The organism is Rhodanobacter ginsengisoli, assembly GCF_042657065.1.
Taxonomy (GTDB): Bacteria; Pseudomonadota; Gammaproteobacteria; order Xanthomonadales; family Rhodanobacteraceae; genus Rhodanobacter; species Rhodanobacter ginsengisoli.
In genome coordinates this window covers 1,336,772-1,391,696 of sequence record NZ_JBHSNF010000001.1, presented here as the reverse complement: position 1 = coordinate 1,391,696, position 54,925 = coordinate 1,336,772, and the positions used below count along the sequence as shown (strand labels likewise).

Annotated in this window: 59 protein-coding genes and 1 pseudogene (2 of these 60 cut by a window edge); 27 read left to right on the top strand and 33 right to left on the bottom strand. The window is 64.0% G+C overall.

The window, feature by feature from the left end:
• A protein-coding gene (gene bglX, locus ACFPPA_RS06385; RefSeq protein ID WP_377318382.1) for a beta-glucosidase BglX crosses the window boundary here: on the top strand, positions 1–1,502 show its 3' portion. 901 nt of this gene lie to the left of the window's left edge; the window shows 1,502 of its 2,403 coding nt (coding positions 902–2,403); the start codon falls outside the window, past its left edge; its stop codon occupies positions 1,500–1,502.
• A gap of 30 nt (positions 1,503–1,532) precedes the next feature.
• On the opposite strand, the gene ACFPPA_RS06380 is transcribed toward bglX, so the two are convergent.
• The 3 genes from ACFPPA_RS06380 to ACFPPA_RS06370 all read right to left on the bottom strand — a co-directional run bounded on the left by ACFPPA_RS06380 (position 1,533) and on the right by ACFPPA_RS06370 (position 2,899).
• Entirely contained in the window at positions 1,533–1,943 is a 411-nt protein-coding gene (locus ACFPPA_RS06380; protein WP_377318380.1) for a DUF1801 domain-containing protein, read from the bottom strand.
• A 66-nt stretch (positions 1,944–2,009) separates the two neighbouring features.
• Positions 2,010–2,420, bottom strand: a complete 411-nt coding sequence (locus tag ACFPPA_RS06375; RefSeq protein ID WP_377318378.1) for a VOC family protein — start codon at positions 2,418–2,420, stop codon at positions 2,010–2,012.
• 29 nt (positions 2,421–2,449) lie between these two features.
• Complete coding sequence (locus ACFPPA_RS06370; protein ID WP_377318376.1) at positions 2,450–2,899, bottom strand: helix-turn-helix transcriptional regulator; 450 nt, start codon at positions 2,897–2,899, stop codon at positions 2,450–2,452.
• Between the two features lie 191 nt (positions 2,900–3,090).
• On the opposite strand from ACFPPA_RS06370, the gene ACFPPA_RS06365 reads away from it, so the two are divergent.
• Both ACFPPA_RS06365 and ACFPPA_RS06360 read left to right on the top strand, forming a co-directional pair.
• A complete protein-coding gene (locus tag ACFPPA_RS06365; protein WP_377318374.1) occupies positions 3,091–4,107 on the top strand; it encodes a DUF3667 domain-containing protein in 1,017 nt (338 codons plus the stop codon).
• A gap of 350 nt (positions 4,108–4,457) precedes the next feature.
• Positions 4,458–5,030, top strand: a complete 573-nt coding sequence (locus ACFPPA_RS06360; protein WP_377318372.1) for a YkvA family protein — start codon at positions 4,458–4,460, stop codon at positions 5,028–5,030.
• A gap of 199 nt (positions 5,031–5,229) precedes the next feature.
• Here ACFPPA_RS06360 and ACFPPA_RS06355 read toward each other — a convergent pair whose 3' ends face one another.
• Together ACFPPA_RS06355 and ACFPPA_RS06350 are read right to left on the bottom strand one after the other, a co-directional pair.
• Positions 5,230–6,072, bottom strand: coding sequence for an endonuclease/exonuclease/phosphatase family protein (locus tag ACFPPA_RS06355; RefSeq protein ID WP_377318370.1), 843 nt, complete (start codon positions 6,070–6,072; stop codon positions 5,230–5,232).
• A 122-nt stretch (positions 6,073–6,194) separates the two neighbouring features.
• Positions 6,195–6,863, bottom strand: coding sequence for a MarC family protein (locus ACFPPA_RS06350; protein WP_377318368.1), 669 nt, complete (start codon positions 6,861–6,863; stop codon positions 6,195–6,197).
• A 226-nt stretch (positions 6,864–7,089) separates the two neighbouring features.
• On the opposite strand from ACFPPA_RS06350, the gene ACFPPA_RS06345 reads away from it, so the two are divergent.
• The 4 genes from ACFPPA_RS06345 (at position 7,090) to ACFPPA_RS06330 (ending at position 13,614) form a co-directional block, all read left to right on the top strand.
• A complete protein-coding gene (locus tag ACFPPA_RS06345) occupies positions 7,090–7,998 on the top strand; it encodes an alpha/beta hydrolase (protein ID WP_377318366.1) in 909 nt (302 codons plus the stop codon).
• A 265-nt stretch (positions 7,999–8,263) separates the two neighbouring features.
• Positions 8,264–9,985: a sensor domain-containing diguanylate cyclase gene (locus tag ACFPPA_RS06340; protein ID WP_377318364.1), complete on the top strand. Its 1,722-nt coding sequence runs from the start codon at positions 8,264–8,266 to the stop codon at positions 9,983–9,985.
• A gap of 235 nt (positions 9,986–10,220) precedes the next feature.
• On the top strand, positions 10,221–11,870 hold the full coding sequence (locus tag ACFPPA_RS06335) for an FMN-binding glutamate synthase family protein (RefSeq protein WP_377318362.1): 1,650 nt from the start codon (positions 10,221–10,223) through the stop codon (positions 11,868–11,870).
• A gap of 28 nt (positions 11,871–11,898) precedes the next feature.
• On the top strand, positions 11,899–13,614 hold the full coding sequence (locus ACFPPA_RS06330; protein WP_377318360.1) for a thiamine pyrophosphate-dependent enzyme: 1,716 nt from the start codon (positions 11,899–11,901) through the stop codon (positions 13,612–13,614).
• A 197-nt stretch (positions 13,615–13,811) separates the two neighbouring features.
• Here ACFPPA_RS06330 and ACFPPA_RS06325 read toward each other — a convergent pair whose 3' ends face one another.
• Positions 13,812–15,032, bottom strand: coding sequence for an MFS transporter (locus ACFPPA_RS06325; RefSeq protein WP_377319459.1), 1,221 nt, complete (start codon positions 15,030–15,032; stop codon positions 13,812–13,814).
• A gap of 303 nt (positions 15,033–15,335) precedes the next feature.
• Between ACFPPA_RS06325 and ACFPPA_RS06320 the strand changes: the two genes are divergently transcribed.
• On the top strand, positions 15,336–15,866 hold the full coding sequence (locus ACFPPA_RS06320; RefSeq protein WP_377318358.1) for a bactofilin family protein: 531 nt from the start codon (positions 15,336–15,338) through the stop codon (positions 15,864–15,866).
• Positions 15,863–16,225, top strand: coding sequence for a hypothetical protein (locus ACFPPA_RS06315; protein ID WP_377318356.1), 363 nt, complete (start codon positions 15,863–15,865; stop codon positions 16,223–16,225). Before ACFPPA_RS06320 ends, ACFPPA_RS06315 begins: the two co-directional genes overlap by 4 nt.
• 119 nt (positions 16,226–16,344) lie before the next feature.
• Here the strand turns inward: ACFPPA_RS06315 and ACFPPA_RS06310 are convergent, their stop codons facing one another.
• The 3 genes from ACFPPA_RS06310 to ACFPPA_RS06300 are packed head-to-tail and all read right to left on the bottom strand — an operon-like array spanning position 16,345 to position 18,408.
• Complete coding sequence (locus ACFPPA_RS06310; RefSeq protein WP_377318354.1) at positions 16,345–17,412, bottom strand: hypothetical protein; 1,068 nt, start codon at positions 17,410–17,412, stop codon at positions 16,345–16,347.
• Positions 17,413–17,425: 13 nt separating this feature from the next.
• Entirely contained in the window at positions 17,426–17,818 is a 393-nt protein-coding gene (locus ACFPPA_RS06305; RefSeq protein ID WP_377318352.1) for an ACT domain-containing protein, read from the bottom strand.
• Entirely contained in the window at positions 17,815–18,408 is a 594-nt protein-coding gene (locus ACFPPA_RS06300; protein WP_377318350.1) for an OsmC family protein, read from the bottom strand. The genes ACFPPA_RS06305 and ACFPPA_RS06300 overlap by 4 nt, the downstream gene beginning before the upstream one ends.
• On the opposite strand from ACFPPA_RS06300, the gene ACFPPA_RS06295 reads away from it, so the two are divergent.
• A complete protein-coding gene (locus ACFPPA_RS06295) occupies positions 18,402–19,076 on the top strand; it encodes an ArsR/SmtB family transcription factor (RefSeq protein WP_377318348.1) in 675 nt (224 codons plus the stop codon). The genes ACFPPA_RS06300 and ACFPPA_RS06295 overlap by 7 nt on opposite strands.
• Before the next feature lie 120 nt (positions 19,077–19,196).
• Here ACFPPA_RS06295 and ACFPPA_RS06290 read toward each other — a convergent pair whose 3' ends face one another.
• Complete coding sequence (locus ACFPPA_RS06290) at positions 19,197–20,015, bottom strand: class I SAM-dependent methyltransferase (RefSeq protein ID WP_377318346.1); 819 nt, start codon at positions 20,013–20,015, stop codon at positions 19,197–19,199.
• A 216-nt stretch (positions 20,016–20,231) separates the two neighbouring features.
• Between ACFPPA_RS06290 and ACFPPA_RS06285 the strand changes: the two genes are divergently transcribed.
• The 3 genes from ACFPPA_RS06285 to ACFPPA_RS06275 all read left to right on the top strand — a co-directional run bounded on the left by ACFPPA_RS06285 (position 20,232) and on the right by ACFPPA_RS06275 (position 22,419).
• Positions 20,232–20,852, top strand: a complete 621-nt coding sequence (locus ACFPPA_RS06285; protein ID WP_377318344.1) for a dihydrofolate reductase family protein — start codon at positions 20,232–20,234, stop codon at positions 20,850–20,852.
• A gap of 258 nt (positions 20,853–21,110) precedes the next feature.
• A complete protein-coding gene (locus tag ACFPPA_RS06280; protein ID WP_377318342.1) occupies positions 21,111–21,866 on the top strand; it encodes a M90 family metallopeptidase in 756 nt (251 codons plus the stop codon).
• Between the two features lie 169 nt (positions 21,867–22,035).
• A complete protein-coding gene (locus ACFPPA_RS06275; protein WP_377318340.1) occupies positions 22,036–22,419 on the top strand; it encodes a hypothetical protein in 384 nt (127 codons plus the stop codon).
• A 124-nt stretch (positions 22,420–22,543) separates the two neighbouring features.
• Here the strand turns inward: ACFPPA_RS06275 and ACFPPA_RS06270 are convergent, their stop codons facing one another.
• The 6 genes from ACFPPA_RS06270 to ACFPPA_RS06245 all read right to left on the bottom strand — a co-directional run bounded on the left by ACFPPA_RS06270 (position 22,544) and on the right by ACFPPA_RS06245 (position 27,448).
• A complete protein-coding gene (locus ACFPPA_RS06270) occupies positions 22,544–23,245 on the bottom strand; it encodes a DUF4336 domain-containing protein (RefSeq protein WP_377318338.1) in 702 nt (233 codons plus the stop codon).
• 27 nt (positions 23,246–23,272) lie between these two features.
• The gene (locus ACFPPA_RS06265) at positions 23,273–23,767 is read right to left on the bottom strand and encodes a hypothetical protein (protein ID WP_377318336.1); all 495 of its coding nucleotides are present in this window, start codon (positions 23,765–23,767) and stop codon (positions 23,273–23,275) included.
• 112 nt (positions 23,768–23,879) lie between these two features.
• Positions 23,880–25,307, bottom strand: a complete 1,428-nt coding sequence (locus ACFPPA_RS06260) for an amidohydrolase family protein (protein ID WP_377318334.1) — start codon at positions 25,305–25,307, stop codon at positions 23,880–23,882.
• A gap of 200 nt (positions 25,308–25,507) precedes the next feature.
• Positions 25,508–25,873, bottom strand: coding sequence for a DUF6164 family protein (locus ACFPPA_RS06255; RefSeq protein WP_377318332.1), 366 nt, complete (start codon positions 25,871–25,873; stop codon positions 25,508–25,510).
• 85 nt (positions 25,874–25,958) lie between these two features.
• On the bottom strand, positions 25,959–26,183 hold the full coding sequence (locus ACFPPA_RS06250; RefSeq protein WP_377318330.1) for a hypothetical protein: 225 nt from the start codon (positions 26,181–26,183) through the stop codon (positions 25,959–25,961).
• Positions 26,184–26,314: 131 nt separating this feature from the next.
• Entirely contained in the window at positions 26,315–27,448 is a 1,134-nt protein-coding gene (locus ACFPPA_RS06245) for an aminotransferase class V-fold PLP-dependent enzyme (protein WP_377318328.1), read from the bottom strand.
• Between the two features lie 670 nt (positions 27,449–28,118).
• Here ACFPPA_RS06245 and ACFPPA_RS06240 point away from each other — a divergent pair.
• Entirely contained in the window at positions 28,119–28,859 is a 741-nt protein-coding gene (locus ACFPPA_RS06240; protein WP_377318326.1) for a SpoIIAA family protein, read from the top strand.
• A 488-nt stretch (positions 28,860–29,347) separates the two neighbouring features.
• Positions 29,348–30,136 (top strand): hypothetical protein, encoded by a 789-nt coding sequence (locus ACFPPA_RS06235; RefSeq protein ID WP_377318324.1) that lies wholly within the window; start codon positions 29,348–29,350, stop codon positions 30,134–30,136.
• Positions 30,137–30,372: 236 nt separating this feature from the next.
• Here ACFPPA_RS06235 and ACFPPA_RS06230 read toward each other — a convergent pair whose 3' ends face one another.
• Positions 30,373–31,269 (bottom strand): LysR family transcriptional regulator, encoded by an 897-nt coding sequence (locus ACFPPA_RS06230; RefSeq protein ID WP_377318322.1) that lies wholly within the window; start codon positions 31,267–31,269, stop codon positions 30,373–30,375.
• 90 nt (positions 31,270–31,359) lie between these two features.
• Between ACFPPA_RS06230 and ACFPPA_RS06225 the strand changes: the two genes are divergently transcribed.
• The 3 genes from ACFPPA_RS06225 (at position 31,360) to ACFPPA_RS06215 (ending at position 34,101) form a co-directional block, all read left to right on the top strand.
• Positions 31,360–32,352 (top strand): NAD-dependent epimerase/dehydratase family protein, encoded by a 993-nt coding sequence (locus tag ACFPPA_RS06225; RefSeq protein WP_377318320.1) that lies wholly within the window; start codon positions 31,360–31,362, stop codon positions 32,350–32,352.
• A gap of 357 nt (positions 32,353–32,709) precedes the next feature.
• On the top strand, positions 32,710–33,633 hold the full coding sequence (locus ACFPPA_RS06220; protein ID WP_377318318.1) for a hypothetical protein: 924 nt from the start codon (positions 32,710–32,712) through the stop codon (positions 33,631–33,633).
• Between the two features lie 234 nt (positions 33,634–33,867).
• Positions 33,868–34,101: a hypothetical protein gene (locus tag ACFPPA_RS06215; RefSeq protein WP_377318316.1), complete on the top strand. Its 234-nt coding sequence runs from the start codon at positions 33,868–33,870 to the stop codon at positions 34,099–34,101.
• A 604-nt stretch (positions 34,102–34,705) separates the two neighbouring features.
• On the opposite strand, the gene ACFPPA_RS06210 is transcribed toward ACFPPA_RS06215, so the two are convergent.
• Positions 34,706–35,503, bottom strand: a complete 798-nt coding sequence (locus tag ACFPPA_RS06210; RefSeq protein ID WP_377318314.1) for an SGNH/GDSL hydrolase family protein — start codon at positions 35,501–35,503, stop codon at positions 34,706–34,708.
• 231 nt (positions 35,504–35,734) lie between these two features.
• On the opposite strand from ACFPPA_RS06210, the gene ACFPPA_RS06205 reads away from it, so the two are divergent.
• Positions 35,735–36,325 carry a hypothetical protein gene (locus ACFPPA_RS06205; RefSeq protein ID WP_377318312.1) on the top strand — a complete coding sequence of 197 codons (591 nt, stop codon included), beginning with the start codon at positions 35,735–35,737 and terminating at the stop codon, positions 36,323–36,325.
• A gap of 134 nt (positions 36,326–36,459) precedes the next feature.
• On the opposite strand, the gene ACFPPA_RS06200 is transcribed toward ACFPPA_RS06205, so the two are convergent.
• Complete coding sequence (locus ACFPPA_RS06200) at positions 36,460–37,347, bottom strand: AraC family transcriptional regulator (protein WP_377318310.1); 888 nt, start codon at positions 37,345–37,347, stop codon at positions 36,460–36,462.
• A gap of 380 nt (positions 37,348–37,727) precedes the next feature.
• On the opposite strand from ACFPPA_RS06200, the gene ACFPPA_RS06195 reads away from it, so the two are divergent.
• Entirely contained in the window at positions 37,728–38,120 is a 393-nt protein-coding gene (locus ACFPPA_RS06195) for a group I truncated hemoglobin (RefSeq protein ID WP_377318308.1), read from the top strand.
• A 211-nt stretch (positions 38,121–38,331) separates the two neighbouring features.
• Here the strand turns inward: ACFPPA_RS06195 and ACFPPA_RS06190 are convergent, their stop codons facing one another.
• The 3 genes from ACFPPA_RS06190 to ACFPPA_RS06180 all read right to left on the bottom strand — a co-directional run bounded on the left by ACFPPA_RS06190 (position 38,332) and on the right by ACFPPA_RS06180 (position 40,617).
• Positions 38,332–38,934: an NADPH-dependent F420 reductase gene (locus ACFPPA_RS06190; protein WP_377318306.1), complete on the bottom strand. Its 603-nt coding sequence runs from the start codon at positions 38,932–38,934 to the stop codon at positions 38,332–38,334.
• Between the two features lie 93 nt (positions 38,935–39,027).
• On the bottom strand, positions 39,028–39,795 hold the full coding sequence (locus tag ACFPPA_RS06185; protein WP_377318304.1) for an SDR family NAD(P)-dependent oxidoreductase: 768 nt from the start codon (positions 39,793–39,795) through the stop codon (positions 39,028–39,030).
• A gap of 87 nt (positions 39,796–39,882) precedes the next feature.
• Positions 39,883–40,617 (bottom strand): SDR family NAD(P)-dependent oxidoreductase, encoded by a 735-nt coding sequence (locus ACFPPA_RS06180; protein ID WP_377318302.1) that lies wholly within the window; start codon positions 40,615–40,617, stop codon positions 39,883–39,885.
• A gap of 109 nt (positions 40,618–40,726) precedes the next feature.
• Here ACFPPA_RS06180 and ACFPPA_RS06175 point away from each other — a divergent pair, with 109 nt between their 5' ends.
• Positions 40,727–41,626: a LysR family transcriptional regulator gene (locus ACFPPA_RS06175; protein WP_377318300.1), complete on the top strand. Its 900-nt coding sequence runs from the start codon at positions 40,727–40,729 to the stop codon at positions 41,624–41,626.
• Positions 41,627–41,908: 282 nt separating this feature from the next.
• Here the strand turns inward: ACFPPA_RS06175 and ACFPPA_RS06170 are convergent, their stop codons facing one another.
• Positions 41,909–42,847: a sugar phosphate isomerase/epimerase family protein gene (locus ACFPPA_RS06170; protein ID WP_377318298.1), complete on the bottom strand. Its 939-nt coding sequence runs from the start codon at positions 42,845–42,847 to the stop codon at positions 41,909–41,911.
• 86 nt (positions 42,848–42,933) lie between these two features.
• Positions 42,934–43,836: an SDR family oxidoreductase gene (locus ACFPPA_RS06165; RefSeq protein ID WP_377318296.1), complete on the bottom strand. Its 903-nt coding sequence runs from the start codon at positions 43,834–43,836 to the stop codon at positions 42,934–42,936.
• 98 nt (positions 43,837–43,934) lie between these two features.
• Here ACFPPA_RS06165 and ACFPPA_RS06160 point away from each other — a divergent pair, with 98 nt between their 5' ends.
• Positions 43,935–44,762 (top strand): helix-turn-helix transcriptional regulator, encoded by an 828-nt coding sequence (locus ACFPPA_RS06160; protein WP_377318294.1) that lies wholly within the window; start codon positions 43,935–43,937, stop codon positions 44,760–44,762.
• A gap of 177 nt (positions 44,763–44,939) precedes the next feature.
• On the opposite strand, the gene ACFPPA_RS06155 is transcribed toward ACFPPA_RS06160, so the two are convergent.
• Positions 44,940–45,329, bottom strand: coding sequence for a DUF6404 family protein (locus tag ACFPPA_RS06155; RefSeq protein ID WP_377318292.1), 390 nt, complete (start codon positions 45,327–45,329; stop codon positions 44,940–44,942).
• Between the two features lie 240 nt (positions 45,330–45,569).
• On the opposite strand from ACFPPA_RS06155, the gene ACFPPA_RS06150 reads away from it, so the two are divergent.
• Positions 45,570–45,905 (top strand): hypothetical protein, encoded by a 336-nt coding sequence (locus ACFPPA_RS06150; protein WP_377318290.1) that lies wholly within the window; start codon positions 45,570–45,572, stop codon positions 45,903–45,905.
• A gap of 219 nt (positions 45,906–46,124) precedes the next feature.
• On the opposite strand, the gene ACFPPA_RS06145 is transcribed toward ACFPPA_RS06150, so the two are convergent.
• The gene (locus ACFPPA_RS06145) at positions 46,125–46,481 is read right to left on the bottom strand and encodes a DUF2141 domain-containing protein (protein WP_377318288.1); all 357 of its coding nucleotides are present in this window, start codon (positions 46,479–46,481) and stop codon (positions 46,125–46,127) included.
• A gap of 375 nt (positions 46,482–46,856) precedes the next feature.
• Positions 46,857–47,492, bottom strand: coding sequence for a hypothetical protein (locus ACFPPA_RS06140; protein WP_377318286.1), 636 nt, complete (start codon positions 47,490–47,492; stop codon positions 46,857–46,859).
• Positions 47,493–48,094: 602 nt separating this feature from the next.
• Here ACFPPA_RS06140 and ACFPPA_RS06135 point away from each other — a divergent pair.
• A pseudogene (locus ACFPPA_RS06135) lies at positions 48,095–48,349 on the top strand (transposase); the annotation flags it as partial.
• 238 nt (positions 48,350–48,587) lie between these two features.
• Here ACFPPA_RS06135 and ACFPPA_RS06130 read toward each other — a convergent pair.
• Complete coding sequence (locus ACFPPA_RS06130; protein ID WP_377319472.1) at positions 48,588–49,073, bottom strand: hypothetical protein; 486 nt, start codon at positions 49,071–49,073, stop codon at positions 48,588–48,590.
• Entirely contained in the window at positions 49,070–50,215 is a 1,146-nt protein-coding gene (locus ACFPPA_RS06125; RefSeq protein WP_377318284.1) for a M35 family metallo-endopeptidase, read from the bottom strand. Before ACFPPA_RS06125 ends, ACFPPA_RS06130 begins: the two co-directional genes overlap by 4 nt.
• Before the next feature lie 167 nt (positions 50,216–50,382).
• On the opposite strand from ACFPPA_RS06125, the gene ACFPPA_RS06120 reads away from it, so the two are divergent.
• Positions 50,383–50,766, top strand: a complete 384-nt coding sequence (locus ACFPPA_RS06120) for a hypothetical protein (RefSeq protein WP_377318282.1) — start codon at positions 50,383–50,385, stop codon at positions 50,764–50,766.
• Between the two features lie 123 nt (positions 50,767–50,889).
• Here the strand turns inward: ACFPPA_RS06120 and ACFPPA_RS06115 are convergent, their stop codons facing one another.
• The 4 genes from ACFPPA_RS06115 to ACFPPA_RS06100 form a co-directional block, all read right to left on the bottom strand.
• Positions 50,890–51,087, bottom strand: coding sequence for a hypothetical protein (locus tag ACFPPA_RS06115; protein WP_377318280.1), 198 nt, complete (start codon positions 51,085–51,087; stop codon positions 50,890–50,892).
• Entirely contained in the window at positions 51,050–51,589 is a 540-nt protein-coding gene (locus ACFPPA_RS06110) for a hypothetical protein (RefSeq protein WP_377318278.1), read from the bottom strand. Before ACFPPA_RS06110 ends, ACFPPA_RS06115 begins: the two co-directional genes overlap by 38 nt.
• A gap of 89 nt (positions 51,590–51,678) precedes the next feature.
• Positions 51,679–51,969, bottom strand: coding sequence for a HigA family addiction module antitoxin (locus tag ACFPPA_RS06105; RefSeq protein ID WP_377318276.1), 291 nt, complete (start codon positions 51,967–51,969; stop codon positions 51,679–51,681).
• A gap of 16 nt (positions 51,970–51,985) precedes the next feature.
• The gene (locus ACFPPA_RS06100) at positions 51,986–52,267 is read right to left on the bottom strand and encodes a type II toxin-antitoxin system RelE/ParE family toxin (protein WP_377318274.1); all 282 of its coding nucleotides are present in this window, start codon (positions 52,265–52,267) and stop codon (positions 51,986–51,988) included.
• Between the two features lie 328 nt (positions 52,268–52,595).
• Here ACFPPA_RS06100 and ACFPPA_RS06095 point away from each other — a divergent pair, with 328 nt between their 5' ends.
• On the top strand, positions 52,596–53,285 hold the full coding sequence (locus ACFPPA_RS06095; RefSeq protein ID WP_377318272.1) for a hypothetical protein: 690 nt from the start codon (positions 52,596–52,598) through the stop codon (positions 53,283–53,285).
• A gap of 226 nt (positions 53,286–53,511) precedes the next feature.
• Positions 53,512–54,925 carry the 5' portion of an AIPR family protein gene (locus tag ACFPPA_RS06090; RefSeq protein WP_377318270.1) on the top strand. The gene runs 383 nt beyond the window's last position, so the window shows 1,414 of its 1,797 coding nt (coding positions 1–1,414); the start codon lies at positions 53,512–53,514; its stop codon lies off the right edge, out of view.

Genomic DNA, 54,925 nt, shown 5'->3' with positions numbered 1-54,925 from the left:
CCGCCACCGCCGATCCGTACCTGATGGACGAGATCCTGCGCAAGGAATGGGGCTTCGACGGCTTCGTGGTCAGCGACTACACCGCGGTGATGGAACTGACCCATCACGGCATCGCGCTGGATGCCGCCAGCGCCACCCGGAAGGCGCTGGACGCCGGGGTCGAGGTGGACATGATGTCCCACTTCTACGACACCCAGATTCCCAGGCTGCTGAAGCAAGGCAAGCTGTCGATGGCGACCGTGGACGAGGCGGTGCGCCGCGTGCTGCGGGTGAAGTTCGCGCTGGGCCTGTTCGAGCATCCGTATGCGCGCGGCACCGAGGAGGTGACGCAGGCCGTGGCGGCGCATCGTCCGCTGGCGCGTCGCGCGGCCGAGGAGTCGTTCGTGCTGCTGAAGAACGGCGGTGACGGCGTGGCCCCTGTGCTGCCGCTCGCCGCCGACGTGAAGAAAGTCGCCTTGATCGGCCCGCTGGCCGACAGCGCCGGCGAGATGCAGGGCGCCTGGGGCGGTGCGCAGCATCAGCCCGACGTGGTCACCGTGCGCGGTGGGCTGGAGGCGCGCATGAAGCAGAGGGGCGGCGAGCTGCTCTATGCCAGGGGCACCGACATCGACGGCGATTCCGAGGCGGGCTTCGCCGAAGCCCGGCGCGCGGCCGAGCGGGCCGACGTGGTGGTGATGGCGCTGGGCGAATCCAGCAGCATGAGCGGCGAAGCGGGTTCGCGCGCGCACCTGGATCTGCCGGGCAACCAGCAGAAGCTGCTGGAAACGATTGCGGCGACGGGCAAGCCGGTCGTGCTGCTGGTGTTCTCCGGACGTCCGCTGGTGCTGGACTGGGCGGCCACGCACGTGTCGGCGATCATGGCCGTCTGGTTCCCCGGTACCGAGGCCGGTTCGGCCGTCGCGAGTACGCTGTTCGGCGACGTTTCGCCCAGCGGCAAGCTGACCATGAGCTTCCCGCGGGCGGTCGGCCAGGAGCCGCTGTACTACAACCAGTTCCCCACCGGCCGCCCCGCCGGCGACGCGGACCTGAGCAAGCCGCCGGCCGGCGACACGCGCTTCGTCTCGCGCTACATCGACGTGCCGAACTCCGCGCTCTATCCGTTCGGCTACGGCCTGAGCTACACCACGTTCGCCTACTCGGGCGTGCACCTGTCGCGCAAGGCCGTACCGCTGGCCATGGCCAATCGCGCCGATGCCCATGACCTGGTGACGGTGAGCGCAACGGTGAAGAACACCGGCCGGCGCGAGGCCACCGAAGTGGCGCAGCTCTACGTGCGCAATCTCGGCGCCAGCGTCGAGCAGCCGGTGCGCAGCCTGAAGGGTTTCACGCGGGTGACGCTGAAGCCGGGGCAATCGAAGCAGCTCACGTTCCAGCTCGGCTTCCCGGAGCTGTCGTTCTGGAACGTGCGCAGCCGGCAGGTGATCGAGCCCACGCATTACACCGTGTGGGTCGGCGGCAGCTCGCTGGCGACCGCACAGGCGGATTTCGACGTCACGCCCTGATCGAACGCCGACATGCCGGGGCGGCGACTCTCAGTCGCCGCCCCCCTTCAGGGCATTCCGCACCACGGCGGCGCGAATCAGCGCCTTCAACGCCGCTTCATCGATCGAGTCACCCTCATGGAAATCGATGGCGCGCCGCGTGTTGCCGTCGAGGCTGGCGTTGAACAGGCCGGACGGGTCGGCCAGCGAGGCGCCCTGGGCAAAAGTCATCTTCACGGCGTTCCTGTACGTCTCGCCGGTGCAGATCATCCCGTCGCGGTACCACACCGGAACCCCTCGCCACTTCCACTCCTCGACCACGTCGGGAACGGCCTGCCGGATGATCCTGCGGATGCGCGCGAGCATTTCGCCGCGCCAGTCGCCCAGCGACTCGATCCGTGCGTCGATCCGTTGCGAGGGCGTCTCGCCCGCGGGGGCTTCCTTCGGGCCGGTCTTCTTCATGGTCGGTGTCGCCTTCTTCATCGTTGTCATCGCGCCTTCTCCAGCCAGGTCCGCTCGCCGGAGGCCTCAGCGCCGCTCCTGCACGCGCAGCAGGTTGCCCGCGGGATCGCGCACGGCGCAGTCGCGAACGCCGTACGGCTGTTCGGTCGGCTCTTCGACGATCTCGGCACCGCTGGCCTGGATCCGCTCGAAGGCGGCATCCAGGTCCTTCGTGGCCAGCAGCATCATGGCGTAGGTGCCCTTGGCCATCATCTCGGCGATGGTGCGTTTTTCGTCATCGTTCACGCCGGGGCTGGCGGCGGGCGGGAACAGCACGATCGACGTGCCGGGCTGGTCGGACGGGCCGACCGTGATCCAGCGCATGCCGTTGTAGCCGACGTCGTTGCGCACCTCGAAGCCGAGCGTGTCGCGGTAGAACGCCAGTGAGGCGTCCGGATCGGTGTGCGGGAGGAAGCTCGAGTAGATGGTGATGTCCATGGCAGTCGCTTTCGGTGTGGATGGAGCCGTCATGCTAGATCCGGCTCGGGGGCCGGCGCTTCTCGATTCCTGATCGGTCGCGTCACCTGCCGCGCCACGCACGACGGCATCCCCGCCGTCGCAGCCGACGCCTCGCGCCGATAGACGCTGGGCGGCACCCCGGCCAGCTCGGCGAAGCGCGTGCTGAACGTGCCCAGCGACGAGCAGCCCACCGCGAAGCAGACCTCGGTGACGCTGAGGTCACCACGCCGCAGCAATGCCATCGCGCGCTCGATGCGCCGCGTCATCAGGTAGCTGTAAGGCGATTCACCGAAGGCGAGCTTGAACTGGCGGCTGAGGTGTCCGCCCGACATGTGCACGCCCTGCGCGAGCGCCTCCACATTCAGCGGCTGCGCATACTCCCGGTCGATCCGGTCGCGCACGCGACGCAACCGCGCGAGGTCGCGCAAGTGCAACGCGGTGGCGGGTCGACTGGTCATGGGCGGATCGTCCCACCTGGGAGCGAAGGGCTCAAGCGGGTGGCGCCATCGGGACAGATTTGCCGGTGGAAAGGCCCCCTCCCGCGGACAGATCGCCCCGGACGCCCGCCGCCCTGGCCTTTTCGGGCTTGAAAGATCGTTAGAATCGCACTCATCCGGGCAATTCACCGAACATGGGAGCACATCCCTCCATGGCATCGATGTCCACGCCGCCACCGATTCCTCCCGCGACCTGCGGCAATTGCGGCGCGCCGCTGTACGGAAAGTATTGCTACGCCTGCGGCCAACCGGTGGAAGGCCTGGTACGGCATTTTGGCAGCGTGCTGGGCGACGTGCTGGACAGCTTGCTCAACATCGATGCACGCATCCTGCACACGCTGCTGCCCTTGTACTTCCGGCCCGGGAAACTCACGCTGGACTACTTCGCCAACAAACGCGCCCGCTACGTGACGCCGTTCCGGCTGGTCTTCTTTCTCGCGATCATCGCGTTCCTCGCGATCCAGCTCGCGATCCGCACAAGCGCCACCCCGCTCGTGCAATTCCGGACGCCGCCCATTCACGGTGTCGCGATCAGTTCGGCCCCCGTGACGACGACGCAGGACACCCATTTCGCGAACGGCGACATCAAGTTCAACGATGAGGTCGTGTGGAACCGCGAGTCCAGGCCATTACTCGTCGGATGGTTGCCTTCGTTCGCCAACGAGTGGCTCAACGACTCGATCGAGCGCGCCCGCAACAACCTGCACGACATGAACTCGGGCAACGCCGCCGCCGCAAAGGCCGCGGCCTGGCGCCTCATGGGCGGGGTATTTGCGGTCGCGCCGCAGGTACTGTTCGTGCTGCTGCCGGTGTTTGCGTTGCTGCTGAAGGTCTTCTATATCTTCAAGCGACGGATGTACATGGAACACCTGATCGTGGCCATGCACAGCCACGCCTTCATCATGCTGTCGCTGCTGGTGCTGGTCGCGCTGGATCTGCTGCGCGGCTGGATAGCACAGCATGCCGCCTGGCTCGGCGCGCCACTGGGCTGGCTGCATGCCGCGGCCTGGCTGTGGATGCTCGCCTACCTGTTCCTCATGCAGAAGCGGGTGTATCGGCAAGGGTGGTTCATGACTTCGCTGAAATATGCCGGCGTCGGCATTTGCTACAGCGTGCTGATCGGATTCGGCATGGCGTTTGCGCTGCTGATCAGCCTCGGCAGTTCGTGAGCCGACCGGTGTCGGGGTCCGTTCGAGGGGATGGAAGGCCGGGTGGAGCGCGTTCCGAATCCCTGCCCGGCGTCGCTCATGGAAGCATTTCCAGCGCTTGCCTGTCCGGCGGGAAGCCGGGTGCGCCGATCCTGGGCGGGTCGGCACGCCACACGGTGGCGGGCGCGCGCAACAGGCCGCCCGTCCGCTGGGCGCCTTGCGGCGCCATCGATGATGGCCGCCGGCGCCCGCTGGGGTCGGCCATCCCGCCGCCGGCAGGCCGGCGCCGACAGTTCGCTTGCATTTGACGTCCCTGCCGCCGCAGGCATACGCTGCGAGCCGACCTGAGGCCCCCTTGCGAGTGATCAATCATGAGTCTGGACATCTCGATTTCGCTGACCGATTCCGACCTGAAGCTTTTCATCGACGGCATCAAGGGTGCCCAGAAGACGGTCGCCAATGAGGACGAGGCCGCCATCATCGCCGCGGCCCGCAAGTTGCTCGAACAAAGCCACAGCAGCAATCTGCCGGATTTCGTCAGCACCCGGCTCAAACACCTCAACACGATGATCGCGATGGTCGAGGACAAGGGTTTCGCCCTGCCCGACGCCGACCGCAACAACGTGCTGGCGGCGCTGGCCTACTTCGCCAGTCCCGATGACCTGCTGCCCGACAACATCCCGATACTGGGCTTCCTCGACGACGCGATCATGATCGAGCTGTGCGTGCGCGAACTCGAGCACGAGATCGAGGCCTACTGCGATTTCCGCAAATGGCGCGACAACGAAGCCAGCCGGCGCGGCGTGGACCACGCCGGACTGATGCTGACCCGCGTCGAGTGGGCCGAAGCACGCCGGGCCCAGGCGATCGAGCGCATGCATCGCAATCGCGAAGAGTCCTACGCCAGCGGCCGCTGGGCGCCGGTGCTGTTCAGGGTGCGCTGAGCCACCTCGATCGGCACGGTGCGGAGAGATGCAAGGGGCGCTTCGGCGCCCCGGTTTTTTGCGTGGCGGCCCGGATGGTCATGACCGAAGCTGGCAGTTGAACACGGGGGCGGTTGAGATGACCCGGGTCCGGCAGGCCGCGCCGACTCACCGGCCCTGGGCGAAACCGGCATCGGCGCCGACTGTTTGCGAAGTGCGCTCAGCGCCCCGCCCGGGCGGTCCTGCGCTGGGGCACGAGCTCGGCCACCACCGGAAAATGGTCGGACGGATAGCTCGCACCCTGGTGCGTGGTGACCGTGCTTACGGCGCGCGTGGTGAAGCCGCGGGTCAGGATCCAGTCGATCCGCCGGTCGGGATTGCCGGTGAAGTTGTGAAACGTCTTCGCCGGGCCGGATCGCGAAGTCGCACCGGCCCACGCATCGTGCAGCGTCCGGGTCAGCTTCGCGTGCACCGGGCTGTCGGGGCCGCAATTGAAATCCCCGGCCAGGATCACCCGCGTCGTCGATGGCAGCTTGCCGATCCGCTGCATGATCTCGTCCGCGCTGAGCATGCGCGCGCGGACATCCTCGTCCCGGTAGGGGAAGTGCGTATTGAAGTAATCGAACGTGCCACCGCCATGGCGCAGGCGAAACCGCGCCCAGGTGACCATGCGCGGATACGGCTGACCCCAGGTCCTGCTGCCGGGCACATCCGGCGTATCGGAGAGCCAGAAGTCCCCGGAACGCAGCACCTTCAACCGGTCCGTGCGATAGAACACGCCCATGTGCTCGCCCTTCGTACCGCCGTCCCTGCCCTGGCCGAACCAGGCATAACCGGGCAGATGGGCGGCGATGTACTCGCCCTGCTCCTGGGTCAGCTCCTGCGTGCCAAGCACGTCCGGATGCTGCGCCTTGACCACCTGCACCAGCAGGTCGCGCCGATGCACCCACGCGTTCATGTCGGTGTCCGCCGGCACGCGGACGTTGAACGTCATCACGCGCAGCGGCGCGTCGGTCGCGGAACTCGGGCACGCCACACCCAGCATCAGGACGCAGAAAAACATGGAACACCAGTGGCGCAGGGTCATCACACAGCCTCGGGCGGGAAGTATCGTCGGGAACCAGAGCCTAGCGGAAAAAGGGCAGCCCGGTCCCCGTTCGGAGCACGCCCCGAACCCGGGCGATTTCAGTGCGGCAACGCCTGCAGCGAACGCAACAACGTGGCCATGCCGCCCCAGGCGATCTGCGCACCGATGCACAGCAGGATGAAGGAGATCAGTCGCTGCACACCGCTGATCGCATGTCCCGGCAGCATCCGGCTGAGCCGGGGCGCATACGCATAACTGAAGAACACCAGCACAGCCAGCACGATCGCCGCGACGAAGATCGCCGCATGCGTCAACAGGCTGGCCTGCCAGGCGTGGCCGGCGGCATGCGCGCTGAGCGTCAGCACCACCACGATCACGCCCGGGCCCACGGTGACCGGAAAGGTCAGCGGGTAGAACGCCTGGCTCATCACCGTGTCGACATCGGGCCGGGCGGCCGGGGCATCGCCGGGCGAGGGGTCGTGCGCATTGAGCATGCTCCAGCCCATCGCGGCCAGGGTCAGGCCACCGGCGACCTGCAGCACCGGCAGGCTGATGCCGAAGAACTTCAGGATCAGGGAACCCAGCAGCTCGATCACCGCGACAGACCCGAGCATGCCCAATGCAATGCGCCAGGCCAGCCGCCGATAGACCGCGGGTGGCTCGTCGCCCACGATGCTCATCAGGATCAGCGCCGAACCCAGCGGGTTGACCACGGGCAGCAGTGCAGCGAATGCCAGTGGGATGAAGCGGAGGGCAGAGTCGAACACGGGCGGAGTCTCCAGGCCACGATCCACGGCGTCGAGCGCACCGACGGCATGACGTTAACACCATCGAACCCGGGGTCCATCGGACGCCCATGGCCACCGGCACATTTTCTCCACGGGAACGGCCGCCGCCGGCCACATGCGACAGGCAGGATCGGGACGAGCAGTTCCAGCCGATGTCCCGACTTGAAACGACGACGCTGGCCGAGCGCCAGAACGGAGGAGTGTGATGAAGTTGTGGGCCATTGCCCTGGGGTTGCTGGCAGCATGCACGAGCGCGCATGCCCAGACGACGGTTTGGCGGCCCGCCGCCGGGCACACGCAAATGCCGATATGGCCCGGAGCGGCGCCCGATGCGCAACCCGTCCCGGGGCCGGAAACCGACACGCGGGGGGCGCTGACCAACGTGACCCGACCCACGATGACGGTCTACGCGCCCAAGGGGAAAAACACGGGAGCCGCGGTCGTCGTGTTCCCGGGCGGCGGCTTCCATATCCTGGCCATCGACCTCGAAGGCACCGAGGCCTGCGACTGGCTGACGTCGCGGGGCATCACCTGTGTACTGCTGAAGTATCGCGTGCCGAGCATCCCTTATGTCTGGCAATGCGATTGCCGTCCGCACAATCTTTCGACATCGGTGCCGTCGTTGCAGGACGTCCAGAGAACGATGGGGCTGGTGCGCTTTCATGCGGCGCAGTGGCACGTCGATCCGCACAAGGTGGGCGTACTGGGATTCTCGGCAGGCGGATTCCTGGTGGCGGAAATCAGCACGAATTTCGAGCACCGCATGTATCCGCCGGTGGACGCTGCCGACAAGGAAAGCGCCCGCCCGGATTTCGCCATGGCGATCTATCCGGGGCATCTCGCGACCGACGACGGCAAGCTGAACCCCGACGTCCCGGTCTCCGGCAAGACGCCTCCCACGTTCCTGCTGCAGGCGGAAGACGATTACGTGGATGGGGTGAACCAGTCGCTGGTCTACTACACCGCGCTGGCGAAGGCGCACGTGCCGGCGGAAATGCACCTGTATGCCCACGGCGGCCATGCGTTCGGCCTGCGGCGCACGCCGCTTCCGATTAGCGGGTGGCCTCGACTGGCCGATGCGTGGCTGCGCACGATCGGCATCGTCCGGGACTGAGCATGAAACATCGTGCCAGCGACGATATTGAACGCCTTCGGCGGCGACCTCGTCCAGGCCATGGCGGAAAGGACACCCGGCTGCCCCGCGGGCCGGTGGAGCCCCGGAGAACCCGGAGGCGAGGATGCCGGGACGGAGCCAATGGCGTCCTCCGGCGCTGTTTCATTGAACTCCCTCCCCCAGCCGTTCATCATGAGGCCGGGCCGCACTCCACGGGAGCGGCCAGGCGCTCACGGCGAAAACCAGAGACGGCCCGATACCACTGATGGAAATTCGAACGTGTTCCGCGCGGTTGCTCCTGCTGGCGCTCTTGCTGGTCTGCGGGAACCTGTCGGCCACCGTGACGCTTCGGCAGATGGACGGACGTCCGCTGGGTACGGCGACCAGCTACCTGCAGGAGACGACCGCGCCGCTGACGCTCGAGCAGGCCTTGTCCGCGTACGGGCACGGCGCGTTCACCGCCAGTCTCAAGCCCGTACTGACGTTTGGCATCGGGCCGAAGCCGGTATGGATCCATCTCGGCATCGACAATGACGCCGCCGCCACGCAGATCCGGCGGCTGACCGTCGGCATTTCCTGGCTGGATCACGTGGACATCTACGTCCGCCACGACGACCGGACCACGGCGACCTGGCGAATGGGCGACCGCCTGCCGTTCGCACTTCGGCCGATCGACAGCCACGTGTTCGCCGCCGACGTCGGGCTGCCGCCCGGCCGCAGCGACCTGATGCTTCGCATCGCCACCTTCGATCCGATGGTGCTGCCGATCTCGCTGCAGGCACCCGCGCAGGCGGCCTCCGCCGAAGGCAGGGAATCGGCCAGTTACGCCTTCATCTACGGGTTCATGTTCGCGTTGCTGGCCTACAACCTGATGCTCTTCATCGGCATGCACGCCAGCCGCTACGGCCTGTATTCGCTGTACCTGGCCACCTTCATGCTGACCAACGTGGCCTACACCGGCTACGGCTTCCAGTGGCTCTGGCCCACCCATCCCGGCTGGACGCAGTGGTCGCAGCCGACGCTGATGATCCTTTGCGCGTCCTGCGGGCTGCTGTTCGCACGGAACTTCCTGGATACGCACCGGCACTTCCCGCGCCTGCACCGCGGCATCCTCGCCTGCATCGCCATCGGCGCGCTGGCACTGGTCGGCACGGCCCTGATCGACTGGCAGTCCGCGGCGCTGGTACTGGCGTTCGCTTTCGTGACCGTGTTCACCGTCCTCATGCTGGGACTGGGTGTGCTGTCGGTGCGGGCCGGCCTGCCGGCAGGCCGCTATTTCCTGCTGGCCGCCGCCTGTTCGATGGCGGGTGACGTCCTTACCGTACTGGCCGTCCTCGGGATCGTTCCGTTCGATGACTGGACCTTCCGCGCCGCCGAAGCGGGCATGCTGCTGGATGCCACCCTGCTCGCGCTGGCACTCACCTACCAGTTCCGCGAAGGCGAGGAGCGCCGGGAAAAGGCCGAGCACCTGGCCCGGCTCGACCCGCTCACCGGCATCAACAATCGGCGTTCCTTCGACAGCATCGGCGAATCCATCTGGAGCATCGCGCGCCGAAACGATCGCCACCTGAGCGTCATCGTGCTCGACCTCGACCACTTCAAGCGCATCAACGACGCGCATGGGCACGCCTGTGGCGACGAGGTACTCAAGGCGACCGCCAACCTGTTGCACCAGACCCTCCGCGATTCGGACATCATCGCCCGCTGGGGCGGCGAGGAATTCATCGTCCTGCTGCCGGAAACCGGTCTGGCCGAGGCCGTCGCGCTGGCCGAGCGACTGCGCGATGCCATCGCCAACCTGTGCATCATCCGCCAGGGCGTCAGCATCAAGATCACCGCCAGCCTCGGCGTCACCGAGCGTCGCCCCGGTCAACAGACTCTGGAAGCACTGATCGCCGAAGCGGATCACCTGATGTACCAGGCCAAGGATCTGGAGCGGAACCGGGTTTGTCACACGATGGAAAAGGAGATGGAAGTCGACGGGTAGAGGGCGTTCAATGCCATCCGCCCCGGCTTCCGGCTCCGGTTTCGAGCGGGTTTCCCCGGACCGCTTCGCGCGAACTTGACGCCTCGGCATATAGCGTTGCCTGGTCAAGGCAGGTTGTCGACACACCCATTCCTACGTGCTGCCGTGCCGTCGAAGTCGACTGCCAGGCGGCGCCCGTGCATGCAGACAGCGCCGCCATTTCGCTCTCCATCACGCTCAAGGAAAACCACCGACCATGCTCGATACGCTCAAACGCACCATCGTGCCCGTCGCGGCCCTGCTGCTGTCGATCGCCCTGGTGCTGATGGGTTGGCTCGTGTCCCCGGCCTGGTACTGGCCACTGATCCTCACCGTGCCGATCCTCGCGCTCGGCATCTACGACTGGACCCAGCGGAAATGGACGATCCTCCGCAACTACCCCGTCGCTGCACGGATACGCTGGCTGTTCTACGATCTGCGCCCTTATCTGCGCGCCTACATCGTCGAGGACGACCTCACCGGCACCCCGTTTTCGTTCGAGGCGCGCAACCTGGTGCATGCCCGCGCCACCGGACAGACCGACACCCATCCATTCGGTACCGAGCGTCGCACCGACGACCCGCAGTACCACTGGTTCGCCCACTCGATCAAACCCGGCGAAGCACCGGACGAATCGCCGCGGATCACGGTGGGCAACGCGCAGACCGCACGCCCCTATTCGGCCTCGGTGCTGAATATTTCCGCGATGAGCTTCGGCGCGCTGTCGGCCAACGCCGTCAAGGCACTGAACCTGGGCGCGAAGCTGGGCGGCTTCTATCACGACACCGGCGAAGGCGGCCTCAGTGAGCATCACCTCAGCCACGGCGGCGACCTGGTGTGGGAGCTGGGTTCGGGCTACTTCGGCGCGCGCGACAAACACGGCCGCTTCGACCCTGCGCAGTTCGCCGACAAGGCCGCGCACGACGCGGTGAAGATGACCGAGATCAAGCTGAGCCAGGGTGCCAAACCCGGCCATGGCGGGCTGCTGCCGGCGGCCAAGGTCAGCGAGGAAATCGCCCGCATCCGCGGCGTGCCCGCACACCAGGACTGTTTGAGCCCGGCCGGTCACTCGGCATTTTCCACGCCGATCGAACTGCTGGAGTTCGCCGCGAGGATGCGCGAGCTGTCGGGCGGCAAGCCGGTCGGCATCAAGCTGTGCATCGGCCAGATGCACGAACCGTTCGCGCTGATGAAGGCGATCCTCGAAACCGGCATCACCCCCGAGTTCATCGTGGTCGATGGCGGCGAGGGCGGCACCGGCGCCGCGCCGCTGGAACTCTCCGACTGGGTCGGCATGCCGCTGGACGAGGGGCTGGTGGTCATGCGCAATGCGCTGGTCGGCGCGGGCCTGAAAGACAGGATCAGGCTGGCGGCCAGCGGCAAGATCTACTCGGGCATGGGCCTGGCGCGCAACCTGGCGCAAGGCGCCGACTGGTGCAATGCGGCGCGCAGCTTCATGTTCTCGGTCGGCTGCATTCAGGCGCAGCGCTGCCACCTGGGCACCTGCCCGACCGGCGTCACCACCCAGGACGCCGGGCGCCAGCGCGGGTTGATCCCCGCGGTGCAGGGCCCGCGCGCCGCGCGCTTCCATGCTGAGACGCTGAAATCGCTGGCGCATATCGTCGCGGCAGTGGGCCTCGAGCATCCACGCGATCTCGCACCCCACCACCTGATCCATCGCGTCGGACCGGAAAAGGCGCTGCCGATCGACGAGATCAAGACCTTCCTGCCGGAAGGCGTGCTGCTGGAGGCGCCGGAAGAAACCGTCTACGCCCCATGGTGGCGCGCGGCGCGTGCGGACAGTTTCCGGCCCGCGATCGACCTGGTGGCCGAACGCGCCCGCAAGCAGCGCCCCCCAGCTGCCTGATCCCCGTTTCCAACCAAGGAGTCCCGCCATGGCCCAGAAGGTCGCCGACATCATCGTGGATACGCTGGCCAAGGCCGGTGCGCAACGCTGCTACGGCATCGTCGGCGACACCATCAACCACTTCACCGATGCGGTGCGGCGCTCGTCGCTGCGCTGGATCCACGTGCGCCACGAGGAAGCCGGCGCGCTCGCTGCCGGCGGCGAAGCCTACATGACGGGCGAGCTGGCGGTATGCGCGGGCACCTGCGGCCCGGGCAGCCTGCACTTCATCAACGGCATCTTCGAAAGCCACCGCAACGGCGCGCCGGTGGTGCTGATCGCCTCGGATGTGGCCCGCACCGAAGCCGGCCTGGCCTTTCCGCAGGAGGTCGACCAGCACCGCATCTACGAACAGGCATCGGTGTTCTGCGAATCCATCTCGCATCCGTCGCAGGCACGACGGATCACCGCGCTGGCGGCCCAGGCCGCGCTGTCCCGCGGCGGCGTCGCGGTGGTGGTGGTGAACGGCGACATGTTCACCGAGACCGATGACGACGCCCTGGCGTGGTCGGTGCATCGCACCGGGTCCCGGCTTTGCCCGGGGGACGACGAACTCGATCGCCTGGCCGCCGCGTTGAACGATGCGAAAAGCGTCACCCTGTACGCCGGCTACGGTGCGCGCGGCGCGCATGACCAGGTGATGGCGCTGGCCGAGCGCCTGCACGCGCCGGTGGTGCATACCAGCCGCGCCAAGGAGTTCATCGAGCCCGACAATCCGTTCAATGTCGGCATGACCGGCATCCTGGGCAACCGCGCCGGCATGGAGGCGGTGGAAGGCGCGGATATCACGCTGTGCCTGGGCACCGACTTCGCCTGGACGCAGTTCTACCCGTCGCGCCAGCACGTCATCCAGATCGACCGCGACCCCACCCACCTCGGCCGGCGCGCGCCGGTCGACATGGGACTGGTCGGCGACGTCGGCCCGACCATCGAGGCCCTGCTTCCGCGCCTCCCGCCCAGGCAGGACGACGGGCACCTGGCCAGGGCCCGCGAGCAGTGGGCCGCGGACCGCGAAGACTACGCGCACGCCGAACGCGACGGCAGCCCCGACCTGCTGCACCCGCAGCACGTCACCCGCATGCTCGACCAGCTCGCAAACGAAGACGCGCTGTTCACCGCCGACGGTGGCTCGCCCATGGTGTGGATGCTGCGCCACCTCACCGCGAACGGCCGCCGCCGCTTTCTGACCAGCCTGCTGCATGGCACGATGGCCAATGCCTACCCGCAGGCGATGGGGATGGCGGCGGCGTTTCCGGATCGCCAGGTGATCGCGCTGTGCGGCGACGGCGGCCTGACCATGCTGATGGGCGACCTGCTGACGCTGCGCCAGGAAAAACTGCCGGTCAAACTGCTGGTCTACAACAACGCCTCACTCGGCTTCGTCGAGATGGAACAGCGCATCGAGGGCCTGCTCGATGCCTTCACCGAACTGCAGAATCCCGATTTCGTGAAACTGGCCGAGGCCTGTGGCCTGCAAGGCTGGCGGGTGGAGCAAGGCGACCAGCTGGAGTCGGCGATGCGCAGCTGGCTGGCCGCCGACGGCCCGGCGTTGCTGGACGTGCGCGTCAACCGCATGGAGCTGGTCATGCCCCCCAAAATCGAGCTGTCGCAGGTCGCCTCGACCGCCCTGTTCGGTATCAAGGCCGTGCTCGACGGGCGCGGCCGCGAGGTGCTCGAGCTGCTGCGCAACAACTTCCTGCGCTAGGAAAAGTGTCGTGGTCGATTTGAACATCCCGACGGTCGCCCGGGATGTTTCTCCGGATCGATCCGGTTGCGCCGGGGACGCCGGGGACGCCGGGCGGGGACCGATCCAGCTTCCTCCCTCCCGGGTTCGGGCTCCGGCGTCGAGGAAGACCTCGGCCTCGGAACCGATCGGAAAAGTGAATCCGGCCCTTTGGGGACTCAGGTCGACTCGGTCGGCGTTTCCGTGTCCGGCAGCATGTCGAACGCGGTCGGCGTGGTGCGCAGCATCATCCGGAAATTGGCCTCGGTCGTCTGGGTGCGGTGGAAATGCCAGTAGCGGTAGGCCGCATAGACGGCCAGCACGGCCTGGGTCAGGGCGAACCAGCCGAACAGCGAACCGGGGCCGAGGCGCGCCATCAGTGCCCCGGCAGCGATCGGCCCGATCGCCGAACCGACGCCGTAAATCAGCAGCACGCTGCTGCTGGCCGAAAGCAGTTCTTCGGGCGACAGATGATCCACCAGATGCGCCACCACGATCGGATAGACGGCGAAGGTGAGGCCACCGTAGAGAAAGATCAGCGCGGTCATCGTCGCTTGCCTTGGAGGCATCAGCAGCTGCAGCAGGGCCAGCACCGTGGCTAGCGCGCAGACCGCCGCCAGGGCGAGGCGCCGGTCATGCCGATCGGACCAGCGACCGATCGGCCACTGCAACGCGGCACCACCGAGGATCGCCAGGCTCATGTAGGTTCCCACCTGGGTCAGGTCAAAACCCCGTCCGCTGGCGTACACCGGCAGCAAGCCCCAGAACGCTCCCATCGCAAGGCCCGACAGCAGTGCACCGGCGCCGGCCGTGGGTGCCAGCGCAAACAGGCGCTTCAATTCAAGCCGTGGCACCGGGTTCAGGCCAGGCTGCGCCTGACGGGTGGCGACCACGGGCAAGGTTGCCGCGCATACCAGCAGTGCGACGACGACGAACAGCACGAACGGCTCGCCCTGAATGCGCAGCAGCTGTTGCGCCACCGCCAGCGAGCCCAGGTTGACCATCATGTAAATCGCGAACACGGTGCCGCGTCGACTGGCTTCGGTCTGCGCATTCAGCCAGCTCTCGATGATCGCGTACAGGCCGACCAGCGATATACCGGCGAGCAGGCGCAGCAGCAGCCAGAACCATGGGTTGCTGCTGAGCGCATGCAACAGGACCAGGCAGGCCACGGCGGCGGTACAGAACGCGAACGCACGGATGTGGCCGATCCGCTGGATCAGCGGAGGCAGCGCGAACGTGCCCGCAAAGTAGCCGACGTAGTATGCCGAGGTCAGTGCGCCAAGCATGGTGGTGGAAAAACCCAGCGCATGACCACGCAGCGGAATCAGCGTGGTCAGCAGTCCGACCCCCAGCAGCAGCAGCGCCGTACCGGCCAGCAACGAGGTGATCGGGCGCAAATTCCGCAGCATGTTCGAACCGCCTCCCGATGTGGATCAGCGAGGCTTCGCAGGCTAGCATTTCGCGCATGGTCGACACTGAACCGTGCAGGGTTTCGGGGCGGCCGGCAAAAAGGTCAGCCCGCACCGGCGACCACGGAAGCCATCCGGCGCCTCGGAAAAATGAACCCGACATCGCTTGTTTTCAAATAGCCAACGGGAGGTGAACGAGAGATCGTTTTGCCCAGGTAAGGAGAACCCGAGCCCGTTTTTCAGGCCATTTGAGGGGTAGGCTCAGCTTTCTGCCCTCGCTGGAGTCCCCTCATGGCCCTGTGGAAAGAATCGCTCAAGACCTCCCCCAACGAAACACCCGAACCCACGGAGCTGGCGCGCCCCGACATCCCGGCGACCAAACCCGAAGCGCAAACGCCGGTGCAGCCGGCATTCCGTCCCACGCCGGCTCCCACTCCGGGCAAGCCCAAAAGCGAGTCGCTGATCGCGCCCGATATCACCATCGAAGGCAAGATCGAAGGTGAGGGCCACGTGCGCATCGCCGGCAAGTTCAAGGGCGACGTCGACGTGCGCGGCGACCTCACCATCGAGCCCGGTGCCAGGGTGACCGGCAGCGTGCGCGCCGAGAAAGTCACCATCGCGGGCGAACTGATCGGCAACATCGAATCCGCGGCGCACGTGGAATTGCAGCAGAGCGGTGCTCTGACCGGCGACCTGAAGGCAGGCTCGCTCAGCGTGGCGGCGGGTTCGCGCATGCGCGGCCAGGCCGAGTTCGGCTGGGACGATGGCAAGGACGGCAACGGCGCGCACAAGACCAGCGGGCACAACGGCACCGCTTCATGACCCTCGCCCACCCAGGCACCGCCGGGGCGACGCGCACCTGTCCGCACTGCCGGGAGACCATCCTGGAAAGTGCGGCGGTGTGTCCCGCCTGTCGCCACAAGCTGCGCTTCAGCGAGCCAGCCGGCGCGACCGAAGCCGCTGCGTCCGTGCCGCTGCGCGTGGAGGGCAGCTTTCGCAACCCCGTCGACAGCGGTGCGTGGGAATACTCGATGGTGCTGACCATCCGCGACGAACGCGGCGAGGAGATCGCGCGCAAGCTGGTCGGCGTCGGCGCCATGCGGCCGGACGAACAGCGCACCTTCACCCTCAGCGTCGAGATGAACCCCGCCAGCGCGGGCAGCAAACGCACCCGGCATTGACCCGCGCCATACCGGGATCGACCACCCGGTGAGCGGGAAAAACGCCGGAGGGCCCGATGCGGGGACGCCGAGCCGCGGGGGATGCGATTCCTCCACCCCCGCAAAGACGCTGTATGGCCTTATTCGTCATGCGCCTTGCGTACCTCGGCACGCAAGGCGTCGAGCTCGTCCCGATAACCTTGCGCATCACCGTAGGCGACGAAATGGGCATAGCGCGGATGCGCGCCCAGCAACTTGCGCGCATGCTTGATCGGGCACCAATACTGCTCGGTGCGTGAACCGATCGCGCGCGCGTAGGCAACCACGCCATTCGCATAAGCGCAGTAGGCGCAATTGATCTTCTCGACGAAGTTGAGATAGACAAGATAGCGGCGATCGAAAATCACATAGTCGCCGCGCTTCACCCTGGGGATGCCATAGACCGGAAAGCACACCCGCTGATAGACCGTCGTGCACAGGTCGAGCAACGCAAACGGCACAATGAGCGAATAGATCACCGGGGCCGTCAGCAGGACCAGGGGCCTCGCCCCGACGACATAGCGCAACAGGCGCCTCTTCATCGCGCGATGCCGCTGCCGCACGGCCTCCTCGAACTCGATCTTGCCGTTCTCGAGGTGCATGCCCAACTCGGCCTGTGCAAGCGCCATCTGCACTTCCAGTTCGCCTTCGAGCGTACGGATGCGTTGCAGCAGATCTTCGATCTTCGTGTCGATGGCGCCATCTCCTGGAAATCGTGGGCACCGGATTGTCAGCAGCCCGAGCGCGCATCGAGGCGCACAGTCCGTACCGACCCGCCGGTGAAGGTTTTCGAAGACCTGAAAAGATGGCCCGCTACCCGAGATCTCTTCTGGCAAGCAGACACGCGCGGCCAAGCCGACACGCCCCACCAGTGTGCGCTTATCGAGTCCGCGATGGCGATGGCCACGGGTCGGCGCAAACCGGATGGAGCTCGATGCCGCGCGGTCCTCGTAGCACCGCGTACCCGCTTGGCTGCACGCGAGGGCAGGACGCGGCTGGGGCTCCGCGCCCGTCTCGTCGGGGGTCAGCAGTACGTGCCCGTGGTAGCCATCGGCACATGGGCGTGCAATCGGCAGCCGTTGCGCAACGCCCTTGCCGCAGACATTGCCGCTAGCAGGAAGGGTGCCGGAGTCAATCTGAACGTCCTGGCGGCAAATTGTCCCTGGCACCTTTTTTCCGCGATCATTCGCTGTCTCGCATCCACTCCCTGGAAACCAGGCGCCCCGCCTCGGGATCGTCCACCACCAGCACCAACTGGTTGGCGTGGTCGCTGTAGAGCACCTCGATGCTCACCCCGGCCTCCGCCATGCACCGGCACAACCCGCCGAGCTGGCCCGGGCGATCCTGGCGCAGGCGCTGAATCAGCACGTCGCGCACGGCCAGCACCCGAATGCCCGCGGCCGCGAGCGCGGATCGTGCCGCCTCGCCATCCTCGAAGAGGAAATGTGCGGTGCCCTGCCCGCCCGCCACCCACGCGCCCCCGCCTTCCACGCTGATGCCGGCCTGGCCGAGCACTTCACCCATCCGCGCCAGCGCACCGGGACGGTCCTCGAGCAGGATCGTCAGATCCTTCATGGCGTGGGCTCCGCCAGGGCAATCGTCGCATCGACCGCGGCGGCGCTGACGCTTGCACGAAGCTCGACGGGAAAGTTGCAGGAGCTGGCGATGTAACAGACCGAGTGCGCCGTGGCGTGCAGTTCGTTCGCCCGGGCCTGTTGATCGGCGTCGCCGATCGTGACGAGCGGCTGCAGCACGACGCTGGTGAAACGCCCGCCGCCGCGGGCATCGATCTGCATGACACCCTCGGGACGATCGCTGTACTCCGTCACGACGATTCCCTCGCGAGCGCACAGCGCCAGATACGAAAGCATGTGACATCTCGACAACGCGATCAGCAGCAGGTCTTCCGGATTGTGCAGCGCCGGATCGCCGCGAAACGCGGGATCGGCCGAGCCCGCCAGCAGCGGCTTGCCATCGACCTGCGCCTCGAACCGGCGGCCGTAGCCATCGTAGCGACGGGTGCCACTGCCCTGGTTGCCGCGCCAGTCCAGCTTCGCGCCGTATCGGTGAATCCTGCCTGCCATCGAATCGCCCCCGCTTGTGTTGGAGAGCCATAATGCGAGCATCCCCACCACCTCGCTTCGACGTGGATCGAACCATGACACCGAACGTCGCCGCCGTCGCCGCCCTGCTCGCCGATCCCACCCGTGCCGCCATGCTGTTGGCGTTGATGGATGGCCGCGCACTGACCGCCACCGAGCTGGCGATCGAGGGCCAGGTTGCGCCCTCCACCGCCAGCAGCCATCTTGCCCGCCTCACCGACGCCGGACTGCTGGCGATGCTCCGGCAGGGGCGCCAGCGCTACTTCCGGCTGGCCCATGCGACGGTCGCCGAACTGCTGGAAGGGTTGCTCGGCTTTGCCTCGCGCGAGGAGCACGCGAGCGTGCGCAGCGGGCCGGCCGACCCGGCGCTGCGGCACGCCCGCAGCTGCTACGACCACCTCGCCGGCCATTGCGGCGTCGTACTCTGGGATCGGCTGCACGCCCATGGCCAGCTTGCCGAACGCGGTGGCGCGACCGTGCTGACCGCACGCGGCGAAGCGTGGTGTCACGAATTCGGCATCGATCTGACCACCGTGCGTGCGTCCCGTCGCCCCCTGTGCCGACCGTGCCTCGACTGGAGCGAGCGGCGCATGCATCTGGCCGGTGCACTGGGCGCGGCGATCCTGGACCGCATGCTGGCGCTGTCGCTGCTTCGACGCTACGCGCAGGGTCGCGCCCTCGGGGTGACGCCGAAAGGCGAACGCTTCCTGGACCGCTTGTCGCTCGATTGACGGAGCGCAAATCACCGCTCACTCAACCGGAATGTGGCGCCGAACCCGTCTCTCGCAGGACGGCTCGGATACGAGCCCGCCGAGCGGCAGGGAATTCAACTTCTTCCGCCCTCTTGCCGATCAGCGCGCCACCTGCACCACCAGCGCCTGGATGCGACCGGCCACCGGCCCGGCGCCGAAGCGCGCGGTCATGGCCGCGGTGGCCGCGGCGGTGGCCTCCTGCAGACCCGCGCCGTGGCGCGCCTCGATCTCCCCGCGCAGCGGCGTGCCCTGGCAGTAGGCCAGGGCCGGAAGGCCGGGCGTGTCGGCGCGGCTGATCGCGGTGACGGTCTCGATCGTCGGCGGTCCGGCAAAGCCGCCCCCGGCCAGGTCGCGCGCGATCGCCTCCGCCGAAAAATAGCCGTGCGGCAAGCTCGCGAGAAAGCGCGGCGGATCCTCCGGAAAGAGCCCGGCGACGGCGTCGCTCACCACCCACGCGAAGTCGTTCGTCCCGATTCGGTCCCAGGTGTTGAACAGCAGCGTGCCACCGGGGCGAAGCACCCGGCGCGCCTCGGCGTACGCGTGCGCCTTGTCCGGGAAAAACATCGCGCCGAACTGGCACACCACCGCATCGAACGACGCATCCTCGAACGGCAGCGCCATCGCATCCGCCTGACGCCAGGCCACGTCCCGCGCAGTGCCCTGCGCCTTCGCCACCGCCAGCATCGCCTCGTTGAGGTCGGTGGCGACGAGCTGCACCTCCGGGGCCAGGCGCGCGGCCAGCTCGCGCGTCACCACGCCGGTGCCCGCCGCCAGCTCCAGCACGCTGGCCGGTTGCAGCGGAGCGAGCCGCGCCACGAGATCCGCCGCGTAGGGCGCGAAGATCAGCGGCACCAGGAGGTCCTGATACAGCGCGGCGACGGCGTCGCTGAAGCGGCTGTCGTTTGTGGGTAGTGGCATGCTGCACGCTCCCGTCTGGTGACGCGTAAAGCCTACGCCTTTGGCGGGCCACCAAAACAGCGCCCCCTTGGGGTGGCCCCGTTTTCGCAACCCCGCGAGACGGCAGGCGGCCGGACGCCGAACCGTGGCGACGTACCGGCATGTTGTCGATCTTCCGGCCGGCCAACCGTCGTCAGGACAGGCGGACAGGTCGATCCGCACAGGAGGACCCCCACCATGAGAAAGCTCATCGTTCCCGCGTTCATCAGCCTCGATGGCGTCGTGCAGGCGCCGGGCGGCCCGGAGGAAGACACCAGCGGCGGCTTCGCCTACGGCGGCTGGGTCTGGCCCTATGCCGACGAGTCCAGCGACGTGATGGACGGGGTGTTCACGCGCCCGTTCGAGCTGCTGCTCGGACGCCGCACCTGTGACATCTTCGCCGGGTACTGGCCGCACGTGCCGGAGGGCGCGCCACACCGGGGCATTGCCGATCTGTTCAATGGCGTCGCCAAGCACGTCGCCACCCATCATCCCGACACGCTCGGATGGCAGAACAGCCACGCCCTGGGGCCGGACGTCGTCGCCGCGGTGCGTGAGCTCAAGCGCGGCGACGGGCCCGACCTGGTGACCCAGGGCAGCAGCGGCCTGGTGCATCAGCTGCTGGCGACGGACCTGGTCGACGAGCTGCGCCTGCTGGTCCATCCGATCCTGCTCGGCCGCGGCAAGCGCCTGTTCGACGAGCGCGCGCAGGCGTCGGCGTTCCGGCTCGAGGCATCGAAGAGCTCGTCCAGCGGCGTGCTGGTCAATCGCTATGTCCGCGAGGGCGAGGTAAGGACGGGATCGTTCGAGCGCAGCTGAAAACCGGGACCGCGGTGGACATTCCCGACCGCCCCGTCTGTTCACCGGGGAATCGACCCTGTTCACCGGCACCTCGACGGTCCGCGCGGCCCGGTCCGGCCATCGGGGCGCCGCCACCCCGTGCTGACGATCGCGTGGGAAATGCACGCCGAATCCGCTTTTCCTGCGCTGACTCGTGTCTATCGGTGTCTTCTTCCTTGAGAAAGTGCACCTCGGCCCTGATGCTCTTGACCTTACGACTTCCTCCAGCATGTGGGCATGTTCAACAAAATCAGAAACTGGCGCGTACGGCGCATCGTCGCTCGGCACCCGATCGGCGAATCGCTCTGGCAAGACGCGCTGCGGCGCTGCGCCCCGGCACGTCGGCTGGGTGCTTCCGACCAGGCCACGCTGCGCGTGCTGGCCACGCTGTTCCTGGAGAGCAAGTCGATGGAGCCGACCAAGGGCTTGCATCTCGACGACGCCGACCTCGTCCTGCTGGCGACCCACGCCTGCGTACCCATCCTGAAACTGGGCCTGGACTGGTACGACGGCTGGCACAGCATCATCGTGTATCCGGACGCGTTCATTCCCCGTCGTACACAGACCGATGCGGCGGGGGTGGTCCACCAGACCAGTACCGTGATGGCCGGCGAGGCCTGGGGGCGTGGGCCGGTGATCCTGTCGTGGGCGAACGTGCTGAATGACGGGAAGCGACCCGGACACAACGTGGTCATCCACGAAATGGCGCACAAGCTCGACATGCTCAACGGCGATGCCAACGGCTTTCCACCCCTGCACCGGCGCATGGATCGGCGCGTGTGGTCGCAGGTCTTCTCCAGCGCATGGGATCGCCTGCAGGCCGAGCACCGCAGCGGCGCCGACCTGCCGATCGACCCGTATGCCCTCGAAAGCCCGGCCGAGTTCTTCGCGGTGGCCAGCGAGCAATTCTTCGAGAGCCCGGCGACCTTGCGCCAGCACTTGCCGGACGTCTATCGGCAACTTGAGCAGTTCTACCGGCAGCATCCGTTCTGAAGCGTTCGGTGTGGTCGAGGGATATCGCTGCACGCGGACTGGGAACGTGCTAGGTTCCGACCGAGCACGCCCCTGCGGTTGCCGCGGCGCCGGTGCCGGCAGACCGTCAACCGACCCGATGCAAATCGCAGGTCATCCAGCGTGCACTCCCGCAAGAGGGGGGCAACGCATGGCACACAACAAGAACCGCTCGGACGTCAATGTCGGCAACGTCGACTGGACCCAGCCGCAGTTGAACGAATTGCTGCAGAAGATCGACGGTTTTTCGCTCGATCATCGCAGCGAGACGCCTCCCAGGAAAGTGAAGATTCGCATCGCGTCAGGATGGGATACCGGCCCGACCGACCAGTCCGCCATGCTCGTGGCGCAGATCGACGACGTGATGGTGCTGGCTACCCGGCTCCCCTTGCCCCATGGCGCGGAAGTGCAGGTGTCCGGCCTGCCCGATGACGGCCCGGCGCCGTGTTGGGCTGTGGTGACGGAAGAACGCGAAGGCGTGCGTACCGGGGACAAGCCGCCACTGGTTTACCTGAACTGGCTGCGCCCGCGCTGACGACCGGCGGACAAAGGGGCGGAGTGGATACCTTTCTTCCCGCTGCCTCCTCGCCCGGCGCGCAGCAAATGAGCCGGCAGCAGGTGCATCCGAGATCGCCCCGAGGTCGCATGAATCTTGCGAACTACCTGCTTTCGAGCGGCGGAGTCCATGCGCGACGCGCCATCACCTTCGCGTTTTCGGTGATGTTGTCGCCGTGCGCTATCACGATCCTGTCGAAATCCCACCCCAGAATTTCTTCCAGTGATGATCGCGCGGCTCCTTTGTCCTTCCACCCCATTCGATATTCGGGCGCCGGCTTGGGCTTGTTCCACATGCCGAACAACTTGAACCAGGCCTTCACCTGCCAGCTGACGTTGGCGGTCCGGTCCGTAAAGAATTCGATGGCGTCGACCAGCAACAGGGTCCTGCTCGGCTTGTGCAGCATCGCGACTTCCCACATGAAACGGCTGCCGCGAATGAGCACCTGATCCATCGTGCCGCCCCAATCCGTCGGCGCGCAGGAGCCCAGCATGCCGTCGAAACGCAGAGTCGGCAGCTTGCGTTCGACACCAGGGCAGATGTAAGTGCGGGCCGCGGGAAAACGGGATTGTGCTTTCGCCACATGCAGGCAGTGAAAGTTGCCCGGAGCAACGATGCAGCTGACGGGGCCCAGTCCTGAAATCGCTTTCGCGGTTGCCTCATCGATGTCGCAAGGCGAATGCAACATCAGCGCGCCGTTTGCCAATCGGACGATGCTCATCCGCGCATTGAAGCTGCAGCCCGCGTATCTGACGGGATAGTCCAGCAGCCAGATCTGGTCCGGAACGAATTCGGTCATCGGCATGAGCGGTAATCCAACCTTGACCCTTTGCTATTTTGATCGGCTACCGACGCGCGTGAAATAGTTCGTCCGCATCATCGGCATGCCGTTGCCCCCGGCATAGGCTACCGTCTCGGTCAGTGTCCTGCCGTCCGCAGCGACGGTATAGACGCGCGTCGACGCTGGCATGCCTTGCTTCACCAGATCCATGACCAGGACGTTGGCCGCCGGCAGCATCAGGGCGACGGTGTCGGCCTCGACGCTGTCCCTGACGGGCGCGGCTGTGCCATCAAGGGCCGCATTGCTCATGGCGTGGCTTGCCGCTCCGCTGGCGTCGATGATGTCGACACGCGTCGTCCACCTCCCGCCACCCACGTCGCTGAAGCTTATCGTGACGCTCTTCGGCCGCGCCGCCGGCGGAATCGGCAAACGCGAGACATCGACAGCCCAGCTGCCGAGCACGGGAGAAGCGGCAGATGGCCGCGCAAGAGCCGGTGCCCCCTGAAGCACACCAGCGAGCAGCAAGATGGCAAGCCGTGATTTCATCGGATCCTCCGCAAGGGTCGGCGGATGGCAGAGTACGACGAAAGCGGACGGAGGGAGCTGACCCGGGTCTGACGGACGCCCTTGTCTCGCGTGGGCCACCACGCCAATCACATCATCGCGCCTGCGCGCGGGCCGCCGCGTCGAGCAGGGCATCGAGATCGGCGCGCCGCAAAAGGCGGCCATCGAGCAGCACGGCATCGATCCGCCGGGCGTTGTGGATGTCCCTGGTGGGGTCCGCGTCCAGCAACACCAGATCGGCACGCTTGCCCACCGCCACCGAGCCGCTCGTGTCCGCGATCCCGAGGAACTGCGCCGGCCCAAGCGTCGCCGAGTACAGCGCTTCACGCGGGGTGAGTCCCGACGCGACCAGCAGCTCCATCTCCTCGTGCAGGGCAAAGCCCGGATAGACGCCGGGCATCGGCGAGTCGGTGCCCGCCATGATCGGCACACCGGCCTCATGCATGAGCGACACGATCCGGCGGGCGATCGGCCAACGCTGTTTCGCCAGCGCCGCGTCCGCTGCCGTGTAGACGGCAAGGAATCGCTCCCAACGCGAGCGTTCGTCCGCACGCAGGAATCGCCAGCGCGGATCGGTGCCCGGCGAACGCCCCTGCGCCAGCGAGTCTTCGTCGGCAAGCACGAGCGTCGGCACCTGCGCCTGGCCGGCGGCAGCCAGCGATCTGGCGACGTTCCGACACGTGCCCGGATCGAACGCCCCGAGCGCCTGCGCCTCCTGTGCATCGCGTCGCGCTGTCAACGCATCGCCCGCGAGGCCGCCGCGTGCTTCGAGCAACGGCGTTTCGATGGACGAGCAGGCCTCGTAAGCCTGCATCAGGTGCTCGTTGCTGCGCTGGCCCGCGGCGGCTGCGACCAGCAGCGGAACGCCCGCCGGTACGTGGCCGACGACCGGCAATGAACGCGCCTGCGCGGCGGCGAGAATGGCGTGCCAATGCGAAGCCGGCAGCTCCGAGAAGACCTTGATGAAATCGGCACCGGCATCGGCCGCTGCATCGACCCGATGGGCCGCGTCGTCCGGCGAGCTGCCGTACACGGCGATGCCGGCGGCAAGAATGCGCGGTGCGGCAAGTGCACCGGCATCGAGGGCCTTGCGCCAGCGCCTCACCCACGGCATCGATGCCACGTCCCCACGCATCTCCCGCACTCCGGTGACGCCGTTGGCGACATACAGCGGAAACGACCAGTCGTTCGGCGGCCGGTGCGATGACAGGTTGAACAGATGGACGTGCATGTCCACCAGGCCGGGAATCAGGAACTTCCCACGTCCGTCGACACGCCGGGCCGACGCCGGAACATGCGCGTGGCGTGAAGCCATGATCGAGACGATACGGCCATCGTCGACCAGCACCGTTCGTGGCCCGCTAGATCGCCCGCGCTCGACGTCGATGACGGTAACCCGCGTGATCGCAATGACCTGCCGCCGGGGCAACGACATCGCTTGCGCGGCGGCCGTCCACCCCAGGCAGGCAACGAGGCCTGCCCTCGCCAGCGACACCGCCCACTTCCCGACTTCGGCACGCATGCCAGGTTTCCCGTCCGACGAAACAGGCATCAGCCTAAACCATTGCCGGCGAAGGGCCACCTCAGCCTAGGAAAAAGAAATGTGCCAGGGACAATTTTCCGGGGGTGGACGATGGCTTCCCCCGCTGCACCAGGTGCCGCGGAATGCCCGCGAGTTCGAAACGCGGAAGCCGGACCCGCGTTCCCGCCAGGACACCGCTTCTACCTGCGCAACAAGATGATCGGAAGCGCCATCAGTACCAGCACGAGGAGTATGCCCAGCACGCTCAGCACGACGCGCGCCGGCTCCGCGCGAAGCATCGTCATGAACGTCTCCGCGGTGCCTGCGCGCCGGGCAGCGGCGTATTCGGCCCGTGCACGGGCGCTGCGCTGCTGCTGGTAGTCGTCCATCGCGCGCCGGGCGTCGGCGAAGGCCTCGTCATCGGTCACCCAGATGCCGCCTGCCGAGACACCCCAGATGCTGGGCCTGGTTTCATAGAACGCGATCCGCTGTGCGTCGAGCATCGCACGCACGTCGTCGGCCTCGTCATCGGGCACATTGCGCAGGTTAAGAAGCAGCTTGGACATGACGCCATGATAGCGGCCCCCGACTCCCTCCGACCGCGCCGCCACGGCGCGGAACCAAGTGCACCCGATCTTGTTTTTTGACCGATCAAAGCTCTGGCACGTCCCCCGACGAAAACAGCACTCGCGGCGTGCCGTAGTCGCCGCTGTCCTCGTCCACGTCCATGCTGTAGGCGACGACGCCGGCATGCTTGTCGGCCAGCAGTCCTGCCCTGCGCGCGGCCTCATCAGCCGTCTTGAACTGCAGGACCTGGCCGGGTTTCAAGCCATGCTTCACCCGGTCGAAGGGTTGCACTACGTGGATCGTTTCCATATTTGCTCCTGGGTTGGGGCAAGTATGAAGGGTAGATATCTCCGCGCGACAAGGATCGGGGTCGCCTTGCTCGAGAAAGCCCATCCTGAGCCCGGTTTCGATTCGACTTCCCCGGACTCCGCCGCCTTTCGTCACGCCATGATGCGAGCCAGCGCATCGTCCAGTCGCCGCACCGCGCCGTCGACATCCTTGAGCTTGTCGATGCCGAACAGGCCAAGCCGGAACGTCTTGAAGTCATCGGGCTCGTCACACGCCAGCGGCGTGCCGGCAGCAATTTGCAGGCCTTGTGCGGCAAACGCGCTGCCCTTGTGGATGGCGTCGTCATCGGTGTAGCTCACCACCACGCCGGGCGCCTGGAAGCCTTCGGCAGCGACGCTGGGCAGATCATGCCGAGCCAGCAAGGCACGCACCTTCCGCCCGAGCTCGCATTGCGCATCGCGCGTCTGTTCCAAGCCCATTTCCATGGTTTCGACCATGGCGTCGCGCAGCTCCACCAGCGCATCGGTGGGCATGGTGGAGTGGTAGGCGAAACCACCCTTTTCATAGGCCGCCATGACGGCACGCCACTTGGCCAGATCCAGCGTAAAGCTCGAGCTTTGCGTGGTCTCCAGCCGCGCCTCCGCGGCCGCCGAAAGCATGACCATGGCAGCACACGGCGTCGAGCTCCAGGTTTTCTGCGGGGCAGACAGCAAGATGTCCACCCCGATCCGCGGCATGTCGATCCACAGCGCACCGCTGGCTATGCAATCGAGTACGAACAGGCCACCGTGCCGGTGGACAGCTGTTGCCACGGCCTGAAGATAGTCATCCGGCAGCAGCATGCCGGACGAGGTTTCCACGTGTGCCGCGAACACCAGGTCAGGCTTGCCGTCGACAATGCTGGCGATCACTTCATCAAGCGGCGGCGGCACAAACGGGGCCTGGTGTGCGGCGTGGCTCGGGCGTGCCTTGAGCACGGTCGTGTGCGCGGGAATTCCGGCGACCTCGAAGATCTGGCTCCAGCGGTAGCTGAACCAGCCATTGCGGATGATCAACACGTTCCTGTCGTGGGCGAACTGGCGCGCCACGGATTCCATGCCGGCGGTACCCCCGCCGGGCACGAGCGCGACGGCGTGGGCGTGGTAGACCGTCTTCAGGTGATTCGACAGGTCGCGCATGACCTGTTGAAAGCGTTGCGACATATGGTTGAGTGCGCGGTCGGTGAACACCACCGAGTATTCCCGCAGACCATTCGGATCGACGCCAGAGGATGAATCGGCATGCATGGTTTTGCCTTGTTCCAAAGGGGGAGGTATCAGCTACTTCACCGCGGGAGGCGAGGCACCGTGAAAGCGACAGTGGCCACGCATTCCGATACGGCCCGGCCGCAACGGAAAGCTACCATGGCAGGCCGACCGAACGGAGAGCCGGCGCGCCTGTCCATGGCCCGGCGATGAATACGGCAACCGGGGCCGGGGCGACTTTTCAAGAGCACACCCCGACGCGGTTACGACCCGGTGACGCTCGACGGCAGGCCGGCGCGGGCGGCTTCGATCATGGCGTGAACCTGGCGCACAAGAAACCGTGCAAAGTCCTCGGAACCGGCACGCCGGGACGAGCTCGGCCAGGTTCGAATTCCGGCCAGCACCGCCTCGGCGAGCATCGCACGGAGAAGGGGCGCGGGAAGCCGCAAACGCCCTGGCCGCTGCAGCCACGGGCGCGAAGCTGGTCCTCCATCTGCGATGAAAGAGTCGCGGAAATGATCGGATGGACGTCCGTTGTCAGAAGGACCAGGGCCGCCGATCTCGTCGCGACGAAATGATCGAGTGCCTTGACGCAGATTGTCCCTGACCCGTCCTCCGCGGCCAGCTGGCTCAATCGCCCGGGGTGTCCGGACGAGTACACTGACTGTCCAGCAGTCCGACCCATCTGGCGCCACAACGGAGGGACAGCACCATGTTGAGCATGATCGAGGGACTTCCGGATCACGTGATCGGCATCAGGATCACCGACAAGCTGCGCGCCGAGGACTACGAGAGGCAGCTCATCCCGCTGGTCAACGAGAAGCTGGAAAACCACCCCAAGCTCGACCTGCTGTGCTGCATCGAAGGCGAATGGAAGGGCATGGAGGCCGGCGCGGTGTGGCAGGACCTGCGCCTGGGGCTGGGCAAGATTGGCCACTGGGCGCGCATGGCGATCGTCAGCGACATCAAGTGGCTGGAGAATGCCATCAAGCTGTTCGGGTTGTTCTCGCCCGGTGAACTGCGGCATTTCGACAGCGCCGAGTACGCGGCGGCCAGGGACTGGGTCTGCGAGCGCGATCGCGCGCGCATCAACATCGCGCTGGACGGCGATGCCGGCATCCTGATGCTGGAGCCCGCTTCCGACAAGGCGCTGAGCGAAGACGATTTCGAGGCCGTCGGCAAGACGATCGGCGACTATCTCGAGGATCATGACCGGCTTCGCGGCATCCTGATCCGCAGCCGCAAATTCCCCGGCTGGCAGAGCGTCGGCGCGCTGTTCGCCCACCTGAAATTCGTCAACGCCGTGCACGACAAGATCAGCAAGGTGGCCCTGGTCACCAACAGCCCGATGGGCACGTTCGCCGACCACGTGCTCGATCCGTTGATGCTGGCGAAGATCCGCAAATTCGATTACGACGAGCGCGACCAAGCCATGAGCTGGCTGCAAGGCTGAGCGCCAACGTCAGCGCCAAACCCGTCGCTCCGGAAAACCGGCCTCGAGAAGTGCACTCTGACCCGGGCTGACCCTGAGGTTTCGGTTTCGAAATGGTGCCCCCTGTTTTGGCCAGCAGCGCGCCTTGGGTGGCGATGACTTCGCCGCGACGGTCGAAGCCAGGATCCAACGCTTCGCCGGCATCAGGTCGGCGCGGTGAACCCGACCCGGTCCCTCGCGATCCTTTCCGGCGCAGTCATAACTGTCGGGATAATTTACAAAACATGCTGATTGAACGCATGAACTCCGCTACAAGTCACTGAATAATAACGCATACGACTCATAGCACAACTCTTGCTTGTCTATAGGTGGCTGCGAAGGGGGCATCGGGTCATTTGCGGCCATCGAAACGTACGCCGGGAGAGTGAACGCTACGTCGATTGGAAGACCAATCGCCGGGAAGGCGCGGCGTCCTCCCGGGAAAATGGTCAGTAAACAGGGGAAACATCTTGAAAACGAAATTACCGATTTGGATTACGGCGCTCGGCCTGATGGTCGTCTTTTCGAGCGCCTCGGCAACGGTGATGAACGATACCTACCAAGGTGGCAACGGGCATGGTTACGGCGATGTGATCAGCGGTGCCGGGGTGACCACTTTCAATGTCGATGGCATGGAGGCCAGCCTGTCGGGTAGTCAACTCACCGTCACCATCCATACCAATTTCGCCGGCAACGCGGGTATAGATTCGCAATGGACGAGAAATCACACGGGGATAGGCTACGGCGATCTGCTTCTTTCAACCGGCTGGACCCCGAACGGCTCGAGCCCTTACGACACCGACAACGCCGCCAACGGCAACCACTGGACATACGCGTTTGCGCTGGACAATCCACTCAGCAACTCGGGTGGCCACGGCACCATCTATGCGCTTGGCGCCGGCAATGCTGGCAACCACAATCCCGATGTCCTGCTCTCCAACTACTTCATAAATTGCGCCGGCGGCTGCATATACCGCGACGGTCAGGCAGTAGCGGTGAACAAGTCCCTGGCGACGGCGACGAATGACACCGGGTCCTGGACCGTCGGCAACGGCCTTCTGAGCTTCAGCTTCGATACGGCAGGCCTCGATCTGAACCCCAACAACTTCGCCTTCCATTGGACCATGTATTGCGGCAACGACGTAATTGAAGGGCTGGACCCCGTGAACGCCCCGGAGCCGAAGGCCGCCGGCATCTTTCTGCTGGGCATCGGGCTGATCGGGCTGGGTGTCATGCGGCGGCGCAAAGCCGGCCGATAAAAACGTGTAAGGGACCATTCGAGTGACCGGGTGGCCGCCCCAGCAGCGGCCTCACCGCCGCGAACCGGCCGATTCTGGTTTTACCCCATTCACGAAAACGATCCGTGCCCCACACCTCCCGCTGATGCGGCTAGCTGCGATCTCATTGACGAACTCGTCGGGGGCATATCGGCAAACAGCGCCCGGGATGCCCGTGCACGAATCGTAGCGTCACTGGCAGCCTGGTCGAACACGCGTCACACCTGAGCACTTGCGTAAACGCCGAGTGCCTGCGCGAGATGGTCGTACAGCAAACGCACGCGTCGACTCGCACGCAGGTCCTCGTGCATCACCAGCCACGTGTCGAGTTCCAGCGCAAGCGCATCCGGCAACAGGTGTACCAGTTCGCGATCGCGCCGGGCGATCGGGCACTGGCAGATGCCGATACCGAAGCCGGCGCGGATCGCTGCCAGCTGGGCGAGGTCGCTGTCGGTGCGCAGGGCGAAGTCTTCACGCCAGAACGGGAGCCGGCCGCGAAAGGCGCGCAGTGCGGGCGTTTCGCGGTCGAACCCGATCAGGGCGTGTTGCTGCAGGTCCGGCAGCGAGCGGGGACGGCCGTGCATCTTGAGGTAGGAGCGATGCGCGTACAGGCCCAGCGGAATGCTGCCGATGCGGCGCGCGACCAGGGCGGTCTGTGCCGGGCGCAGCATGCGCACGGCGATGTCCGCATCCTTGCGCAGCATATCTTCGGACTGGTTGGACAGCGACAGCTCGATGATGATGCCGGCATGCCGCCGCCGGAACGCCGCAAGCATCGGCGGCAAAACCTCGGCACCCACCACTTCGCTGCAGGTCAGGCGCACCACGCCGCGGATTTCGTGATTGCTCGCGGATGCCGCGCGCCGCAGCGCCGCCGAAGCGGCGGCCATGGCTTGCGCGTGCGGCACCAGCTCATGCGCGTTTTCGGTCGGCGTGAGCCCCTGCGGCGAACGGGCGAACAACGCCACGCCCAGATCCGTTTCCAGTTGCCGCATATGCCGCCCGAGGCTGGGCTGGGTCATGCCCAGCGCGCGCGCGGCGGCGGACAGGCTGCCCTCGCGCATGACCGCGAGGAAAGAGCGATACAGGTCCCATCCGGGCTCGTTCGTCGTCATGCATTTATGTATAGCAGAAGTTCGGTGATGGTGGATTTTCATCGACCTGCGTCGAGGTCATGCTGGACCCACCTCAAAGGGAGAACGTCGATGAACAAGCCACGTACAGCCTTGATCCTGGGAGCCACCGGCGGCGCCGGCGGCGAGATCGCCGCCGCCCTGCTGCGTCGGGGTTGGGAGGTGCGTGCGCTGGTGCGGGATGCCGCGCGCCCCGGACTGTCGACGCAGATCGAATGGCGCACGGGTGACGCCATGAACGGCGCCGATGTGGTGGGCGCGACGCACGGCGCTGCCGTGATCGTCCACGCGGTCAATCCGCCGGGCTATCGCGACTGGCAAAAGCTGGTGCTGCCGATGCTGGACAACACCATCGCAGCGGCACGCGCCGCCGGTGCGCGGATCGTGCTGCCCGGCACCGTCTACAACTACGGTCCGGATGCGTTGCCGCTGCTGCGCGAGGATTCGCCACAGCAGCCACTGACCCGCAAGGGCGCGATCCGGGTGCAACTGGAACGTCGTCTGCAACAGGCGTCGACCGATGGCGTTCGCTCCCTGATCCTGCGCTGCGGCGACTTCTTCGGCCCGCATGCCGGCAACAACTGGTTCGCGGCCATGGTGAAGCCGGGCCGGCCGGCACGCTCGATCAGCTATCCGGGCCAGCTCGAGCTGCGCCACGCCTGGGCCTATCTGCCCGACGTGGGCGAAACCGTGGCGCGCCTGCTGGAACGGGACAACGAACTGGCCCCGTTCGAACGCTTCCACTTCGGCGGCCATTGGGTCGACGGCTTCGCCATGACGGATGCCGTCCGCCGCGTCATGAACAATCCGAAGATCCCGGCCCGGGCCTTCCCGTGGTGGCTGGCGACGCTGGCCTCCCCGTTCGTGACGCTGTTCCGCGAACTGCGTGAAATGCGCTACCTGTGGCAGGAGCCGCTCCAGCTGGACAATCGCAAGCTGGTCGCGTTCCTCGGCAGCGAGCCGCATACCGAACTCGACCAGGCAGTCGGCGAGACCTTGCGCGGGCTGGGATGCATGGAGGAGATCGCCCGCATGCCGTCCGATCTCCACTTCCGGGCCGAGTGAACACCTCTGGCCCTGCTGAGGCTGCTCGGGACCGATCGCACGCCTCACGGGTCAGCGCCCGATCGGGTGCACAGGTCGCGATTTCGTCGCGGGGCAGGAGTCCCGGCTTCAGGAACCCCCAACGCAAGAACTTGTCCACCGAGCCTGGCCGCAACACGCGCTGACGGTGTGCGCGGGTTTCGTGAGGGTAATTCTCCTGAATAAGGCAATGTCATCGAACGTTCCGGGCAAGTCCGAGATCAGGAGAAGGAGGACCGTGCGCGCGGCCTCGCATCAGTCGACCGCGAAACGCGCGAAACCTCGGGTCGCAGGCGCTGGCGACGGCCGCTGCTGACGCACCCGGCGTTCGCGCTGGCTTTGGCCCTGGTACTGCATGCGCTGTTCGCGCTGGCACTGTGGAACGAGATGCAGCCCAGGCCCGCCCCTCTGACGGTGGTGCATATCGCGATCGGTCAGGCGTTGACCGTGCGCCTGCTGGATCATTCCAGCGCACCGCGCGCCGCGCAGCCGCCTGCGCCACCCACGTCGCCTGGCTTGGTACCGCCGCGACGGCTCGTGACCTCGCGCGTTCGCCCCGTGACGCACGAGAAGCCGCATCGTGACGCGATGGTCGTGCAGGATCATCGAGCGGCACCTGCGCCGGCGACGTCCGTCACCACACCGTCCGACATCAGCTTGTTTGCGAAAGATGGCTCGGTGCGGTTACCGCCCACGACGGCGTCCACATGGGCAGCAGCAAACACCAGGACCAAACCGGCCAAGCCCGCGGACGATCGCCGGATCATGCAGCACGACAGCAACCGGATGCACTACAAGGCCACCCGCTTCGAGAAATATTTCCCGCCACCGAACGAGACGGCCGGCGGCGCGCTGGGTCGCCATATAGGCGATGCGATCAGGGCGATAGCCAAAAGCTCCTGCGATCCCAGGAACCCCAGCACGGCCTCCAACTTGCTGTGCGGCCTACCTCCCCTGCCACCTTCGCCGAAGGACGGCGACGAGCGGCTCAACCTCCCGCCACCGCCGCTGGCCGACGACCCGCATCCGACCCAGTCGCTGCCACTGTCGACCTGCATCGCGGAGTACAAGGCTGACAAGCCACTGCCGTACGGCTGCCCGATAAACACGCCTGATCTCGCCTTCAAGGCCGAGATGCGCGAATGCATCGACCTGTTCCGTGCGGGCAAGCGCCTCAAGACGTGGTGCCCGGCCGATACGCCCAGACGCGCCGCCGCCGAGTCATCAAAGCCAGCGGCCACCTCGATCGCGGCTCCGCACTGAACACATCCAGCGCCCGCGACCCCCGGGGCAGGGGAAATTGAGCGAACCTCATTCGACTCCCTCTGTCCCGGTTCCCGATTACGTTGCAGTAACAGCGGCCGGCGTAGGGTTTGAAATCTTGGTTGAGCAGAAGTCCACCGCACGGGGCATGTCGATCGTCCGTGCGGGCTGGGCGTTTTGTGGGAAGGAGTAGCAAATTCCCTTTGTGTGGGATTCCGAGGCCCCGGAGGCGTCATGGAAAAGATCACTTACGTAGTGCACGTCTTTCAACGCGGCCGAAAGAAGAAAGAGCGACACTTTGCGACGCTGGAAGAGGCCCAGGCTTACGCTGCCTGTCTGGGCACCGCGTTCGATTGTGTCGTATTGGCTGCCCAGCGGCCGCAGTTGCCGACAGACGCCCCGGAAGGACAGCCGCAAGAAGGCTTCCTGGCCAGCTTCATGCGGCGGCACATGCATACCCAGGGCTGATCTCACGCCTCGCCAGTCGGCACCTGGTCGGCTGCACCGGCCGCGATTTCGTCGTGGCGCAAGATCACCCTGCCCGTCCAGTTGCCCCGCGCGTGCGAGGCGCCGAACCGGTTACGCAAAGGGCGTTCAACTTCCTTCGTCCCGGTCTACGCTTCCATTGGCATTTTTCTTTTTCATACCCTCAAGGTCAGCCAGATATTTTCGATTCGTCTCTTTGTACATCGCCGGAACACACGACAAAAAAAGAGCTGAACCAAGGCCGACCATTAGATAAAAGACCCACTTAATCTGCAAATACTCGTCAACCATACTTGAAACAAATATTAGACAAAGCCCCGTCATGGGAACAATTGTAAAGGGAGGTTTCCTGACGGACTTCATAATGCAATTATCTCTTGCGACCAATGCATTGGGACACACAATATAATAGCTCCATCATAATGGAGGAAGTTAAACGACCTTCAGACAACAACGCGGTCAGGTTCACTTCCCGACAAGCCGAGACAGGCCAGCTCCCACAAGGCGACACACCCGAGGATTCTATCGGGGAGACATGCCCGCGCCGAAATTCAAACGACCGCAAGTGAACCCGAACCTGCTTGCTTCAGCGCGCCAGCACCCGCTCGATGGCCTGCTGCGCCAGCGGAGCCATGATGGCGTAGCCCGCGGGAGTGGGATGCACACCATCACTGGACAGGCGCGCGCGCATGCCGCCCTGCGGCGTGGCGAGTGCATGGTAGTAGTCCAGATACGTTGCACCTCGCGAGGCAGCATAGGTCCGCAGCCACGCATTGAGCGCATGAATCTTCGCGGCCGGCTGCAAACCCGGCTGCCAGGGATAATCGGTGGTGGGCAACACCGAAGCGAGGATGACGCGAATGTGGCTGGCCTGCGCCAGCTCGGTCATCGAGCGGACGTTATCCTCGATCATCGGCAGTGTCGCCAGACCGGTATTGCCCGCGATGTCGTTGGTGCCGGCAAGAATGACCACCACGGCCGGGTGAAGATCGATCACGTCCTGCCGGAAGCGCAGCACCATCTGCGCCGTGGTCTGCCCCGATATGCCGCGGTTGATGTAAGGCTTGCCGGGAAAGAAGGTGCTGCCCTTGATGCGGCCCCAGCTATCGGTAATGGAATCGCCCATGAAGACCACCCGTGATTCTCCAGCCACGGGCGGCGCGAGCCGGGCATTGTCGGCGCGGTAGCGGTTCAGCTGCGGCCAGTCGAGCAACTGCCGCTGCATGGCCGCCACTTGATCGATACTGAGCGACGCGGGTGATGCCAAATAGAGCGGGTTGATGGCAACAGGCGCCGCAGCGCGCACCGGACTGGTGGCGTGCAACGCCAACGGGATGCCGGTGAGCAGGACAACAACCATGGCAAGGAACGACCGAAATCTCATGCTCAAATTCTCCACGGGTGACGCGCGCTGCCGGCGTACGCACGACGGCAGCGCAACCGAACCGGGTCAGGTTCACTTCTCAACGGCCAGCAACCGAATGTAATCCGATTTGGCAACCACGCAACGCCCGCAAGTGAGCCTGAACCTTCTTTTCGTTCTATGGCGAGTTCGCAGCTCCCATGCCACAACTGCGCTAAGGTGCGGGAAAATCCATGAATCTTGGCGTCAGCCATGAAATGTTACCTCTTCGTGCTCGCCACCGCTTGGCCGGGACTCGTCACCAGCCATGGGGGGCACGCCGCCGAAATGGCGGGTATCGCATTGAATCAGTCCGTCACGATGAACGAGTGCGCCGTACGCCAGCACGACTATCTGCCCGATGAGCGCACCACATGCTTCAAGCTTCCGACGGGACCATCGCGTGATCCGTACGCTGATGCGCCAAAACCGCCCGCGAATGGCCGCATCATCGTGAACGTATCGCTGCCGGATCGTCCCGGGTTTATGAGTGGCAGCGAAGCTCAGGTGCTGCTCAGGAACGGCCTTACGGTCAGCATATCCGTACGCACCCATGGCGGAGAGGCGGGTGACTTCCGCGCACTGAAGGATTTGTTTGGAGACGCCAGCCCGCGCCATCTGACCGTACCCTGGAATACCGGCGGTAGCGGACCGGTACTGACACAGACCGGCTTGCAGGCCGATTGGATCTTGCCTGGCGATGAAACCGTCTATTTCAGCAGCGGCGAATTTGGCGCATTTCTTGGTCTGGTCCGCCTGCAGACCTCCGCGGCTCCGGCGCATAGGACCGGCGTGCGGGATTAATTGCGGAAAAAATGACGACAACAAAAAAAAGGGGACGGAGGAAGTCAAGCGGACCGAAGCGCGCCGGGCCGCGCGCGAAGTCATTCAACTTCCTCCGTCCCGGCTTCCACGAAAAGGCCACCATTCGTGAAGTGCTATTTCAGCGGCAGAAACAACTCCACGATGACTTCAGGTGCCGACACATCCGGCATGAGGGAGAGCCGGCGCTGGCAATAGATCGGGAAGTCGCGTACTTCCTCACCGCTGTCCGGAAGCCAATCGCGATAGAGGTAGAGCGCAGCGGGCTCGAGATTGTTGGTGTTGCCGGGATAGCGCAGCACCGCGCAGCGTCCGCCGGGGATCAGGCCCGCCTTCATTCCCTCATCATTCATCTCGATCGGCCGATCGGTCCCGACGCACAGGTCCATGCTGTAGTCAGCCGGATTTGCGGGGCACCTCTCGGATCGAAACACCATCAAGCTGGATCGGCCCGTCTCGGGCGACAAGCCCTCGGCCTTGCACCAGGCCTTGAACCGCTCGATGGTCGTGCCGAGCGTTGCCCGGTCGCCGCGATGCTCGATCATCGCCACCGGCATCGGGGGCACATCGCGGATCGTCACGTCGTCGTGGGTAAAGATGATCTGCATGAACTTGTTCCTTGCGTTGTCCAGAGGCCCGAAGGCGGCAATCCACGGCGCCCAGTCGGGCGACTTCCGGAACGACGAAGGCGACTGCCCGAACCGTTGGCGAAAGGCGCGGGCGAAGGCATCGGGCGCATCGTAACCGGCATCCATCGCGATCTCCGTGACGCTTTCGGCATCGTTCCAGGCCAGACGGCGCGAAGCACGCTTCATGCGAGCAAGCTGGACATAGCGATGTACGGACAACCCGAAGGTCGCCACAAACTGCCGATGGAAATGAAACTTCGAGAAGGCGGCCACCCGGCTTACCGCCCCCAGATCCAAATCATCGTCAAGATGCTGGTCGATGTAGTCCAGCACGCGCTGCATCCGCGCATGATAGTTTCGAAGCGCTGTCTTCATCGTCCATCTCTCCATGGTGGAACCATGTTGTCGATCGGGGCCACCAAGTGCTCGACCGATCTTGCGGTTCTGGCGGGATCACGGAGAACCGGGGAGCACGATGCCGGGAACATTCTTGCAGAAGATCGGGGCCAAACAGGAGGCAAGGTTCGGCTCGCATTGATCCCTTCGGAACAGCGCAGAAATTGTCCCTGACACCTTTTCCCACACCTTTTCCCCACCTCCCAGCGAGTCTCACAACTGCAAGTGAATCTGACTCCGCTTTTTTGCTCCACCGTGGCCGCTGCTTCCTGCTTGATCTGAATCAAGCGGGACCGCGCCCGATCCCCCCAGACTTCAGGCAGTCGCGCTGGTCGCGTGGCAACGGGAGAACGTCATCCATGAACCAGACCGAGCCGAAAGTGAGCCCGTTCGACCGCATCGGGGGCGCCCCCGGCGCCAACCAGGTCGTCGGACAGTTCTACAGAAGGGTGTTTGCCGACCCGACCTTGCGTTCCTACTTCGAGGGCGTGGCGCTGGAGAAGCTGCAGCGCATGCAGTCCGAGTTCTTCTCCGCAGCCCTCGGCGGGCCCAGCACCTACAGCGGTCGCGCCATGCATCATGCGCATCAGGGGCTGCACATCAAGCCGCAACAGTTCCAGGCGTTTGTCGGGCATCTGTTCGAAACGCTGAAGGAGCACGACCTGACCGAGGATGAGCGCTACGCGATCATCGCGCGGATCAACACATACGCGGACGACATATTCAGCACCGGCATCGCGTCCTCCGAGTAGGCTCGGCTATCGCCGCACCGGCACGCTGCGGGAAGGCCGCTGCAATCTTCCCTGGTCGACCGCGAAACGTACCTGCTGCACCGCTATCACCATCATCGAGCTCGATCCTGTTCGCGCCCGTATGACCACCGACCCAAAACCGGGGTTGGAGTCGACCTCTTGGAAAAGTGCGCTCTGATTCCTGTTTTGGGCCGTGATCGTCCTGCATCGCTCACGGTTCTTTCTTGAACAGATCCTGGAAGATCAGAGGTCCCCAGCTCTTGCCCCGCGCCTGTACAAGTGCGCCACCCTCCCCAAGCTTCCCGAGATTGACGGGCGCGAAACCGAGTTGTTTGGCGAGTGCGCCCACCGTCTCTGCCGCGCCTTCTTCGTCGCTCGACAGGAACACCACCCGGCGATCGCCCTTGACGTTCGGATCTTCGGCAAGGGTGCCGGCCAGCAGATGATTGAATCCCTTCACGAGCCTGGCGCCGGAGAAGGCCTTGGCAACGAAGGCAGAGGACGGAAGACCGGAAAGCTCTTCGACCGGATCGGCAAACGTGTTCATCGCGTCGATGATGGTCTTGCCCTTCCAGCTCGGCAGCGCGTTCGCGACATCCCGGTGCGACTCGAAACGGACGGCCAGAAAGATGGTGTCTGCCTCGACCGCTTCCGCCAGTGTCTTGGGAAGGATCGTGGGTCCGATCGCGGCCGCGGCGGAAGCAAAGCTTTCCGGGTCGCGTGTAGTGGCAACGGATACTTCGACGCCGTTGCGGGCAAACGCCCTGGCCAGGGCCTGGCCGATATCGCCGAAGCCGATAATTGCATATGTCATAAGGGTTCTCTCTGAGTTGGGTTGGATCCCGGTTTAATAGGTGCGGTCCCGCGGCTGGCAGCTCTGGAGGCCAGCCACGGGGCCGCGTCGAGTTCAGACCTGCGCCAGGCCTCCATCGACGGGGAGATCGATACCCGTGATGAAAGAACTTTCATCGGAGGCGAGGAATACGACGGCAGCCGCGATTTCCTCGGGCTTGCCCCAGCGACCCATGGGAATCTGCAAGGCGTACTCGGCGGCCGCTTGCTTGGCCTGGTCGGCGGTAAGGCCCGCCGTCTTTTGCAAAGCCCCCGTCTCGGTGGGTCCGGGACTGACGCAATTCACGCGGATCTGGCGGTCTTTCAGCTCCATGGTCCAGGCACGCACGAAGTTGCGCACAGCCGCCTTGCTCGCGGCGTAAGCGCTGAATCCCGGGGTTCCCAACACGTTCGTGACCGAAGAGGTCACGATGATCGAGCCGCCGTCCTTGAACAGGGGAAGAGCCTTCTGCACCGTGAAAAACGTTCCCTTGACGTTCACGTCGAAGGTCTGGTCGAAATGTGCCTCGGTAGCTACCTCCAGTGGCGCGACCGTACCAGCGCCCGCGTTCGCGAAGAGAATGTCGATGTGCCCATGTTTCTCTTTCACGACGGCATAAAGCCGGTCCAGATCTTCCAGGCGCGACACGTCGCCGACGACCGCCGTGACGTTTGTCTTGATGAAGGCAGCAGCCTCCTTCAGCTCTTTCTCCCGTCGCCCGGTGATCACGACGTGCGCACCTTCTTCCACGAAGCGCTTGGCTGTGGCCAAGCCAATCCCGCTGCTTCCGCCAGTCACGACCGCAATTTTTCCCGCCAGTTTTTGTGCACCATGGTTGTTCACAGGTTTTTCCTTTTTGCTGTTCGTTGTTGTTCACCACGCCCTGCGGGCTCCGACCATCGAATGGAGTGACCGGCCGGGCGCGGCACGTCAGAGTTGGGCCAGGCCGCCGTCGACGGCGAGCTCGCTGGCGGTCATGAAGCTGCTGTCCGACGATGCGAGAAAGGCAGCCGCAGCGCCGACCTCCGCCGGGTCGCCCATGTGCTGGAGCGCAGTCATCGAGCCGTAGGCCTTCAGGCCCTCCTCGCCCAGCGCTGCCTTTGCGAGTTCCGTCGCCACCGCCCCGGGCGACAGCACGTTGACCCGGATGCCGGTGCCCTTCAGATCCTCCGCCCAGGTCCGCGCGAGGTTGCGCACGGCCGCCTTGCTCGCGCTGTAGGCGGTGAACGCCGGGGCGCCCGTGGTGCCGGCGCTCGATCCGGTCAGGATGATCGAACCGCCCTTGCCCATCAGCGGCAGCGCCTTCTGGACCGTGAAGATCGTGCCCTTCACGTTGGTGTCGAAGGTTTCGTCAATGTGCTCGGCGGTGATCTTGCCGAGCGCAAGCTGGCTTCCCACCCCGGCATTGGCGAAGACGATGTCGAGGGTGCCGCGCTCGACCTTCACCGCCGCATAGAGTCGGTCGAGGTCGGCCTCATCCGAGACCGAGCCCCTCACCGCGCGGGCATGGGGCCCGAGGTCGGCCACCGCGGCGTCGAGTGCTTCCTGCCGGCGGCCGAAGATGAAGACGAAGGCACCCTCCTCTATGAAGCGCTTTGCTGCGGCGCGGCCGATGCCGGTAGCGCCACCGGTGATCACGGCGGTCTTTCCATTCAGTCTGTTCACGTCATGCATCCTCAGGTTCTCTGTCGAAGGTAAAAACCAACATGGGTCGCTTGACTCATCAAGACAATTGACGAAAGATTGCTTGATAAGATCCATTTTTTGGATACAAATGCTCGACAACGTCACCATCAACCAGCTGCGTGCCTTCGTTGCGGTATGCGATCAGGGAAGCTTTTCGGGTGCGGCACGGAAACTCAGCCGCGCGCAGTCGGCCATCAGCCACGCGATCAAGGCGCTGGAAAGCGCATTCGATGTCGAGTTGTTCGATCGCAACACCCGCAAGGCGCAGCTCACCGCGGCGGGGCGCAGCCTCTTGCCGGACGCGCGGGCGGTGATCTCACGCACGGAAGAAATGAAGACCCGCGCCGGCTCGATCGCCAGAGCCGGGGCGCCCCAGCTTTCCGTGGCGATCGATGTCTACTTCCCGCGCGCCCACCTGATCGACTGTTTGCGGACGCTGCAGGCAGAGCTCCCCACCGCGGCGATCAACCTGCGAATCACGACCATGCAGGGCGGGGAGAGACTGGTGCTCGAAAAGGTGTGTGCGCTGGCCGTCACGATCCAGAATGTGCCGGAGGTGAGCCCGGATGCCATGGAACGCCACTGGCTGTGCGAGGCGGAGATGGTGACGCTATGTGCGCCGTCCCATCCGCTCGCTTCGACACCGAAACCCATACCGGTGGACGAGTTTGGTCGACATGTTCAGATCGTCGTCACGGACAACCAGCCCGAAGCGGAAAAGACCCAGCAGGGAGTTGCCGGCAAGCGCCTGTGGCTGGTCAACGACCTCGGCGCCAAGCGCGATCTTCTCAAGGCCGGTCTCGGCTGGGGGCACATGCCGCGACACCTCGTCGGCGAGGATCTGGCGAGCGGAGAGCTCGTCGAACTTGAACGCCGCGCCTGGCACCTCGGTCCGCTCACGTTCGTGATCTCGCAACGACGGGGTTATGACCTCTCCCCATGCGAGTCGCGGCTGGTCGAGCTTCTTGGCAATAACCAAAGGGGGTAAGAGCCCACGCCGTCAGATTCCCTGTGGCGTCTCGGGCGGTGCGCGGGGCGGACGCTGGCGCAACGGACAGGCATCGCCTCGCACTGGAATCTCGGCGCAGCGGGCACGCGTAGCTGTTGGACATACGCCCGAATGTCGGCCAGACGATCCGCGCTCAGTGCATGGTTGAACATTGCTTGGGAGGCCATGCAATGTTCCGCCGCATCAGCGGGCAAACCTGAGTTCGCTTCCTGGAGTGGAGCAAGGAAAACGGGCGGCCGAGAACCCCTCCCCCTTTTTTCCCTACGCCCCCATCCATTCGGCGAGGTAGCTCCGGCTTTCCGCCAGGTCGCGATAGATCTCACTGACCGGGGGCTCCTGCTCCACATAACCGGCGTCGATGCGCGCGGTGGCCGCGGCCTCCAGCACCGCCTTCCAGTCGATCACGCCACTGCCGACCGCACAGGTCGTGTCGTCGTTGTGCGTCGTGCCCATGGTCGGCTGCCGGGTCAGGTCCTTCAGGTGCAGTAGACGGATGCGGTCGCCGTGCTGGCGGATGATGGCGGCCGGATCGCGGCCTCCGGCGGCCGCCCAGGCGCAATCGAGTTCGAAGGTCACCAGCGACGGGTCGGTGCGATCGATCAGCAGCTCCCAACCCACCACACCGTCATATGTGGCGAAATCGAACGGATGATTGTGATAGCCGATGTGCACGCCCGCCGCTTTCGCCTGTGCTGCCACCTTGTTCAATTGATCGGCGTTGCGCTTCCAGGCGTCGAGCGTCATCGCCTGACGCATCGCGGGAATCCAGGCGACACCGGCCGGTAACGGCCCGTCCGGCTGCGGCGAGGAGCAGACGAGATAGTCGGCGCCCAAATCGCGAACCTGGGCAACGGCACCGGCCATGTCCTTCGTCAGGTCGGCCATGGACACGTGCGCGGAGCGGCACACCAGGCCCGCTTCGTTCACGATCCTGCGGAAAGCATCGGGACTCAGGCCATGAAGGGACGCCGTCTCCACCTGCCGGTAGCCGATGCACCGGACGGCTGCGAGTGCAGCCCGTACGTCCTTTTTCATCTCCGCGTCGACCGACCACAACTGCACGCCGACGGGAAAACGCGCCACGCCGCCGCTCGCCGGCATTTCGGCAAAGGCCGACCTGGCGAGGCCAGGCCCAGCCAGGAGTGCCGCCAACCCGAACCCCAATCCAGCACCGACAAAATCACGCCGCGACTTGTCCATCGTCCGCCCTCGTGGTGGCTTTCTTTCGAGACAACGGAATCCATAGTGTCACCACCGGGATCGATCGGAACGGATTCCTGGCGACCTCATCGGCTCCCGGCAGAGCCGTAATCCATGTTCTGCAGGTCCTCGATCAGACCCGGCCCGGTGGGCTTCCAGCCAAGCCGCTCGCGCGTCCAGGCACTCGATGCCGGAAAGTCCATCGCCACGAAAGCGCTCAGCCAGCCGAAATGCTCTGCCGCCTCGTCGACCGGGAGCGAGCGGACCGGCACGCCGAGCCCTGCGGCGATCACCTCGGCGATCTTCCGCACCGACACGCCTTCCTCGGCCACCGCATGCCAGCGAGCCCCTGCTCCGTGATGGTCGAGTGCCAATCGGTAAAGTCGCGCAACATCACTCACGTGTGCCGCCGGCCAACGGTTGGCCCCGTCACCGATATATGCCGACACGCCTCGCTGCCGCGCGATCTCGATCGCCGGGGAGATCAGCCCCTGTTTCGCCGTGTCGTGGACTTGCGGCAGACGCACCGCGGCGACGGACACGCCCCGCTTTGCCAGCTCTTCGCCGGTCAGTTCGGAGAGACGACGCGGATTGGGATGGTCGCGGTCCAGGACATCCTCGGTCGCCGGGACGCCGCGCCCGGCGCTGCCCATGCCGGTGCCGGAGGTGATGATCAGCGGCCGGTTCGACCCTGCCAGCACGTCGCCGATCGCCTGGATCACGCGGCGGTCCTTCTCGCAATTCTCGACAAAGCGCGAGAAATCGTGATCGAACGCGGTATGGATGACCGCGTCTGCTTCGGCCGCCCCGCGCGCCACGCTGTCGGGGTCGTCGAGCGTGCCGCGGTGTACCTCGGCGCCGGCCTGCTCAAGCCAGCGTGCACCGGCATCGGAACGTGTCAGGCCGATCACCCGGTGCCCGGCTTCGATCAGCTCCGGCACGACGCGAGCGCCGATAAAACCTGTCGCACCGGTGAGAAATACGCGCATGAGGGAGCTCCTGTCTGGTCGGAAATCCCCATCCTGACGATTATTCTGTCCTGTTAAAGTAGTGGCTTTATCCCGGTATAGAAACCAACAGGCTCAGCATGACCGCCCGTAGCGACAACAAACTCGGCACCTACCTGCGTGACCGCCGCAGCCGACTGGATCCGGCGGCGCTCGGCTTTCCCGTCAGCCGTCGTCGCACGCCGGGCTTGCGGCGGGAGGAAGTCGCCCAGCGCGCCCACATCAGCCCCACCTGGTACACCTGGCTGGAACAGGGACGCGGCGGTGCACCCTCGGCCGAGGTACTCGACCGGATCGCCACCGGGCTGATGCTGACCGAGCCTGAGCGCGAACACCTTTTCATGCTGGGACTCGGACGCCCACCCGAGGTCCGCTACAGGGCGGTCGACGACGTCAGTCCACGCCTGCAGCGTCTTCTCGACGCCTTCGACGTGAGTCCGGCGATCGTCAAGAACGCCACCTGGGACGTGGTCGCCTGGAACCGCGCCGCGGCGATGCTGCTGACCGACTACGCCACGCTGCCGCGAGAACAACGCAACATTCTCCGACTGATGTTTTCGCATCCAGCCGTGCGAAGCCATCAGGACGATTGGAACAGCGTCGCCCGTTTCGTGGTCGGCGCCTTCCGCGCAGACGCAGCACGGGCCGGCGCCACCGCAGCCATCACCGAGCTGGTGGACGAACTCTCGCGCACCAGTCCCGAGTTCGCCGCGCTCTGGCGCGACAACGACGTGGTGGCGCACGGCGAAGGTACCAAACGCATCCACCATGCCGACCTTGGCCTGCTCGAACTGGAGTTTTCCGCCTTCTCCGTCGATGGCCGACCGGAGCTGGGCATGGTCGTCTACAACCCGGCGAACGATGACGTGGCAGAGCGAATTCGTGCGTATCTTGCGAGGTCACGCTGAAAGAAAAATCGGCGGCCGTGCCGCTGTGTTGCGGGGAAACAAACAGCTAAATCGGGTGAGAGCCCGTTCCGTCAGGGCCATGCCCGACAGAATCAGTCACCAACCTCCCCGAAAGGATAGGCGCATCCCGCGTCTCACCCTCAGCCCGACAAATCGTCCCTGATACCTTTTCTGTTGTCAGGGCAGCGGACGCTGCCTGTGGCCAATGAAGGTCGACCACGAGCCCAGCCCGCAGCGACGAGCCAGATTGCGGTAATAAACTGCCGTCCCCAGCCCCAGAAACAAGGCACATCCCACCATCATCGCCTCGATCCATGACCAAGGCGGAATATAGAACTTGTGGCCCGCGCTGAGCAGGAAGAACATCACCCCCAAAACGAGCGGAAAGAGCGCGCCCATCGGGATAAAAACCAAGGCCAGCACGACCGGATTGATAAACGGCGGCGGGGGAACTTCGAGCCCCTGACTCCACAGGAATTTCCACAGGGGCGGCACCGAAGCATTCGGATCGACACCCTTGGCGGCCATGTACTCCCGGTACAACTCCACGCGCTCTTGCTGGTTCATGCGCACCCTCGCCAAGACGGCAGTCCCGCCTTCCAGCGCGGCAGTTTAGCGCAATGATTCGCAGCCAGGAAAACGCGCCGTTACATCAAACCCGCCTACCTGATCCATCCCGATGCCCTGGCTTGCCGACGGTCGCGGGTGAAGGTGGATCGAGCTGGCGAAATAGCAAATTGCGCTATCTTGTGCGACGCGCCGGATGGTCATCGCAAGTGCGAACCACGCATGCAAGGAGAAAACGTGATGATCCTGATCGTCATGGCCGCTGGAATCATCGCTTACACCACTTGGTGGTTCCATCGAACCCGCACCATGGTCGACCGTTGGGCCGAGCACAACGGACTGAAGGTGCTCGATTACAGCATCATGCCCTTTCCGCCCTACCCGCCCATCATGGTCACGTTGACCACCAGCAGAAACCAGTTGATCGTGCGCATGCGCGTCTATGACGACAGCATCCATCGCATCCGCAGTGGCTGGCTGCGACTGGGCAGCTTCTGGTGGGGGCTGACGAATATCGATGCCGTCGAAGTGTTCTGGGCAGGCCGCGATGGGCTGTCGGACGAACATGGTTTCTGACTGCACAAAGGGGACGGAGGGAATCAAGACGGCAACTCCTCCGCGCGTATGCAAGCCAGGAACGTGCGCTCGGCGATGAGCGCTTCCAGCGCATGGCGGCCCCCTGGGACGCCCGCCGCAAGCCGCCGGCGAGGGCGACCAAGGCTTACCGGTGCAAGAGACAAGACTTAATTAGCCACGTCCCCTTTATTGCTCTTTTTTGTTTCCGTCAGCGCCCGCTCAGTAACGTAAACTAATGCTCAGATTCAGGTTCTTCCCATCGTACGTGAAGCTGGCGTCCTGGAACGAAGGGGCGCTAAACACGGCTTTTGCATCGTTCGAGAAACCGTAGCCTTCTTTTGGAATGCCGATCCAATTGGTATCGAGTTTGCCGTTCAGGTTTTCATCGTGAACGACAGCGATGGCATAGGTTCCTGACGGGGTCTCTTCAAAGTCGCAACGTGCCTGTGCCTTTCGAATCTTCATAACTACAATGTTCGTTGCCGACCGCAGATAATCAATGGGAAATCCAGCCGGCGATTCGAACAGCGCGCAAGCCACGGATCCTGTGCTGTTTCTTATGTTCAGGACTTCCACATGAATTCCGGGGCATGCCGATTGAGCAAAGATCGGATGGGGACAACTCGCAAACATCAAAACTGCAAGGTATGCCGCGCATTTGACGCTGATGGAACTCCCGGGCCGCGGGCCGCGGACCGCGAGGGGAACCACTGATTTCCAAACGGCTATCCTGGTCATGGTCTTTCTGGCGCTTGAGTCAAGCGGCGGAGTCATCCGTCTTGAGTGATCCAGTCGGCTCCTCTCTATCGCTATCGCCAACCGACTTTGATGAGCCAGACGGAAGCGTAGGCTCCGGACACGGGATCACGGGAGGAGTCGGTCGTGCATGCTACGCCCAAACTGGTCGCCGCCGCCAGCGAGCCAGACGGGGTCACAGACGGGGTCACCTTGTCAGGAAAGTGAACTCTGACCCGGGTTTTGTCGATGAGCCCTCCGCCAGCGCCGCGCCGCGTCGCCCCCCAGCAGTGTGAAGACAAGGATGCCGAATGCAGCGAACGTGTCGGGCTCAGGAACCGGCATCGGCGGCACCGCGCTTTCGTCAACGGCCCAGTAACCAGTGGCCGAGCATGGTGCGGAAGGATCAGAACACCCCCACTCCGAGTCATCCGAGAGGAAGTTGGCGATCGTCCACAGTCCCTGACTTCCCGATGTGCTCATGGAAAAGGTGGTATCGATGGTCCCGACACTCATGTCGCCGGTCATGAGGTCTCCAAATGCAAGGTTGGCATAGATATACCAGACCTCATCTCCCGCCTCGATCTGGGGACGCAATCCAGTAAGGCCGGCGCCCTCCAGGAATATCTCATCAAATGGTGAGCTTGGGTCTGCTGGTCCACCGGAGTAGTGATAAAAATCATAGGTCTTCGCCGCCGCCTCGTTGTTGATGTCGATCTGGCCATAGGCTATTAGAGGTGACTCGTGGACCCTCGTCGTCGGAAACCAGTAATAGGTCACTGCACCGGCATCGAGGCTCACCAGCGGCAATGCAACCGCGGCGAGCAACGCCGCACCGTATGTCATTTTCATGGCAACCTCCTCAGGCTTTCCCGACTACCCTCGAACCCCAGCCGACGGTCGAGTAATTTGATACGCACCCAGCGCAATCTGCGCTCCCGAGGTGCATGGGGGATCCAGCACAAGACCATGCAGGTGATGACCATCGAGAAAGCGCCGCGCTGGCTCGATGGGATCGTGTGGGTGGATGACGCCTACCTGGACGGTTGAACGCAACGGCGGCAAGGCCGGGTGTCGCGCATCGGGCAAGCCGCTCGTGGTCGCATCGACACTGGCAACGCGCATGCCATGCCCGTGACCGATCGCCGAGTCAGCCTGGACGCCTCCTGTGGTGTCTATCGCAAAGTTCATGCCGTGCAAATAAACTTATATAAATCAATAAGTTAATTATACATCTGATAGAATGCATCGCAAAAAATGTAAGCTTTTCCGACCTTCCGGAGGGCAAGGATCGAACCCGCCAGGGCAAAAACAAAACGCAAAAAGGTCACCATTTCGCCGTCCCCGGCACGCAAAGGGGACAGAGGGAATTAAGACGCGCAGTCAGCAGCGGCTGACCGCCGCCCGATCCTGTCCCTGACTGCGCAACGGCCAACCGGCGTCACGCTGGTGCCATGCCGCGCCCACCACGTCTCGCGTTTCCCGGATTCCCGCTCCATGTCACGCAGCGGGGTGTGAATCGCTGCGCGATCTTCGTTGACAATCTCGACCGTCGCCACTTCTACGATCTTCTACGTGTTGCGATGGTCGAGCATGATATCGCCGTCCACGCCTATGCCCTCATGGGCAATCACGTTCATCTGCTTCTGACGCCGCCGGCGCAGGAAGCGTTGTCCCGCGCCATGCGAAACTTCGGGCAATCCTACGTGCACCGAACGGAACACCGAACGGGGTCAGGTTTACTTACCAAGGGGACAACGCTTTCAAATGCAAATACTTGTCGGCGTCAGGCCCTCGCACCGCCCGCCTCAACGAATCAAACGGTTGTAAGTGAACCTGACCCCGTTTTTCGCTCGCAGACCGCGAAGCGCGGAAACTCAGCTAGACGGGTCTTAATTCCCTCCGTCCCCTTTTGGCGACATGGAGGGTCGCCGTCCCCTTTTGCGATTACCCCGGCTTGTGGATGCGCGGCTGGCCCGAGATCGGATCGATGTCCGATTGGGGCTTGGGAGCCGGTGCCGGACGGCCGGAGACGCGCCGCGTCGCGGGATCGACTTCGAAGCGCTCTCCACGCTCGTTCTCGATCAGCAGCTTGCCGCCTTCGGCACGCAGCGAGCGGAACCATACGTCCTGCACATCGCCCTCCAGCTCGGGGCGGCGTGGATTTTCGTAAACCTTGAGGCGCCACACTTCGCGATTGGACGCATCGTAAGCCGCGAGAATGCCGCCGACCTGTCCATCCGTTTCAAGGTCGCCGGGAACCTGGGCATAGCGGATGCCCGCGATGAAGACTGGAGGGACACGCGGGGGGGGCGCACGGCTGGCGCTGGGTTCAGGGGTATGAGTCATGGTGTTTTCCTTGCCACTGGCGCCGCAGCCCGCGGCCACGGCCAAAACGAAAAATGCAGCCGCAATGACGACTGCACGCCTCATTGCCTGACGAGCTTGCGCTCGACCTTCTGTGTCGCAGTCCAACCCGTGTCGTCGTAGAGCTTGCTGCCCAGTGCCGCGATGCGGTCACGCTCGCCCAGCGCACCAGCGGCGTCGGCGCAGAAGAATGCCCAGCTGTCGGCATTGGCCAGGCACTGCGCCATCGTGAGCGTGCGCACGGGAGCAAAGCCGGGTTGCAGCGCCACTCGCGCATTGTTGACGCGGCGGAACACATCCGATTCACGCGGCAACAGCCCCTGCCAGCTGTAGCTGTGGTCCGCAGTCTGACAGTAGTTGTGGGTGAGTTCGTGCACGATGATTCGCGCCCAGTTGGTGGCGCCCGTCAGGGTGTTGCCGTTGCCCCAGAACCCGGGCTCGACCCAGATGGCGTGGATGTCGTGATTGGTGAACGTGTAGGCTTCACTCTGCTCCCAACTGCTGCCCGAGCCGCGCTGGGCGGGATCGTCCAGAACAATCAGGTCGCCGATCTTCAGGCCGATGGCGATCTTCAGCAGGCCGCGGCGCAGCGAGGCGGTCAGGGTGGCGACGGCGCCATCGACATCGGCATGCCCCGCGGGGATGAACCAACGCCGCAACAGCGCCTTGTGTTCTGGCCGCGTCGGATCCCCAGCCACGATCATCGCGCGTTCGACCCAGCGCAACGCCGTCGTCACGGCGCCTTCGATGCGAAGCTTCTGCTCTTCACTGTATATCTCCGTGGTGGCGTTCAATACCTGGTCCACCAGCGCGTCCGATTCGTCGGCAAATTCGATCGGATGAGAGGTCAGCGCCGACGGGGTGGACAGCACCCAGAGCTTTTGCGCGCCCGCGACTTCGGAGTAGTAGAGATGGGCAAGCGTCTTCAGCAGCAATGCACGCGAGCGCGCATTGTTCGAGGGCTTGCCGAGGAGCCCGCCACTAGCCTTGGCAGCCGCGCGGAAGACCTTGGCCAGCGATTTTGCGCCGACAAGCCGGCGCCGTATGGCGTCGGGAATCGTTGCCTGCAGATAATTGAAACCATCGTCGCGAACCAGCCGCGGCAGTGCTTCGGCAACGGGCTTCCAATCGCTGGCATATTTGTCGGGTGACTGCACTGCCGCGACGAGTTTCTTGTGAATCGTCAGATACGGTGACGGGTCAGCCATGGAAAGATCCCCCCCCTGAAAGATCGATGAGTTGTAGAAACCCGGTGCATGCGCCAAGCGACTCTAGACGTCTTGGCAGAGCGCAGCAAGAGCCGCGATGCCGACCTGACCCAGTCAGAACCCATCGGTGGGCGCCGTGTCGCGGATCCGGTCGCCGACCGGAATAATTGTCCCTGACACCTTTTTTTGCGGTCTATCGGTATATCGAGCTCAATCCCGTGCGAGCTTCGATGGCGAGCCTTCCCGAGCACTATCGGTGGTCAAGCGTGCACGCGAACCTTGGGTTGATTGACGACCCGCTGGTTACCCCTCACCTGTCCTTCCTCGCCCAGGACATTGATCCCCAGGTACGTACGCACGCCTATCTCACCTGGCTGCGCGAAGGCGTCGGCAACGACGAACTGGAAAACATCCGCGCGCACCTGCAACAGGAGCGCGCGCTCGGCGACACCAAGTTCCAGGCCATGGTGGAAAAGGCGATCGGACGCCCGGTCAAGCTCAGGAGCCGCGGCAGACCGCGAAGCCCGCATAGTCAATGGGACCGGGCTTAATTCCCTCCGCCCCTTTTGGGTAATACATCGACTCGTCCTGGATCTTGCCACGCTGGTACATGGTATCCATCGCGCCGAGCACCCCGCCGCGCCCGCTGATAACAGATGACGGTGGATGTGGCATCAAAGTCGATACGTCCCACGGTGCTCAACCTCCACCATCGGCCACACCGGGCACAATGCCTCCACCGCCTCCATCAACTCGATCCAGTCCGAGAGATCACCCTTGCCTACCTGCACGACATCCAGCACGTCGCCGCCGATCAGCGGCTCGCGGACACCTTCATGCTTTGTCGTTGGCGATTTCGGCGAGTAATTCATCCAGCATCTCCTTGCGATCGAACAGTGCGAAGTACTCCTGCACTTCGACCATACTGAGCCGGCCACGCTGCGCGCGCAACAACGCGCGAATGTCGTCCAGATCGCGCGCACGGGAAGGATTGTTGACCAGTGCCTGCAGCTTGAACCCGATCAGGCCCTCGGCACTGATCACGCGCAAAGGGCCCATGGCGGTGTCGCGCTCGGTGGCCTGAGCGAGCAAACGCCGCGCAGTGGGGCGATGCGCGTAAAGCAGATCCAGTCCTTCATCGTCGCGGAGATAGTTGGCGGCATCCTCGCTGCGATGGACGCAGTGATAACCGAGCGCCAGCAGGATCTCGTGCAGCCGATCCGCGTCATCTGCGTCGGCGAGAAAGTCCACGTCGCGCGTCGCGCGCACCACCTGATGCGCAGCCAATGCCAGCCCGCCGATCAGCGCGGGCGTGGTCTTGCAGCCGACGAACGCGGCCACGGCCTGCTTGATTTGTTCGACCAGTCGGGACATGGGTTACAGGCCACAGCCGAACTTGCGGCGCCGGAGCAACGTGTCCCTTGCGCCAACCGGGTGGACATGCGCGCTGATCGCATGACTCCTCATGCCGCAATCCGTTCAATGCGGTCGACGGCACTGCCGAGTGCACGGTGCGCCTCTTCCAGATCGTAGTCGGCCTGCAACCCCAACCAGAACCGCTCGCTGGTCCCCAGCGCCACTGCCAGGCGCACGGCGGTATCCGCCGTCACGCCGCGCTTGCCCAGCACGATTTCGTTGATGCGGCGCGGCGGCACGCCAGCGGCGCGCGCCAGCGCGTTCTGGCTGATGCCCAGGGGCGTCAGGAACTCCTCGAGCAGCACTTCGCCGGGATGGATGTTGGGCAGGCTCTTCATGATCGACTCGCTGGTGTCAGTGGTAATCGACGATTTCCACGTCGTGGGCGTCACCGTCAATCCATTGGAAGCAGATGCGCCATTGATCGTTGATCCGGATGCTGTGCTGGCCTTTGCGTCGACCCTTCAGGGCTTCGAGCCGGTTGGCTGGAGGAATGCGCAGATCATCCAGCACGGAGGCGTTCCCCAGCATGCGCAACTTGCGCCGTGCCACGGATTGGATATCGGCAGGCAGGCGCCTGGAAGGCGTTCCGCCCCAGATCTTTTCCGCTTCCTTGTCGGCAAAGTTCCTGATCACGGACAAACCATAACGCCAACCGTCATATGACGCAAGTCGTCATGGGCAGCGTCATGTTGTCGACCAACAGGCGGCATGCAGGCGCTGCACATGGCTTGGTCGAGAACCACCCCACGGGCATTCAACTTCCTCCGTCCCGGTTTCCAGTCCAGGTTTCCAATCCAAGACCCAACGCCTTGCCGCCGCCAAGCCCGCGCATCGCCCGCCTCACGGCAATTCAAACGATCGTAAGTGAACCTGACCCCGTTTTTTTCCTGCGTTTGGTGACGTGCAGCATCGACCCGGCGTATGGTTGGCGAACGGCACCGACTCAGGGGGAGACATGGGCATGTACAAGGAAGATGACGTCGAAGCCATGGCGACGACTCATCAAGACATGGAATCACCGACGCTCACGTTTGCGGCGCTGGATGCAAGGATCGAGGCGCTACCCGAATACCCACCGGACCAATCGATCCTTCCGAAGAAGGCAAAATGGGGAGTCACCCTAGGGGCAGCCGGCGCATTGCTCGCCCTGCTCAGCGTAAAATTGCTTCCCAACCATGCGATCTACACGGCCGTGCTCGTCGCTGCCGGCCTACTCATGGAAGCCATCGGAGTTGTCCTCGCCATCGTCAGCCAGATCCCAAAGCGCTGGCCGACGCTTACCCGCGAACGCCGTGACTTCGCCGAACAGCTTGATTTCGACCTGCCAGGCCATCTGGCACTGCTCGAATGGCTGCGCACCTTCCCGCTGGACCAACGCAAGACGTTGTGCGAATTCGTCAGCCATCGCCACGAGCGGATGAAAGAAAAGCTCCCGATGCTCACCGGCAGCATCGAAAAGCTTGGCGCCCTGCCCATCGTCATCGCGCTCTACCTGCAGTTCAAGGACATGCATTGGCCGCCACACCCCAGCTGGTTGGGGATCTTCCTGATCCTTGCATTGGTCCTGGGCTATTGGCTGAGCGTGATGCAGATCAGCGTCAGACTGCGACTCCAGCTCTACGAGACGCTGCTCGGGAAAGCGCTCACGTAGACAGGGCTTTTGCGTGCCTATTGACCCGGGCGGCGAAATGGTGACCCCGTTTTTTCTCAGTCCAGGTTTCCAATCCAAGACCCAACGCCTTGCCGGCGCCAGGCCAGCGCATCGCCCGCCTCACGGCAATTCAAACGACCGTAAGTGAACCTGACCCCGCTTTTGGAAAAAATGAGCCCACCCCTCCGTTCTCGACCACTTTTCTACTTAAAGGAAAATCATAAGGATGAAATACGAAACGTTAGTCCACATTCTTGATGCTATTTGCCAGGAGGCTCCTGAAGGATCGAAGCGTTACAAACCTGATGAAAATGACGTTGAAAAAATGAACCAGGCGAGGGCTCGAGCATTCATCCACCTTTATCTCAAAGTGAAGTTCGGCCTATCAGATTTCTCCGATCGCGAGCGCACCATTACCGATGCGTCAGAAGACGGCGGAATAGATGCCTACCATATCGACTCAGAAACTAAAGTTGTTTATCTTATTCAGTCAAAATTTCGGACAAACGAAAAGAATTTTGAGGACAAGGAAATTTCCTTAAATGAATTGCTTGCAATGGAAATTGACCGAATTATGAGAGGGGAAGAGACAGGCGAAAACGGAGTTCCTTACAACGGAAAAATAAAGCAACTTCAAAGGGATATTTCATCAATAGATGACATCGCAAGATACAATTATAAGATAGTTATCCTCGCAAATCTCGAAAGCGTACCTCCAAATAAAATAAGGCAACTTTGCGGAGGCTATTCTGCTGAGGTATTTAATTACCAGAAGGCGTATCAAGCTCTCGTTTTACCGGTATTAACCGGAACATATTTTACCGCAAACGATATCATGATACCCGTAGATCTATCAAGCAAGAATGCCGGAAGCAAAATAAGCTACAACGTAAAAACAAAGAACTGTGATTGCGAAATAACCGTGCTATTTGTGCCGGTCATCGAAATTGCGAAGATTATGGATAAATACCGTAACGCGATTCTAAAATATAATCCAAGGAGCTATCTAGATCTTGAAGGCAAATCGGTAAATTCATCGATAAAGAGCACTCTTCTAGAGAGGGATACAAATGAATTTGCGTTGTTCAATAACGGAATCACAATGTTGTCTGACGAGACTTATATAAATGAGAGGATTGGGCAAAAAAATAAAGCGCAACTCCAGGTTAAGAATCCACAAATCATAAATGGCGGACAAACGTCATTCACTCTTAGCAGAATCTATCACGCAGACAAAGTTGCGGCTGAAAAAGACCTTGCAAATAAGGAAGTTCTTCTCAAGGTTATAACTCTCCTTGGTAACGATTCACAGGAGAACAAACTACAGTTGATTGATGAGATATCAAACGCCACAAACAAGCAAACGCCAGTAATCAATGCAGATAGATTCTCAAATGAATCATTTCACATCACCATTCAACAGATGGTTTTTGAGAATTTCGGCCTACTCTATGAGAGGAAAAGAGGGGAATTTTCCGATGGCATCAGGGATGGCTATCTATCGGAATCCGAAGTCGTAGAGAGAAACCATTTCTGGAGACTGTACTACACGGCCAACGGAAGAATAGCGAGAGGGTTTCAAAAGAGGCTTTTTCAGCAGAACGAGTTTTCAGGCATCGACCCTAACGACAAAAATTCAT

Bases quoted from the DNA above. Each gene is read 5' to 3' on its own strand.
- ACFPPA_RS06380 (WP_377318380.1), bottom strand. From the start codon at position 1,943: ATGAAGAAGACCGGCCCGAAGGAAGCCCCCGCGGGCGAGACGCCCTCG.
- ACFPPA_RS06375 (WP_377318378.1), bottom strand. From the start codon at position 2,420: ATGGACATCACCATCTACTCGAGCTTCCTCCCGCACACCGATCCGGAC.
- ACFPPA_RS06370 (WP_377318376.1), bottom strand. From the start codon at position 2,899: ATGACCAGTCGACCCGCCACCGCGTTGCACTTGCGCGACCTCGCGCGG.
- ACFPPA_RS06365 (WP_377318374.1), top strand. From the start codon at position 3,091: ATGGCATCGATGTCCACGCCGCCACCGATTCCTCCCGCGACCTGCGGC.
- ACFPPA_RS06360 (WP_377318372.1), top strand. From the start codon at position 4,458: ATGAGTCTGGACATCTCGATTTCGCTGACCGATTCCGACCTGAAGCTT.
- ACFPPA_RS06355 (WP_377318370.1), bottom strand. From the start codon at position 6,072: ATGTTTTTCTGCGTCCTGATGCTGGGTGTGGCGTGCCCGAGTTCCGCG.
- ACFPPA_RS06345 (WP_377318366.1), top strand. From the start codon at position 7,090: ATGAAGTTGTGGGCCATTGCCCTGGGGTTGCTGGCAGCATGCACGAGC.
- ACFPPA_RS06340 (WP_377318364.1), top strand. From the start codon at position 8,264: ATGGAAATTCGAACGTGTTCCGCGCGGTTGCTCCTGCTGGCGCTCTTG.
- ACFPPA_RS06335 (WP_377318362.1), top strand. From the start codon at position 10,221: ATGCTCGATACGCTCAAACGCACCATCGTGCCCGTCGCGGCCCTGCTG.
- ACFPPA_RS06330 (WP_377318360.1), top strand. From the start codon at position 11,899: ATGGCCCAGAAGGTCGCCGACATCATCGTGGATACGCTGGCCAAGGCC.
- ACFPPA_RS06320 (WP_377318358.1), top strand. From the start codon at position 15,336: ATGGCCCTGTGGAAAGAATCGCTCAAGACCTCCCCCAACGAAACACCC.
- ACFPPA_RS06315 (WP_377318356.1), top strand. From the start codon at position 15,863: ATGACCCTCGCCCACCCAGGCACCGCCGGGGCGACGCGCACCTGTCCG.
- ACFPPA_RS06305 (WP_377318352.1), bottom strand. From the start codon at position 17,818: ATGAAGGATCTGACGATCCTGCTCGAGGACCGTCCCGGTGCGCTGGCG.
- ACFPPA_RS06295 (WP_377318348.1), top strand. From the start codon at position 18,402: ATGACACCGAACGTCGCCGCCGTCGCCGCCCTGCTCGCCGATCCCACC.
- ACFPPA_RS06290 (WP_377318346.1), bottom strand. From the start codon at position 20,015: ATGCCACTACCCACAAACGACAGCCGCTTCAGCGACGCCGTCGCCGCG.
- ACFPPA_RS06285 (WP_377318344.1), top strand. From the start codon at position 20,232: ATGAGAAAGCTCATCGTTCCCGCGTTCATCAGCCTCGATGGCGTCGTG.
- ACFPPA_RS06280 (WP_377318342.1), top strand. From the start codon at position 21,111: ATGTTCAACAAAATCAGAAACTGGCGCGTACGGCGCATCGTCGCTCGG.
- ACFPPA_RS06275 (WP_377318340.1), top strand. From the start codon at position 22,036: ATGGCACACAACAAGAACCGCTCGGACGTCAATGTCGGCAACGTCGAC.
- ACFPPA_RS06270 (WP_377318338.1), bottom strand. From the start codon at position 23,245: ATGCCGATGACCGAATTCGTTCCGGACCAGATCTGGCTGCTGGACTAT.
- ACFPPA_RS06265 (WP_377318336.1), bottom strand. From the start codon at position 23,767: ATGAAATCACGGCTTGCCATCTTGCTGCTCGCTGGTGTGCTTCAGGGG.
- ACFPPA_RS06260 (WP_377318334.1), bottom strand. From the start codon at position 25,307: ATGCGTGCCGAAGTCGGGAAGTGGGCGGTGTCGCTGGCGAGGGCAGGC.
- ACFPPA_RS06255 (WP_377318332.1), bottom strand. From the start codon at position 25,873: ATGTCCAAGCTGCTTCTTAACCTGCGCAATGTGCCCGATGACGAGGCC.
- ACFPPA_RS06250 (WP_377318330.1), bottom strand. From the start codon at position 26,183: ATGGAAACGATCCACGTAGTGCAACCCTTCGACCGGGTGAAGCATGGC.
- ACFPPA_RS06245 (WP_377318328.1), bottom strand. From the start codon at position 27,448: ATGCATGCCGATTCATCCTCTGGCGTCGATCCGAATGGTCTGCGGGAA.
- ACFPPA_RS06240 (WP_377318326.1), top strand. From the start codon at position 28,119: ATGTTGAGCATGATCGAGGGACTTCCGGATCACGTGATCGGCATCAGG.
- ACFPPA_RS06230 (WP_377318322.1), bottom strand. From the start codon at position 31,269: ATGACGACGAACGAGCCCGGATGGGACCTGTATCGCTCTTTCCTCGCG.
- ACFPPA_RS06225 (WP_377318320.1), top strand. From the start codon at position 31,360: ATGAACAAGCCACGTACAGCCTTGATCCTGGGAGCCACCGGCGGCGCC.
- ACFPPA_RS06215 (WP_377318316.1), top strand. From the start codon at position 33,868: ATGGAAAAGATCACTTACGTAGTGCACGTCTTTCAACGCGGCCGAAAG.
- ACFPPA_RS06210 (WP_377318314.1), bottom strand. From the start codon at position 35,503: ATGAGATTTCGGTCGTTCCTTGCCATGGTTGTTGTCCTGCTCACCGGC.
- ACFPPA_RS06205 (WP_377318312.1), top strand. From the start codon at position 35,735: ATGAAATGTTACCTCTTCGTGCTCGCCACCGCTTGGCCGGGACTCGTC.
- ACFPPA_RS06200 (WP_377318310.1), bottom strand. From the start codon at position 37,347: ATGAAGACAGCGCTTCGAAACTATCATGCGCGGATGCAGCGCGTGCTG.
- ACFPPA_RS06195 (WP_377318308.1), top strand. From the start codon at position 37,728: ATGAACCAGACCGAGCCGAAAGTGAGCCCGTTCGACCGCATCGGGGGC.
- ACFPPA_RS06190 (WP_377318306.1), bottom strand. From the start codon at position 38,934: ATGACATATGCAATTATCGGCTTCGGCGATATCGGCCAGGCCCTGGCC.
- ACFPPA_RS06175 (WP_377318300.1), top strand. From the start codon at position 40,727: ATGCTCGACAACGTCACCATCAACCAGCTGCGTGCCTTCGTTGCGGTA.
- ACFPPA_RS06170 (WP_377318298.1), bottom strand. From the start codon at position 42,847: ATGGACAAGTCGCGGCGTGATTTTGTCGGTGCTGGATTGGGGTTCGGG.
- ACFPPA_RS06165 (WP_377318296.1), bottom strand. From the start codon at position 43,836: ATGCGCGTATTTCTCACCGGTGCGACAGGTTTTATCGGCGCTCGCGTC.
- ACFPPA_RS06160 (WP_377318294.1), top strand. From the start codon at position 43,935: ATGACCGCCCGTAGCGACAACAAACTCGGCACCTACCTGCGTGACCGC.
- ACFPPA_RS06155 (WP_377318292.1), bottom strand. From the start codon at position 45,329: ATGAACCAGCAAGAGCGCGTGGAGTTGTACCGGGAGTACATGGCCGCC.
- ACFPPA_RS06150 (WP_377318290.1), top strand. From the start codon at position 45,570: ATGATCCTGATCGTCATGGCCGCTGGAATCATCGCTTACACCACTTGG.
- ACFPPA_RS06140 (WP_377318286.1), bottom strand. From the start codon at position 47,492: ATGAAAATGACATACGGTGCGGCGTTGCTCGCCGCGGTTGCATTGCCG.
- ACFPPA_RS06130 (WP_377319472.1), bottom strand. From the start codon at position 49,073: ATGAGGCGTGCAGTCGTCATTGCGGCTGCATTTTTCGTTTTGGCCGTG.
- ACFPPA_RS06125 (WP_377318284.1), bottom strand. From the start codon at position 50,215: ATGGCTGACCCGTCACCGTATCTGACGATTCACAAGAAACTCGTCGCG.
- ACFPPA_RS06115 (WP_377318280.1), bottom strand. From the start codon at position 51,087: ATGAATTACTCGCCGAAATCGCCAACGACAAAGCATGAAGGTGTCCGC.
- ACFPPA_RS06110 (WP_377318278.1), bottom strand. From the start codon at position 51,589: ATGTCCCGACTGGTCGAACAAATCAAGCAGGCCGTGGCCGCGTTCGTC.
- ACFPPA_RS06105 (WP_377318276.1), bottom strand. From the start codon at position 51,969: ATGAAGAGCCTGCCCAACATCCATCCCGGCGAAGTGCTGCTCGAGGAG.
- ACFPPA_RS06095 (WP_377318272.1), top strand. From the start codon at position 52,596: ATGTACAAGGAAGATGACGTCGAAGCCATGGCGACGACTCATCAAGAC.